Raw genomic sequence first — 56,968 nt, forward strand, 5'->3', positions numbered from 1 at the left:
GATGCCTGACGGACGGCCGCCGCACGCGCATCGGCGTCGTCGTGGAGGCCCACCAAGAGCGCGATGCCGGCCATCAGGAGGCCAGCCACGATGGTGAGCCAGCCGAGGCGGGCGCGGCTCATCGGGCGCTGGCCAGCGTGCGGGCGGCGGCCGCCATGTCGGGGTCGACGAGGTCAAGCGCGTCGACGATAAGCCCGACGAGCCGGGCGGCCGACGCCGGGACGAGGTCGAATTCTTCAAACACCCGCTCGGCGGCGGGCGTGCTGGGCTCGGAGTGGACAACCAGAGCCACTACATGGTCCGCCGCGTCCGCCTCGGGCCGAATGACTACGCACGAGGCGCCGCCAACTCGGCGGGCATCGACGGTGTCGAGGGCATTGATGGCGATCGTGGACATTGGGTTCCTCCCCTTGGACCGGCTCCCTGAATGGGTACCAGGAAGGGTAGATGCCTGGCCAATTCAACGCCATCCCCATCGACATTCTCCACACGTTTGCGCAGATAGAAAGTGCTTCTCGCCCGTATCACCGTCGCCCAGACGATGCGACATAACACTCGTTCCTGATGAGCCTGAAGTCGCTGATCGAGACCGGCACCGGGGCGCCGGCGCCGCGGGACGTGGAGATCAGCGACTGGCACTGACCCGTCGCGACGCCGGCGACCGCTCGGTCGGCGCGGGTGTGACGGCGCGCCACGCCGCCCGGTCGAGCACGACGACCGCGATCGCCAGTACCACCCACAGCCCTCCGGTCAGCCAATCCATACGGTCCGCGTCGATCCCGGCGAACCCGAGGACGGCGTAGCTCACGCTGCCCTGCAGGACATGGAAAACAACGGTGAGCAGGACGCTTTCGCCGGTCCGGCGGAACAGCCAGGCGTACACGAAGCCGATTGCGAAGGTCACCGGGAGGGCGAGGGGCGGCAGCGATCCGACCATGACGATCGGCAGGTGCCACAGGGCGGCCATGGCCGAGACGATCGTCGCCGCGGCCAGCGGTGACCGCCGGCGTTGCAGTTCGGGGATGGCGTATCCACGCCAGCCCGGCTCCTCGCCGATCGGACCGTCCAGCGGGTTCACGAACCGGATCGCGGCCACGGTCAGCACGCCCGACCAGGCGATCGTGCCCAGCTGCGGCGCCGAGGCCCCGAAGAACAGGACGTTCAGGACGGACGCGGCGGCGAGGACGGCCAGGGGAGTGCCGATCGCGACCACCCACCAGACCCAACCGACCCGCCAGCGGATCAGCCGGGCCCCGAGCGCCCGGTACCCGGCCTTCCCGTCGGTGAGGCCGATGACGGCCAGGGCGGCAACCAGCGGACCACAGGCCAGGAACGGGGTCGGTGACAGTCCCCACTCGTACGCGGGCCAGACCCACCAGGAGACGAGAAAGGCCAGCCCGAAGAAGGTGACCATGCGGTGTCTGCGTACCCAGCTGATCGGCGTCGACATGTTGTCCTCCATGTGCGGTGAGCGCCCGCGGTCGGCCGGTTGGCGTTCACATTCGTCCCCGTGACCCGCGCCCGGCACCGGGCCCGCCGCCGTGTTCGGCCGGGCCGACCCCCCTCGTCGGGAGAGTTAGCCACCGGGCGGGCGAGGCTGTCCCGCCCAGCTGAGCGCTCGGGCGAGTAGATTGCCGCTGCCGTCGGGGAATTCCGACAGAAAGTTGAGCGTTCAACTAGCCGTGAAGAAGATCGGATTTCTATCGTTCGGGCACTGGTCGAACTCGCCCCACTCGCAGGCGCGGACCGCTGCCGACGTCTTGCTGCAGTCCATCGACCTGGCCGTCGCGGCCGAGGAGCTGGGCGCCGACGGCGCCTACTTCCGGGTGCACCACTTCGCCCGGCAGCTGGGTTCGCCGTTCCCGCTGTTGGCCGCGGTCGGGGCACGCACCAGCCGGATCGAGATCGGCACCGGCGTCATCGACATGCGCTACGAGAACCCGCTGTACATGGCCGAGGACTCCGGCGCGGCCGACCTGATCTCCGGTGGCCGGCTGCAGCTCGGCATCAGCCGCGGATCACCCGAGCAGGTCATCGACGGGTTCCGCTACTTCGGCTACGGGGCGCCCGAGAGGCAGACCATGGCCGACGTCGCCCGGCAGAACACCGAGGTGTATCTCAAAGTGATCGAGGGCGCGCGTTTCGCCGAGCCGAACCCGCGCCCGATGTTCGCCAACCCGCATCCCGGGCCGCTGCCGATCGAACCCCAGTCGCCGGGCCTGCGGGACCGGATCTGGTGGGGTTCGGGATCGAACGCCACCGGTGAGTGGGCGGCCCAGCTCGGGATGAACCTGATGAGTTCCACGCTGAAGGAGGACGAGAGCGGCAAGCCGTTCCATGTCCAGCAGGCCGAGCAGATCGAGGCCTTCCGCAAGGTGTGGGCCGAGGCCGGTCACGCTCGCGAACCCCGGGTGTCGGTGAGCCGGTCGATCTTCCCGCTGGTCACCGCCCAGGACCGGGCCTACTTCGGCGCGGATCGGAGCAGCAGCGACTCGCTGGGCAACATCGACGGTTACCGCGCGGTGTTCGGCCGGTCGTACGCGGCCGAACCGGACGTGCTGATCAAGGAGTTGGCCGAGGATGACGCGATCGCCGCGGCCGACACCCTGCTGCTGACGATCCCCAACCAGCTCGGGGTGGACTACAACGCGCACGTGCTGGAGTCGATCCTGACGCACGTCGCGCCGGAGCTCGGCTGGCGCTGAGGTCAGCGGACGATCGGCAACGGCAGGTCGTCGGCCAACACCCGGAAGGTCGCGTCGATGCCGCCGTCCGGGGTGACGTCGAACAGGTTGCGCTGGACCCGCTGACCGACGAGCAGCGTCAGCTCGACGTGGAATCCTCCGCCGGTGCGTTCGGCGACGGGCGCCGGCAGCGGGGGACCGGCGAGGAAGTCGGCGCGGCGCCGCTCCTCGTCCGCCGAACCCGGCCGCCAGGGCAGCTCGTCGGCGGCGCCGACCTCCCGGACGAGCACCGCCGGCCCGCGGGTGATCTCCAGGAACTGCCGGACGTAGCCGAGAGCCGTTGCCGCACTCTCGATGTGAGCGCCCACCGCGGCGATCAGGTCGGCCCAGGCCGCCTGGTCGTCACTGAGCACCCGGACCTGACCGTCCGGCCACTGACCGACATACGCCTGCAATGGATGATCAAGCCGGTCGTCTCGCACCAGCCGGACGACCGCGCGCTCGACGCCCGGCACCGCGATCGGCAGGATGGTCGCGGACCCTTGGCGCACGCCCTGGCCCAGGCCGGGCCCGACGGCGTCGGCCACCACCTCGACGGGGATGTCTGTCATCCGCCGCCCCCGGCCGGGGCGGGCGACGGGGGAGTGTGGGAGTCGTCCCAGCTCTTTCCGTAATGCTGCGAGTACGTCACGTTGGCCGCCCCTCCGGTCGAGGTGACGAACGTACCGTCGGTGAACCAGTTGGTCACCTCGGTGTCGCGGGTGTGCAGGCGGCAGCGCCGGTTGATCTCGGCCCGGCTCATCGTCGGGTCCGCGGCCTCCAGTTCGTCCCGCTTGGCGTAGAAGGCCGCCCGGTATTTGTCGATCAGGCCCTGGGTGATTCCCGACCCGGCCAGGCTCGCCCCGCGGGCCGTCATGGGGACCGAGCCCTCGATCTGCCGGACGACCGCCTCGGCCTCGTCGGCGATCTTCTTGGCGATGTACTCGGCGCGGGACAGCTTCTCGACGTCGGCCGCGCGGCCGGACTTGAACGTGTCGGCATGCTGCGCCTCGTGCATGGTGACCAGGGTGGCGGCGTCGATCGACAGCGCCCGGTTCACGAAGATCTTTCCGGCCTGGTGGAACGAACCGACCCCGGCGAAGTTGTAGTCCACCGGAATCTTCCACTTGTCGATGATGCCCAGCGCCCACCGGCCGGTGTCGGTGGTGTTGAGCTTGGCGTAGACCTGCGCCTGCCGGCTGGGGGTGGCCGGGGCCGGCGTGGTGCCGGTCCCGGTTCCGGTGCCCGGCTCGACGGCGTTCGCGCTGGTGGGTGCGGCCAGGCTCGGCTCGGTCGCCGCGGCCTGCCCGACCTCGTCGGGCGCCGTCGGCTGTAGGTGTCGCTGCACCACCCGGTCCAGATGTGCGGCCACCGCCCGGTTTCCGGCGGTCCGCTGGAGGTGGGCGAGTTCGGCCGGGACACCGCCGGCCGGATCGGGGCGGCGCTCCGGCGACCGGCGCGCAGGCCCGTCGGCGCGCACCGCGCCCTCGTGCGTGACCCACCCCATTCTCGGACTGTGCCAGGTCGGCACGCCGCGAACAATGGTGCGGCCCCGGTGCTGCCCGGCCGGCCGGCAGTGGTGCCCGATGGGGCAGCGGGCCCGTGGGTAGGGTCGGCTGATGGACAAGCAGTCCCTGATGGCCCGGCAGGCCCCGTTCAAACAGCAGTACCGCGACGACCCGGCCAGCGCGGTGATCACACTGCACGCCGATGGCCACCTCGGCGAAGGCGTCTCGTGTTCGGTGACGACCGGCCGGGCCCTGGCCGAGGCCGGGTTGCATCCGGCGGCCGGCGGCGACGGCACGCAGCTGTGTTCCGGTGACATGCTGCTGGAAGCTCTCGTCGCGTGCGCGGGGGTCACCATGAAGGCGGTCGCCATCTCGCTCGGCATCGACCTGCGCGCCGGCACCGTGCGCGCCGAGGGCGACCTCGACATCCGGGGCACCCTCGCGGTGGAGCGGGAGGCCCCGGTCGGATTCCGGTCGATCCGGCTCGCCTTCGAGGTCGACTCCGATGCGGACGAGGAGCAACTGGCGTCACTGCTCAAACTGACCGAGCGGTATTGCGTCGTGTGGCAGACCCTGCGCCAACCGCCGGAGGCCTCGGTCACCCTGACCGCTGCGGGCTGACAACTTGATCATCGACGCGCCGCCCGGGTGCTCACGGTGCATACAAGTTCCCGAGCGGTGCCGGGCGACGACCGCCGACGAGCAGGATGCGCCGGGTGCGGCCGAGGGCCCGATTGCCGATGCAGTGACGCGCTTCGGCCGATCAGCGGCCGCCAGGTCGATAATCGGCACATGGCCAAACCTCCCGGGTCGCGTGCGTTCTCCGGTCCGTGTCCGTGCGGTCTCGGCGCCCCGTACGCAGACTGCTGTGGCCCGTTGCATCGGGGGCAGGCCGCGGCAGCCACCGCCGAGCAGCTCATGCGGTCGCGGTACAGCGCCTTCGTGGTGCAGGACCGTCAGTACCTGCTGCGCACCTGGTCGTCGGGTCACCGACCCCGTGGCCTCAGCTTCGACCAGGCGATGCGCTGGACCGGGCTGCAGATTCTGGGCCGCACCGGCGGCAGCGCCTTTCACGCCGCCGGCACCGTCGAGTTCGTCGCCCGGTTCGTGCAGGACGGAACCCCGGGCGAGCACCACGAGAACAGCGCGTTCGTCCGCGAGGACGGCGATTGGGTGTACCAGCAGCCGGTAGCTCAGGCCCCATCCTCAGGGTGACGATGCCGCGGTCGATGCGGGCCGGCCGACGGCAGGCTCACCAGTACTGCTGGCGCCGGCCGTCCGTGTCGGCGACGAAGATCAGCGCATCGACCCCGGCCAGATCGGCCGGGCGCACCGGGAGGTGGCCGGGCAGGATCGCCGCCCCCGGCCCGATCTCCGGTGGCAACGCGGCGCGGAGGGCGGCGGCGGGGAACAGGGTGCGCCGGGCGGTCGCGGCGGCGAGCACACCCTGCAGGGTGGCCGGGTCACTGTGCGGGTTGGCGTCGGTGACGATGACCAGGTAGCGCCGGCCCAGGGATCGGGCCACCAATGCGCCCGCGCTCCACCAGCGTGACGCCTCGGTATCGAAGGACATCTCGGACGCCGCCCGCTGCAGGTGCACGTTGTGCGCGAAGACCAGGGTCGACCCGCGGTCCTGTTCCCGGCCCACGATGGCCAGCAGGTTGTCGGCCATCATCTCCGCGCGCAGGCTCAACAGCGTGCCGATGCGGTCGGGGGCGGGGCGGGCCATCGCGGCGTGGTAGCGCAGCAGCCCCAGCGCGGTCCGCGCGTGCGCGGCGATGTCGTCGTCGCGGTCGGGGTCGGCCGGGTCCAGGCCGGGCGCCACCCGGCGCAGCGCGCTGGCCAGGTCATCGGCCACGATCCGCAGCTCCCGGACCCGGGCGGACCCCCCGATCGAGGCGCTCGGTTCGTACATGGCCGCCGGATCGGTCCAGTCCGCGTCGTCCCCCAGCAGCGCGTCCAGCTCGGCGGCCGACACCGGCCGCAGCGACGCGGGCAGCGCGTCATGGACGGCACACATAGACCGCCGCGGGCTCGGCGCGGCCGCGGTCTCCAGAGGCGCGTCGAACCCGTGGAATCGGACCCGATCGGCCGGCTCGCGCCCGGCGTTGAACCCGCGCAGCCACTGCACGAGCTCCCGGTTCCCGGACAGGTTGCCGAAACCGTGACTGAACCCGGTGGCGAGCACCTCGTCGAGTTCGCCGGTACCCCCGGCCACATAGCGGTCGACCGTCGTCGCGGCGAACAGATCGCTCTCCAGGGCGATCGACCGGACACCCCGCTCCACCAGCTGCACCAGCATCTCGTTCCGCAACGACGGGAACGCCACGATCCCGTGCGTCGGTTCGCCCAGGGCCAACAGCACCGGCCTTTCCCGACCCGCGAGCAGCTCGTCGAGCACCTCACCCAGCTGAGCCGGATCGTCCAGCGGCCGTCCGGCCAGTGCCTCGTCCATGCACCCTCCTCGTCGGTCTCCTTCGACCGTATCGTTGAAGAATCCGTTGAGACTTGGCGTCGAACAGGACGGTCAGACCGCTTGATAGGCATCAATCGGAGGTGAAGGTGCGCCCGGTCGACCTGGCCCGCGAGCACGGACTGACCGCGCAGGCGATCCGCAACTACGAGGACGCCGGTGCGCTGCCGGCCGCCGAGCGCAGCCCGACCGGTTACCGCCGGTACACCCCACGGCACGCCCAGGCGGTGCGCGCATTTCTCGGGCTGCGTCTAGGTCACGGGCACCCGACCGCAATCGAGATCATGCGTGCGGTGCATCGCGGCGACGACGACGCCGCGTTCCGGTTGATCGACACCGCCCACCTGGAACTGCGGGCCGAGCGGAACGCCCGCGCCCAGGTCGCGTCGGCCCTGGCCGGCCTCACCGCTGCTGCGCCGACGCCGGTGACGGCCGGCCCGCCGTTGACCGTCGGGGAATTGGCCAGGCGGCTCGGCGTGCATGCGGCGACGCTGCGCAGTTGGGAAGCGGCGGGAATCCTGCGGCCCGCCCGGAACCGGTCGACCGGAGCACGCGAGTACGCACCCCAGGACGTGCGGGACGCCGAGATCGCACGCCAACTGCGTCGGGGCGGGTACCCACTGACCCATGTCGCCCGGTACCTGGACTCGCTGCGAGTGGCCGGTGGGGCGGACGCGCTGGCCACCTTCCTGGACGCCTGGCAGCAGCGGTTGGCCGGGCGAGGTCGCCACCTGCTGACCGGCGCGGCCGCGCTCGACGCCTACCTCGCGATGCGCGACACTGGGTGCTGATGGACGGCAAGCTCGATCTCCGACGGTCCCTGGACGGCTACCGGGCGCGGGTGGGGGAGTTCCGGCTGCTCGACATTCCCCCGCACCGCTACCTGATGATCGACGGCGAGGGCGACCCGAACACGCCCGCGTTCGCCGAATCGGTCGAAACGCTCTATCCCGTCGCCTATTCCGTCAAGTTCGCGAGCAAGAACGCGGCCGGTCGCGACTACGTCGTCCCTCCGTTGGAGGGGCTGTGGTGGGCCGACGACATGGACACCTTCACCGTGGCCCGGGACAAGACGCGCTGGAAATGGACGCTGCTCAGTTTGGTGCCGGACTGGCTGACGGACAGTGATTGTGCCGCCGCGGTCGACCGGGTGGGCGCTCGGCGCAGTCCGGCCCGGCTGGGCGATCTGCGGTGGGGGACGCTCGCCGAGGGCCGATGCGTGCAGACGCTGCACGTCGGTTCGTTCGACGACGAGGCGGCTGTGCTCGATCGGATGCACCACGAATTCATCCCGGGCCACGGCCTGCGCATGACGGGCCGGCACCACGAGATCTACCTGAGCGACTTCCGTCGGGTCGCGCCGGAGAAGCGCCGGACGATCCTGCGCCAGCCCGTCGCCCCCGTCGAGGCAGGCGCCGGGCGTTGATCCGTTGAATCGACCGGACCGCGGTGACTGGTGCCGTACAAGAGCAGAGATGACCGGCGCTGCGTCCCTCGCCGCGCCGGATGCGTTGCCGCGGCAACGTCACCGGCGACCGGCGACCGGCGACCGGCGACCGTTCAGGCGGCCAGATGGAACGTGCTGGCGAACCTGCCGAGCAGATCGCCGGGGCCGCGCAGCACCTCGACCACGCCGGTCGCGATCGCGCGGTCCGGGGCGAGCTCGCCGGAGATCAGGCGACGGATGCCCGGTCCAGCACTGAAAGCCAGGTCGACCGGTCCGTCGCCGCGCGTCACCGCAAGGGCGGCACCGTCCACCCGGATGAGAAGATCGGCCGGGCCCAGGTGCGCCCCATAGGCGGTCGGCGGCAGCGTCATCGCCACCTGCGGCCGGAATGCGGTGCGCAGAGCCATCGTCATCGAATCGGGGGTGATGACCTGTTCCTCCCGCGGCTCACCCATGGCCTTGAATCCCCACGCGCCGAGCGCGAGCACGATCGGTTCGAGTTCGCGCCCGTACGGCGTCAGTTCGTAGATGATGACCCGGGATCGGGGCACCCTCCTGATCACTCCAGCCGCCTGCAGCTCCTTGAGCCGCGCCGCCAGGATGTTGCTCGGGATGCGGGGGAGACCCGCGGCGAGCTCACCGTAGCGGCGAGGCCCGACGAGCAGGTCACGCACGATGAGCAGCGCCCAGCGCTCGCCCACGAGTTCCAGACCTCGTGTGACGCCGCAGTACTGCCCGTAGTCGCGAGTGGCCACCGACGACGCCCGTGCTCAGGCCTGCTGGTTGGCGAAGGCTTCGGGGCCTTGAGCGGCGGCAACCGGGTCCATCCAGCCGAACTCGATGACGTTCCCGTCGGGATCGGTCAGCTGGCGCTGGTACATGAAACCGTAGTCCGAGGGGGGCCGCGCCTCCGAACCGCCCGATGCGAGCCCTTCGGCGACGGTCGAGTCGACGGCCTCCCGGCTGTCGAGGAAGATCGCGGTCGCGGACGACGGGCTCACTGCCGGGTCGCCGAGCGGAAGATCGGTGAAGGTCTGGAAGTATTCGCGGACCAGGATCATGAAGTAGCTGTGGTCCTCCTCGACGATCACGCAGGCCGCGTTGTGATCGCTGAAGGCCGGGTTGATCGTGAATCCGAGCGACGTGTAGAAGTTCTTCGCGCGCTCGAGGTCGGTCACTGGCAGGTTGACGAACATGGCGGTCATCGTGGGCTCCCCATCGGATCTGGTCGGTGGACGACACCTAGACTTGCAAAAAGCAAGTGATCCGTCAAGGCTTTTGATCGTTCGGGGCGACGGGAGGCTCGGAGCGTCCTCGCAATCCGATCAGACGGGGCGGAGGCCGCCACGGACGATGGGCGTCAACGGGTTCGGCGCCTCCGGGGCCACGGTTGCGGTCGTGCAGGTTGGAATCGCGCCGGCGGGCGGTGTGTCCGTGCCGGACGCACACCCCGTCAGCATGACCAGACCGGCTGCGCACCCGACGACCGCGGTTCGACGCCGAACGTGCCTGCTCGTAGTGGTGAACATGATCGGGCCCTTCCGTCGATGTTGAGTGGTCACTGCCTCGAGATTGCGGTCCTGAGGTAGGGCAGGGCATCGGGCGGCCGTATCGATCTCCACCGACGAGTACCTCAGCGACCGCACGACGCGATGAGGTACCCCGGCACGGAAATGAGCCACCATTCCCGATGCGGTGGCGACCGGTCGGTCGAAGAATGGGACAATGACAGTTGTGCGTCGCCGCACGTCGTCGAGTCGGTTCATCGGACGGGCCGAGCAAATCGGCCTGTTCGACGACGTTCTGAGCGACCTGACGACCGGAGTCGACGCGGGTGGGCACGTCCTGCTCATCGGCGGCGAAGCGGGGGTGGGGAAGTCCCGGTTGGTCGACGAATGGGCCGCCCGGGCCCGATCCGCCGGAGCGCCGGCGCTGCGCGGCTGGTGCGTCGAACACGGTGATGCGGTGATGCCGTTGGCGCCGATCGCCGACCTCCTCCGAGACGCCGCCGCGCAGGCGGCTTGCCTGCCGGAGGACGAACTCGGTCCCGAGGCCGACGATCTCGCCCGACTGGCACCGGTGTTCAATCGGCGGCCGGGACAGCCTCCGGAACACGCCGCGCAGTCACTGGCCTCGCTCGCTGATGGCCTGTTGCGGGTCCTTTACGGGCTCAGCGCCCGTCGACCGCTGATCGTCGTGCTGGAAGACCTGCATTGGTCGGACGCGTCGACCCAGCAACTCCTGATGTTTCTCGGGCCGCGGATCAGCAGCCGACGAATTGCGCTGATCGCGACGTACCGAACCGACGAGTTGCATCGTCGGCATCCGCTCCGGCCGTTCCTGGGGTCCTGGCAGCGGGCGGCCCGGCCCGTCCAGGTCGACCTGCCACCGTTCTCCCGAGACGAGGTGGGCGAACTGATGTCGGGCTTCACCGGGTTGACACCCGAATCGGCCGTCATCGACCGGCTGTACCGGCGGTGCGCCGGCAACGCATTTTTCGCCGAGGAACTCCTGGCCGGAGATGACCTGGGACGCCCGTCGATGCTGCTTCGCGATGCGGTACTGGCTCGGACCCAGGGCCCGGACGAGAGCGCGCTGACTGTTTTGAGGACGGCGTCCGCGGCCGGGCGGACCTCGAGTACCGTGTTGGCCGCCGCATCCGGGCTGGACGCGAAGCCCTGTGCCGCGGCCGTCGAGGATCTCGTCGCCGCCGGGTTGTGCGTCCGTGACGGCGAAACTGTCAGCTTCCGCCACGATCTTGCGCGGGAGATCGTCCAGGACGAGGTTCTGGCCGTCGACCGCCGGGCCGTGCATCGAGCGCTGGCGTCGACAATGCAGGCCATCGCGCCGGACCGCCGCGGTGAGATCGCCCGGCACTGGCTTCTGGCCGGCGAGCGCGTGTCGGCGCTCACTGCGTCGGTCGCGGCCGCCCGTGCAGCCGCGGACGTCGGCGCCGACGCGGAAGCGTTCACCCAGTTCGAACGGGCCCTTGAGCTGTGGGATCTGGTCCCGGGCGCCGGGAGAATCGCCGGTTGCGATCATGCCACTTTGCTGCTGGATGCCGCCGACGCCGCGGGCCGCGCCCGGCAGTTCGGCAAGGCGATCGAGCTCGGTCGCCGCGGCGTCACGGAGACAGCGAGCAGCGGCGCGGATGCCGAGGCTGCGGCCTGCCTGCGACTGATTCCCTGGACCTGGTTCGGCGTGGACGACAACGAGACCGGTCGACTCCTCGATCGGGCGAGTCGGGCCACCGAGGATCCGCCGGGTGTCCGGACGGCGCTGACGCTGGGCTGGCGAGCGATGCTGACTCTCTCCGAGTGGCGACACGATCGTCCCGGGGCCGACCTCGCGCGGCCAATCGCCCAGCGCGCCTTCGACCTCGCACGGATCGTCGACAGTGCTCAAGCGCAGGCCAATGCTCGATTGACGCTCGGCGTGTGCGCCTGCATCGAAGGGAAACCCGAGGGCCTGCAGGATATTCGAGCGGCCCTCGAGACGGCGAAGGCCGGCGGCTTCGCGATGGAGGCCGGGCGGGCCTACGACAACCTGGCTTACTACCTGAGTGAATTCTGGCGCCATGACGAGGTCATCGACCTCGAGCCGGAGGCCATGGACTACTGCGCGGCCGCCGGAATCAATCGGGTCCAGGGAACGATGGTGCAGCTTCGGGTGATTCGGGCGCTCCAACTGCGCGGCCGCTTGGCCGACGTCGAACGCCGCGTGGCGGACCTGCGGGCCGAATTCGGTTCGCTGGATATCGAGCATCTCAGCCTGGCCGATACCTGGGGGCTCATCCGGGTACGCCAGGGCCGGCTGGATCAGGTGCAGGAATTGGTTGACGCCGCCTTCGTGGGAATGGTCTCCCACGAGTCGGTTATCGGCCCGACCACCGTGGTGGCGATCGAATTGCAGGCCGCCCGCGGAACCGTCACGGGGATACCGAATCTGGTCGACTCGGCGCTGTCCAGTATCGTTCCACGATTCGCCGAGCACGCCGCGGAGGTCGCGGCGGCGGCGATCAGGGCGCTCGCCGACTTCGTAGCCGGCGAAGCAACCGAATACGGTCAGGAGCCGGCCTATGGGCGGCTGGCCGATCGATGGCTCGAACTGGTCGAGGAAGCCGACCCGCCGTCGATACCACCGTGGCTCGTGATCGCCAAGGCAGAACGTGCCCGGCTCGCTGGCGAGCCGAGTGATGCACTCTGGCGAAAAGCGGTCGCGGCGTGGCGGGACCTCGGTTCACCCTATGAATTGGCCTACAGCGCTTTCCGACTGAACGAGGCGATGCTGTCCGGGGCCGACCGGCAATCGGCCGTCGTCCGGGGGGAGGCCCGGACGAGCCTGATCGAGGCCAGAAGGATCGCGGACCGACTTGCTGCGGCCCCCTTGCGCGATCGGATCGATGCGCTCGCCACCCGAGCGCACCTCTCTCTGATGACTACCCATTCGCGATCGGTCAGCCGCAGCGAAGACGACCATCTCGGACTGACGGACCGTGAACGCGAGGTTCTGGGGCTCGTCGCCGAGGGGTACTCGAATGGACAGATCGGTCAGGCACTGTTCATCAGCCGCAAGACGGCGAGCGTCCACGTCTCGAACATCCTTCGCAAGCTGGGCGTGTCCAGCCGGGTCGAGGCAGCGACCCGGTCGGTGCGGGCACGGACGGACTAGCGCAGCTCGCAGGACCAGCTCCCGCCCCTTCACCAGATCAACCTGACATAATGTCACTTATCGGCAGAAGCCTTCGTGGGCGCGAACTGCGCAAGGATCAGGTGATCCCACACTGGTCGGGACGTTAGCCTCGACCGATGGCGGAGCAAAGTGAGTCGGCGGAAGCGGCGCTGTCCGGCATTGTTGCCTCGACCTTGGCTCGTCAGCCGAAAGTCGTCGAGCAGTCGTTGAGCCGGATCCGTGAGGAGATCGAATTTTACCGCGACACGGATGTCGTGTCCGATGACGAGATACGTCGGTCGTTGACGGCCAATCTCGAGTACATCATCACCAACATCGCCGGTGGCAACGAACTGGATCTGCGGGCACCGGACGAGACTGGCCGGGCCCGGGCGACCCGGGGTGTTCCGCTGGCCGACATGCTCGCCGGGTATCGGCTCTCGTTCAGCGTGCTGTGGCGTGAGGTGGTAGCTGTGGCAAGCGCGATGTCGGACATCTCAATGGCAGAAATGGCCACGATAGCCGAGCGACTGTTTGAGCTCCACGAGCGGTACGCCGCTGCCGCAGTCGATGGGTATCGGGACGAAGCCAGGCATCTGTTGAGATTGTCGGAGCGGGAACGGGCGGTGCTCGTCGAAGTGATCTTGGCCGGAACGGCGTCGGCCGGTTCGCTGTGGCAGGCGGCTCAGACCCTTGGCCTGTCAGTCAGTGGGGTCTTCCTCGTCGTGGCCGCGGAGTCACCGCAGCCGGGTCAAGATCCGTTGCCCAGGGCCGAGGCAGCGTTGGCCGGGCGGGACGTGTCCTCGGTGTGGCGTTTGGAGGCCGAGCGGTCGCTGGGCGTGCTATCGCTGGGCGCACGCCCCCGGATGGCCGCCGCTTTGGAGATTCTCGACCGCCACGCTTCGGGACGGATCGGTGCCAGTCCGATCTTCTTCGACCTCAGCCAGGCCGGTTGGGCCAGGCGATTGGCTCAGCTTGCGCTGGAGGCTCACCACCACAACGGGGTTCGGCAGTTTCCGGACAGCCCGCTGGACATGCTGGTCGCGGCAGCACCGGACACCGCGATCGGGGTGGCCAGAGCCGTACTCAAGGAGCTTGTCGACCTGCCGAGCGAGGACCGGGATCAATTGCTGGACACGCTGCAGGCCTGGCTGGACGCCGGCGGATCGGCCAAAGACGCCGGTGCGGTGTTGTTCTGCCACGCAAACACAATCCGCTACCGGTTACGCCGGGTGGAGTCGCTGACCGGGCGAGACTTGACGAACCCGGCCGATCTCACTGCAGTCGTTGCCGCCGCCCGGGCATGGCAGCAACTCCCCCACGATCACCGCGGGGTGGCCACCTGACCAAGGAGGAGATGATGGCGATTCGTCCACCCTGGCAGGTCGGCTTGTTCCCGAGAACAGTTCGGGAGCCCCCAGCGAGGGCGCGGGAACAATGACCTGGCCCTGCGCGCCGGGCAGACTCGGACTGCACGAGACCGACGGCGCTGCCGATCCACGGAGCGCCGGCGGGGTCCGTGTTGTGAGCGACCCTCGCGATGCGGCGTCACGGCTTGCCGACGGCTCCATGCCGCTCGATGCGGGCCACCCATCCGGAAACTGTGCCCCCTCGGGGTGAAAGTGGTGAGCACCATGCCCGAAGCTGTGATTGTCGCGACGGCGCGGTCGCCGATCGGTCGCGCGTTCAAGGGTTCGCTCAAGGACATGCGCGCGGACGACCTGGCCGCCGCCATCGTTCAAGCTGCCCTGGACCAGGTTCCGGAACTGGAGCCGTCGGCGATCGACGACCTGATGCTCGGGTGCGGGCTACCCGGTGGTGAGCAGGGCAACAACCTCGGACGGGTGGTGGCGGTACAACTCGGGCACGATCAGTTACCCGGCACCACCATCACCCGGTACTGCGCCTCATCGCTACAGACCACTCGAATGGCCCTGCACGCGATCCGCGCCGGGGAGGGTGATGCCTTCATCTCCGCCGGAGTCGAGACGGTCAGCCGCTACGTGAAGGGCACCAGCGACTCATTGCCCGATACCCAGAATCCCAGGTTTTCCGCAGCCCAGCAACGCGGCCAGGAACGGATCCAGAAGGGCACGTCCTGGCACGACCCGCGAGATGACGGGAACCTACCCGATGTCTACTTGACCATGGGTGAGACGGCCGAGAACCTGGCACAGTTCAAGGACGTCACCCGTGAAGAGATGGATGACTTCGCCCTGCGGTCGCAGCAGTTGTACGAGAAGGCCGCCGCCGACGGATTCTGGTCCGCAGACATCACTCCGGTCACACTCCCCGACGGAACCGTGATCGACGCAGACGACAGCCCCCGTCCCGGGACGACCGCCACCGGATTGGCCACCCTCGCCCCGGCGTTCCGCCCGGACGGTCGGGTCACGGCAGGCAACGCCTGCCCGCTCAACGACGGGGCCGCCGCCTTGATCATCACCTCCGATCGGAAGGCTCGGGAGTTGGGCCTGACCCCACTGGCTCGGATTGTGTCCACCGGGGTGTCCGGGCTGTCCCCGGAAATCATGGGTTTGGGTCCGGTCGAGGCCACCCGCAACGCGCTCTCTCTGGCCGGCATGAGCATCGCCGACATCGATCTGGCCGAGATCAACGAGGCGTTCGCCGCCCAGGTCATTCCTTCCTACCGGGAGCTGGGTATCGACCTCGACCGGCTCAACGTCCAGGGCGGCGCCATCGCGCTGGGCCACCCGTTCGGCATGACCGGAGCCCGCATCGCCACCACCCTGATCAACAGCCTGCGATGGAACGACAAGCAGATCGGTCTGGAGACCATGTGCGTCGGTGGGGGCATGGGTATGGCCATGATCATCGAGCGGCTCAGCTGATCCCTACTGAAAGTTTTCACCCACAGTGCTTCTGGATTTGAAGGGCATGAACCATGACGACCCGGGTGGCCGCACCGATCGATCTGTTGGCCTTGGCCGTGGACCATCCCGATCTGGGCACCAGCGACTGGCGGACGATCACCCAGCAGCAGGTGGACCTGTTCGCCGATGCTACCGACGACCACCAGTGGATCCACGCCGACCCGGAGCGCGCCAAGGCCGGCCCGTTCGGCACGACCATTGCCCACGGCTACCTGACGGTGTCCCTCGCGCCGGTCTTCATCGCCGAGATCCTGCAGGTCGACAGCGTCCAGATGGCTGTGAACTACGGCCTGAACAAGGTCAGATTTCCGGCGCCGGTCCCGGTCGGCGCCCGGCTGCGGGCGGGGTTGCAACTGACCGCGGCGCAGGCGCGGGGAGACATGGTCGAGGCTGTACTCACCCTGACCATCCAGATCGAGGGCAGCGTGCGGCCGGCGTGCGTCGCCGAGGTGGTCGTTCTGTACCGATGACCCCGGCCGTCGAAGCCGGCCAGTTCGTCAGCCGACCGCTCGCCCGCCCCCGGCACCTAGGCCTTCGAGAAGTGAGGGATCCACCATGACCGCACCAGGACAGTCCCACAACCCGCTGCAGTACCGAAACATCGGCCGCTCGCTGAACACGGACTACTTCCGGATCGCCGACCAACTCACCCCCGACGAACTGGCGATCTGGCGACGCGCACGGGATTTCGTCGACGACGAGGTCCTGCCAGTGATCGGCGACTACTGGGAGAAGGCCGAGCTGCCCTGGCCCCTGCTGCACCGACTCGGCGAGCTGGCCCTGGTCGGAGACGGCATCGAGGGCTACGGCTGCCCACCGATGAGTCCGGTCGCGGCCGGCCTGGTGCACATGGAGCTGAACCGCGGCGACGGCAGCATCGGCACGTTCGTCGGCGTGCAGGCGGGCCTGGCGATGCAGTCCATTGCGATGCTCGGTTCACCGGAACAGAAGCAACGGTGGCTACCGGACATGGCCAAGGTCACCACGCTCGGCGCATTCGCGCTGACCGAGCCCAAGCATGGCTCGGACGCGGTCGCCCTGGAGACCACCGCCACCCGCGACGGTGCCACATGGACGATCAACGGCGAGAAGAAGTGGATCGGCAATGGCACCGTCGGCGACGTGATCGTGGTGTGGGCGCGGGATACCGCCGACGGCCAGGTCAAAGGCTTTCTGGTGGAGAAGGGCACAGCGGGTTACCGCGCCGATCGGATCGACGGCAAGGGCTCGCTGCGGTCCATCTGGCAGGGCCATCTCCGGCTCACCGACGTCCGGGTCGACGAGTCCAACCGGCTGCCCGGCGCAAGGAGCTTCAAGGACACCGCCCGGGTGCTGGCCGGCACCCGCAACGCCGTTGCCTGGGGTGCGCTCGGACACGCCGTCGCCGCCTACGACATTGCGCTGGCCTATTGCCAGCAGCGCGAGCAGTTCGACAAGACCCTGGTCAACTTCCAGATTGTGCAGAGCCGCCTGGTCAAAATGCTGGCCGAGGTCTGCTCCATGCAGTTGATCTGCAGGCAGCTCGGCCGGCTGCAGAACGACGGCGCGCTGACCGACACTATCGCTGCGATCGCCAAGATGAACAACACCAGCAAGGCCCGCCAGGTGATCGCCGAGGCTCGTGACCTGCTCGGCGGCAACGGGATCCTGCTCGACTACCACGTGATCCGGCATATGGCCGACATCGAGGCCATCCACACCTACGAGGGCACCGAAACCATCCAGACCCTCATCGTCGGAAGGGACATCACCGGCGTCAGCGCCTTCGTCTGACCGCGCTGGCGCGAGCCTGCGAGCCCGTCACCGGTAACCGGTGCCGGTGAGGATGGTCCGGTGGCGCTCGGCGGGCCCGGAGCCACCGTGGCGCCGAGCCGCCTGCGGCTTCCGCTCCCGAAGGATGCACTCACGCCCGTGCCTCCCGCCCGCCTCCGGGCGGGCCGGCGAAAGTCTGCGCCACGTCGAGCCAACGGTCCGCGTCGGAGCCCGCGGCAACGAGGGACAGGTCGTCACGGTGGCGGCGCTGGGTCACCCGGAGGCAGAAGTCGTACGCGGGGCCTCGGACCGACTGCGCCGCGTCCTCGGGGCCCCACGTCCACATCTCACCGGAGGGCGCGGTCAGCTCGATCCGGAACTCCCCCGCCGGCGGCTCGAGGCCGTGCAGCCCCATCGCGAAGTTGCGGGTGCGCACGCCGATGTGGGCGACATGCCGGATCCGGTCGGTCGGTTCGACCTCGATCCCGAGCGCCTCGGCCACGTCGAGTGCGTGCGCCCAGGTCTCCATGAACCGTGCCGTCGCCATCGATGTCGGGCTCATCGACGGACCGAACCACGGCACCTTCTGGCCGTCGGGGTAGTCACGGAGCGCCTGCGGCACAGCGGTTCGCGCCGTGACCCAGCGGGCGAGCAGGTCGGCCGGGGCGACCGCGGCGCCGTTGTGCGCCTCGAGGTCGACGACCCCCTCCGGGTCGCCCAGGGCGCGCCGCACCAGGGCCTCCCATGCCTCCCTGTCGGTGGCCGCGGCAACGGCGGCCTCGTCGGTCCACGCGAGGTGGGCGATCTGGGTTGCGACGGTCCAGCCGGCAGCCGGGGTCGGCGTACGCCACCCGTCGTCGTCGAGACCGCTCACCATCGCCTCGAGGACCTCGCTCTCGGCGCTCAGGTCGGCCAGCACGGCGTCCAGGACGTGACTCATGCGCATGCCAGCTCCTCGCCGGTCGAATCTTCGGTCGAACCGATTGTGGCGGAGCAGCAGCCACTCGTGCCTCCGTTGCGGTGACCGACCGCCCTGGGAGCCCTTCGGCCACCGCCATGGACTCACATCGCCGGCGAATCCAGCCGGGTGCTGAGGATCTGCGCCTCGCGAACGGGCCTGCGGTTGGTCTCCATGAAGTCGGGGGCCGTGCACAGGAACAGGGTGCGACCGTCGTGTCCGCCGAGGGCGCAGGCGAAGACTCCGATGGAAGTGCTGACCTCGTCGAGGATGTCGCCGCCCTCGGCGACGTGTACCACCCGAGCGCCGATGGCGTCGGCGATCCAGAGGGTGCCGTCAGCGTCGAGGGCACAGCCGTCAGGTGCGATCACCAGGCGTGCCATGGCCGGTGCGAGGGCGTCCTCGACCGGCTCCGGACCGAAGGAGGCCCAGACCCCGCGACGGGAGAGCGACCCGTCGTCCGCAATGTCGAAGGACGTGACCCGGTTACCGAAGGACTCCCCGATGAGCAGCCGGCCATCAGCGGTGATGGCCATCCCGTTGGGGAACCAAAGGTCGTCGGCGACCTCGGTGACGCTGCCGTCGGGATCGACGCGCACCAGGTTCGTCGAGGTGACCGAGTCGCCGCCCATCAGGTCGAAGCCGAAGCTGCCCACGTAGGCACGGCCCCGGTCATCGACGACCATGTCGTTGACGTGGTGGGTGATCAGATCGGACACGTCGGCATGCGTCACCAGCGTGCCGTCCGGCTCTCGCCGCACCACGAGGCGGTCGTGCTGCGAAGCGATGAGCAGGCTCCCGTCGGGCAGCCAGCCGAGGCCGGAAGGCTGACCGGGAACCTTTGCCTCAAGGCGCAGGTCTGCGCCGTCCTCGAGCACGGACATCACCCGGTTGGTGTAAAAGTCGGAGAACCATAGCCTTCCCTCGTGCCACCTCGGACCTTCGGTGAACGACTGCTCGGAGACGATCGTGGTGAATGTTCGAGTACTCATCTGGATCTCTTGTCCCTCGGCTCTGGTGGTGGCCGTCGGCTGACGGCGGATCGGGTGGCACGGTGACGCAGACATCGGGCCGTCGGTGGGCGGCGATAGTGGCGGACCTGTGATGCGCTCTCAATCACCTGTCGCGTGGGCTGCGACGACGCGTTCGGCCGGCGACGGATAAGTCCGGCGGGCCCAGCGCGGGGGGACGAACGGCTCCCAGTGCCCCTCGGGCTGGGCCAGCCTGTCCGCCATCGCGTACAGGGCGGCTGCCTGGTATCCGAACCCCACGTGGGCCGAACGCACCTCGATGTTCTCGGAGCGTTCCGTGACGACGTCCAGGCAGGCGTGCCACGACACGATGCCGTCCCGACGGCTGTAGATGGACGTGGTGGGCATCGGCAGCGTGGGCAGTCCCTCCTCGAGCGGCATGTCGAACGTCTCGACGTGGCGCCCTTCGAACATCGCGTACAGCCGGCGACCGTGGCTGTGATCATGGGTCCGGATGCGGATGGGGCTTCCGAGGGTGATGACCTGGCGCACCATCTCGGGCATCTCGCGGGCGAGCCGGCGGGCGAACAGGCCCCCCAGGCTCCAGCCGATCACGGTCACCGTTCGGCTCTCCTGCTCGTAGAGCTCACGCAGTCTGGTCCGTGCTCCGGTCGAGATCTTGGCGGTGGGACCGATATTGGTGCCGAGCCCCCAGCCGTGGGCGTGGTAGCCCAGGGCGGAGAGATACTTGCGAAGTGCCGAGGTGGAGATGTCCCCGGCGCCCAGACCGGGGATCACCAGCACCGGGTGGTCGTCGCCGCGCGGGGCACTCAGCAGCACGGGCCAGGTGAGGGACATCGAGCCGAACTCGACGATGCCGCGGATGAAGTCGGTGCCCAGCAGCAGGACCCCGGGCGCCTTGTCCGGGGTCGTCGGCGTGACGCTCTCGTGCGGATTCATGGTGCTGTTCCTTCCAGGTGGATGATGTCGGCGATCCCGACTGCATCGATGGCGGACCAGTTCTCGTGGGCGTGATGGGCGAGCACGATCAGATCCTGGAAGCGCCCGCCGCGGTCCCGGATGTGGCCTCGCAGGAGTGCTTCGCCGGTGAATCCGAGGTTCGCGAACATCGTCATGGCGCCCTCCTGATCGGCGGTCAGCTCGACGATCACCTTGCTGCTGCCTGTTGCGAGGCTGTGCGCGAGGGCGTGCTGCGCCAGGTCTCGCCCGATCCCGCGGCCGCGCTGGTGCGGGCCCACCACGAGGCGCAGCTCACCGACGTGGTCGGACCACCCGGGCAGGCGCGCGACGCTCACATAGCCGACGATCGTCGAGACCTCGTCGACCGCGACCCAGCACGATCCCCCCTTGACCAGCTCCGCCACCGCGGTCCGGTCGGACAGCTCCTCGCGGATCAGCGTCAGATCGCGCTCGGAGAGGGCGCCGAAGAACGTCGCCAGCTGTGCCGTGTCGGCGGGCGTGAGAGGTCGGATGTTCATGCCGTTGACTCGCTTCGCTTTCGCAGGAAATCGATGATGGTCGGGATGGTGCTTCGCTGTGCTCCCTTGCCGACAATGAGCCCCACGTGGCCGCCGTCCAGGCGGAGGATCTCCTTGTCGTACGAGCCGACGAGATCCATGACGGGGGCTGTCGCAGCCTCCGGGATGACGGTGTCGCGAGTGCCCAGCACCGCAAGGAAGGGGACCTCGATGTCGCGCAGGGTCACTCGATCTCCACCGAGCTCGATAGTGCCTTCCATCAGCCCGTTGTCGCGGACCAGCATCGTGTGGGCCTGGCGCATCGTGGTCCCGGGGAACGGGATGTGGTCGGTCGCCCATCGCGTCATCATTTGGTGGGTGGCGACGAACTCGTCACTCCACATCCGCTCCAGCAACGTGACGTACGTGGTGATGTCTCCCATGGGGGACAGCGTCCGGAACCCCTGCCTGATCACACCGGCCGGGATGTTGCCGTCTTCACCGATCATGTCCTCGACCTCGAGCTCGGTCCTGCCCATGATGTCGACAAGGGTTCCGAGCTTGGTAAAATCGACCGGACATGCGACAACGGTGAGGCTCCGCAACGGCGAGTCCCGATGGTGCGCGGCATGCATCAGGGTCAGGACGCCGCCGAAGCAGTATCCGAGGAGATTCACGCGGTCCGCGTTCGACCGACGGCGGATCTGCTCCAGAGCCGCCGGGATCGCAAGGTCGACGTAGTCCTCGAAGCGGTTGGCCGCGTCCCGCTCGTCCGGCACGCCCCAGTCGAGCATGTAGACATCGAGGCCGGCCTCCACCAGCGATTCGATGAAGCTGTTCCCGGGCGTCAGATCGATCAGATAGCTGCGGCTGACCAGACTCGGGACGATCAGGATCGGCGTGTCGTACCGGACGGCGTCGCTGCGGTAGTGCCACAGTTCCGCGCGGCCAAAGGTCCACACGGTGTCCTTCGGCGTCTGACCGACCGAGGGGTTCGCCGAACCCGAGAAGATGCGGATGCCGTTCCGGGCCCGCAGCCCCGTGCGTTCGATCTCGCGCCGGACGCGGTCGAGCGTCGACTCCTGATCAGGAGACATGCGAACCACCGTCCCGGTGCGTCAGCTCATGGCGCAGCATTCGAACCTCGCGGTCCAGCTCGCCGATGTGGCGGCTCAGGCGAGTGACATCGGAGTTCGACGGCATGCTCACGGCGTGCAGGAGCCGGACGTTCACACTGCCGACCGCGCGACCGACGACGTCCCTCCAGGTATGTGCGATGCTCAACGCTCGGGCGAATTCGTCGGTGTCCATCACCGCTTTCAGCCGCGGGTTCAGCTGCTGCTCGATCGCCTCGTACGCGCCGAACGGTGTGCGACAGCGCATCGGAGTCTCCGTCCTGATTGATCGCCTGATGGCGTCGGGATTGCGGCACCAGCGGCGGGAGCACCACCGCCTCCGTCACCCGCTGCATCCAGTGAAGCCGGTGCCGGCCTGCGGCGTCTGGCGTTGATCCGCACAGGTCTGTCGCGGATGCGCATACCCAATGGGACAACGAGCGACCGATGCGCCTCGCCGAACTGTCCTCTACGCGGAGTGCTGACTCCCGGCGCGGAGGTCGCTCGGCGTGACACCGAAATGCCGGCGGAAGGCGGCGGTGAAGGCACTCGCCGAGCCGAACCCCACCGAGGCTCCCACGGCTGCGACGTTCTGATCGGCGAAGCCCGGGCTCATCAGGCGGGTGCGCGCCAGCTCCAGGCGCTCGGTCCTGATCAGCTCGGTCGCGGTCGTGCCCTGGCGAGCGAGCGCGGCCTGGATGTAGCGGGCGGACCAGTTGACGGCCACCGCGACGGACCGGACGGACAGCTCGGGATCGGTGGCGTTCTCGCGGATATGGTGACGCACAGCCAAGAAGACGGCGTCCGAACCGGACTCGACCGACACCACCGGGTCGCTGCGCAGCGCAAGACTCATCAGATCCACGACCCGGTCACAGACCAGGTCGAACTGGCTGGCGGAGAGGTCCGCACGGGACTCGTGCAGGCTGACCAGAAGATCCCGGCACACCCGCGGGAGCCCCGTCGCTCCGAGGATCTGCGGTGACCGGCCTGCGTCGAAGCGACCCAACCGATCGTCCAGGCGCGAAGCCGGCACGATGAGGGTGACGGCAGAGGCACCCGCGGCATGGGCGAGGCGGAAGGGTGAGTCGACGGGGAGAAGTGCCATGGAACCCGGCGTCATCTGATGGTCGCCGGCCGCCCAACCGACATGCTGGTCGCCGTGGAGCGGGACCAGGATCTCGTAGCTGCCGCGCTCGTCGCGCTTGATGTCTCGGCTCGACCTCGCGATGACCTCGGCGTCGCTGCACCAGTTGACGAGCTCATAGGTTTCGGTGCGCTGGCGAGCGGTCCGACCTCGGAAGGTCTCGCTATCCAGCGAAATCTGCAGCTTCCCATGGATTCCTGAGCACCAGTCACGCCACGCTTCGAGCGAGTCGGCGACGTCCGGCCGGGCGTCAAACGTGGCAACCCTGTACATGGCCCTCACCCAATTGGACGCTACCACAGGACAGAAATCTGACCAGTCGTGACCGTGGCCGGCTCCGTCGCCATGATGTGCGCGTTCACGACAGGGCAGTGCGCAGGACGGCGAGACCAGGACCGCGCACCCCGATTGACTCAGGGAACATCCCCGTCGCCCTTCCAGAGAGGACTCCCGCCATGAGTTCGATCATCCCGATTCCTCGAACGCTCAACCCCTACCCCCGGACGGGAGTGGACGTCGGTGAGCGGGGTCCGCGGTACGTGGAGTTGACCTCGTCCCTGGTCGCACTGCTCAGGAGCCGGGTCGAGCAGACCCCTGACGTGGAGGCGGTCGTCGAGATCGGCGGAGAGCGGTTCACCTACCTCGAGCTCTGGGAGCGGGCCGCACGCGTCTCCGGGGGTCTGCGTGATCTCGGGATCACGAAGGGCGACCGCGTCGCCATCCGGTACCCGGCGGGAATCACCTGGGTCACGGCCTTTTGGGGGACGCTCATGGCGGGCGCCATCGCCGTCGCGACGAACACCCGGTCGTCGGAGTCGGAGGTCGCCTTCATGCTGGAGGACGCCGGGGTGAAGCTCGACCTAGCGGCGGACTCGGACCTGCCGAGCGGCGCGGCCCACGTCGATGACCACCTGACCGGCGACGACGTCGCCGCCTTCTTCTACACCTCCGGGACGACCGGCCATCCCAAGGCCGTCCCCACGACGCATACGGCCTTCCTGACCAACGCCGTCAACGTCTCGACGACGATCGGGATCCCCGCGAACGCGGGAGCCGGCATGCGAACGCTCATCTCGGTTCCGCTCTTCCACGTCACGGGATGCAACACGCAGCTCCTTGCCGCGGTGTACGTGGGGGGCACCTCAGTGATCCTTCCCGCCTTCAACCAGTCGCAGCTCCTCCAGACACTTCAGGAGGAGCGGATCACCTTCATGGTGTCCGTGCCGGCGATCTACTCACTGATTCTGCGCAACAAGGAGTTCGACGGGATCGACGTGTCCCGCGTCCGCTGGGTTGGCTACGGTGGCGCGCCGGTTGCACCGAGCCTGGTGGCGCAGATCCAGAAGGGCTTCCCGGACGCCCGGGTCTTCAATGGCTACGGGATGACCGAGTCAGCCTCACTGATGACCGTCCTACCGCACGAGGACGCCGTCGAGCACGCCGACTCGATCGGCTACGCGGTCCCGTCGATCGACCTCGGGGTGATACCCCTCAACGATGACGAGCCCATGGTGGGCGAGCTCGTCGCTCGGGGCGCGAACGTCACCGCGGGCTACTGGAACCGCCCCGAGGCGAACGCGGAGACGTTCGCCGGAGGCTGGCTCCACACCGGCGACATCGTTCGTGTCGACGACGCCGGACGCGTGCACATCATCGATCGGAGCAAGGACATCATCATCCGCGGTGGAGAGAACATCTCGAGCCTGGAGGTGGAGGCCGCCCTGCTCGGCGCACCGGGTGTCACCGAAGCAGCGGCGATCGCGGTACCCGACGACGTGATGGGCGAGAAGGTCGGCGTGGTGCTCTACAGCGACAGCGGCGAGATCGTCGTCGACGACGTCATCGCGCACTGCCGCGTGCAGCTCGCGGACTACAAGGTCCCGCAGTACGTGCAGGTCCTCCACCAGCCGCTCCCGCGCAACGCCGGCGGCAAGCTGCTCAAGGCGAAGCTCCGGCACTCCGCGCAATGGGACGCCCTGGCCCGCTGACGCCACCTTCCGCCGGTTCAGACACGAAGGCATGCCGTCCTGGGTCTGGCCCTGTCGTTCCGGTCGGTCAGGTCACGACGACGGCCTCCCGCCGTCGTGACCGGGACGACCGGTGCGAGAGGGCCGTGCTCGGATGCACGGAGGCACCCGTTGGGCACGGTCGAGGCGGAGCAGGATCAGGCCGAGTCCCGGCTGACGCCCAACGGCCTGGGCCACGGGGCCTGTGTCGGCGGTCCGGTCACGCGCCGCGCAGGCCGATCGGGTTGCCGTCGGCGTCGGCCAGCACGCACACCCGCGCCCCGGGCGCGACCTGACGTGGCGCGCTGCGCTCGGTGGCACCCGCCGCGAGCAGCGTCTCCCGCACTCCGTCGAGATCGTCGACGTCGGTGTAGGCGACCGGACCGCCGGTCTGTTCCTGCGGGGCGAGCGAGACCTCGAACCCGTCGACGTTGTAGCCGACGTAGTACGGGGTGTCCGTGTGCGGCGCCCCGTACAGGGCGGTATAGACGTTCTTGGCGGCGGCCAGATCGCCGACCGGGACCACGACGCTGCGAATGGCGATGCCCATGGGCGGGCTCCCTTCGGATGGGGCGGCCGGCCGGATGCCGGCCGCCGACGAGAAACTCAGTGACCGATGTACTCGGCCAGGTGCTGACCGGTGAGGGTGGACCGGTCGGCGATCAGGTCGGCCGGCGCCCCCTGGAAGACGATCCGGCCGCCGTCGTGCCCGGCACCGGGCCCTAGATCGATGATCCAGTCGGCGTGGGCCATGACGGCCTGGTGGTGCTCGATGACGATGACCGATTTGCCGGCGTCGACGAGCCGGTCGAGCAGGGCGAGCAGATTCTCCACGTCGGCCAGGTGCAGGCCGGTGGTGGGCTCGTCGAGGATGTAGACGCCTCCCTTCTCCCCCATGTGCGTGGCCAGCTTGATCCGTTGCCGTTCACCGCCGGACAGCGTGGTGAGCGGCTGCCCCAGGGTCAGGTAGCCCAGACCGACGTCGGCCAGCGCGGCCAGGATCTTGTGTGCCGCGGGCAGTTTCGCCTCGCCCGTGGCGAAGAACTCTTCGGCCTGGGCGACCGACATGGTCAGCACCTGGCTGATGTTCTTTCCACCGAAGGTGTACTCGAGCACTTCGGCCTGGAACCGCTTGCCCTCGCACACCTCACACCGCGTCGCGACCCCGGCCATCATGGCCAGGTCCATGTAGATCACGCCGGCGCCGTTGCAGTTCGGGCAGGCGCCCTCCGAGTTGGCGCTGAACAGGGCCGGCTTGACGCCGTTGGCCTTGGCGAAGGCCTTACGGATGGGCTCCAGCAGCCCGGTGTAGGTGGCCGGGTTGCTGCGGCGCGATCCCTTGATGGCGCCCTGGTCGACCGTCACCACGCCGTCCCGTTTCGACAGCGAGCCGTGGATCAGCGAGCTCTTGCCGGAGCCGGCCACCCCGGTGACGACCACGAGCACGCCCAGCGGCACGTCGACGTCGACCCGCTGCAGGTTGTTGGTGTCGGCGCCGCGAATCTCCAGCGCGCCGGAGGACGTGCGGACGGACGCCTTGAGCGTCGCCCGGTCGTCCAGGTGCCGGCCGGTCAGCGTGCCCGAGCCGCGCAGCTCGTCGACGGTGCCCTCGAAGACCACCTCGCCGCCGCCCGACCCGGCCCCGGGACCGAGATCGACGACATGGTCACCGATCACGATCGCTTCGGGCTTGTGCTCGACGACGAGGACGGTATTGCCCTTGTCCCGCAACTGCAGCAGCAGTTCGTTCATCCGCGCGATGTCGTGCGGGTGCAGGCCGATGGTCGGCTCGTCGAACACATAGGTGACGTCGGTCAGCGATGAGCCCAGATGCCGGATCATCTTGGTGCGCTGGGCTTCTCCCCCGGACAACGTGCCCGAGGGGCGTTCCAGGGACAGATAGCCCAAGCCGATCTCGACGAACGAGTCGAGGGTCTCCCCCAGTGCCGTCAGCAACGGCGCCACGGACGGCTCCGCCAGGCCGCGCACCCACTGGGCGAGATCGGAGATCTGCATCGCACACGCCTCGGCGATGTTGATGCCCTTGATCTTCGACGACCGGGCCCCCTCGTTGAGCCGGGTGCCGTGACACTCCGGGCAGGTCTGGAAGGTGATCGCCCGTTCGACGAACGCGCGGATGTGCGGCTGCATCGCCTCGACATCCTTGGCCAGGAAGGACTTCTGGATCTTGGGGATCAACCCTTCGTAGGTCAGGTTGATGCCCTCGATCTTGATCTTGGTCGGCTCCTTGTACAGCAGGTCCGCCAGCTCGCGCTTGTTGTACTTGCTGATCGGCTTGTCCGGGTCGAAGAATCCGGAGCCGCGATAGATCCGGCCGTACCAGCCTTCCATGGAGTACCCGGGGATGGTCAGCGCACCCTCGTTGAGCGACTTGCTCGCGTCGTACAACGCAGTCAGGTCGAAATCGTTGACCCGGCCCATGCCCTCACAGCGCGGGCACATGCCGCCGGTGATACTGAATTCCCGACGCTCCTTGGTCTGCACGCCGCCCTTCTGCACCGTTACCGCGCCCGCTCCGCTGACCGAGGCGACATTGAAGGAGAACGCCTGGGACGAGCCGATGTGCGGCTCGCCGAGCCGGCTGAACAGGATCCGCAGCATCGCGTTGGCGTCGGTGGCCGTACCGACCGTCGACCGCGGGTTCGCCCCCATCCGCTCCTGATCCACGATGATGGCCGTGGTCAACCCGTCCAACACGTCCACGTCGGGCCGGGCCAGCGTCGGCATGAAGCCCTGCACGAAGGTGCTGTACGTCTCGTTGATCAGCCGCTGCGACTCGGCCGCGATCGTGCCGAACACCAGCGACGACTTGCCCGACCCGGACACCCCGGTGAAGACGGTCAGCCTGCGCTTGGGGATCTCGACGCTGATGTCCTTCAAGTTGTTCACCCGCGCGCCGTGCACCCGGATCAGGTCGTGGCTGTCCGCCGCATGCAGCGACGGTTCGGGGTCGGCGGTGGGGGCGCTGCTCATCGTCATGTCTCCATCCGTGCGGGGTGGCCGGCAACTGTCGTGTCTACCCGATGGCTCCGACAGCGGCAGCGGGACCGGGTCAGGCCACCCAATGCCCGGCGCGCATCAGGTCGCGGCCGGGCAGTTCGTCGGCCTCCCGCCAGGCCTGAACCCGGGTGGGAGTCGCCCGGAACCACCGGTACCGCGCCGGTTCGGTCCGGGGGTCGAAGCCGGTCCGGGCGGCGAACCGATCGCCCTCCTGCGGCGGGACCGCGCCGACCATCTCGACGTCGGCATCGATCATCGTCACGTCGCGGGTCGGACCGAGGCCCAGCCGGGCCCGTCCGGTGGCGGCCAGGTTCCGCCCGGTCGGGCTGTCGGCGAGGGTGGCCAGCAGCACTGCCGTGCCGTCCCAGTCGAACGACAGCGGCACCAGGTAGGGCGTGCCGTCCGGGGACGCGCTGGACACCCAGACGTCGACGTCGTGGGCGAGCCGGCGTTCGGTGTCCCGACGGCGCCAGATCGGCGAGCGCGGGTCGGCGCACACGGCCGGCTCAGCTGACTTCGTTGATGCGGATCATGTTGCCGGTCGGGTCGCGGAACGCGCAGTCCCGGACCCCCCAGGGCTGGTCGGTCGGCTCCTGGACCACGTCGGCGCCACTGGCCTGCAGCTTGTCGAACAGCCCGTCGAGATCCTTGGTGGCCAGCGCCAGCGAGCCGTAGCTGCCCTTGGCGATGAGTTCCAGCACCACCCGACGCTCCTCGTCGGTGATGCCGGGATCGGCGGCCGGCGGGTGCAGCACGATGGACGTCTCGGGCTGATTGGGCGGGCCGACGGTGAGCCAGCGCAGGCCCTCGTAGCCGACGTCGTTGCGCAGCTCGAAGCCGAGCGTGCCGCACCAGAAGGCCAGCGCGGCGTCGGCGTCGGTGTGCGGGAGGAAGGCGTAGTGAATGGTGATGTCCATGGCGCTCACGCTAGTTCGGGGGCCGCCGGGCGGGCTTCTCGATTCCTGATCGGTCTGGTGACCTGCTTGGCCACACACGAGGGCAGTTCACCCGTCAACTCCCCCGTCCCCCGGGCCGCCTGCTCCCGGTAGACGCTCGGCGGGACGCCGACCAACTCGGTGAACCGGGTGCTGAACGTGCCGAGTGAGGAGCAGCCGACGGCGAAACAGACGTCGGTGACGGTCAGGTCGCCGCGCCGCAGCAGCGCCTTGGCCCGCTCGATGCGCCGGGTCATGAGATAGGAATACGGGGACTCGCCGAACGCCTGCTTGAACTGCCGGCTCAGGTGCCCGGCCGAGATGCTCACCCCACGGGCCAACGCCGGCACGTCCAGCGGCTGGGCGTACTCCCGGTCGATCCGGTCCCGCACCTGCCGTAGCAGCACTAGATCCCGCAGGCGCTGTTCCTCGGGGCTGGTGCTCACCCCGCCGATGGTGCCATGACTCCGGGGTGCTGCCCAACGGCAGTCGGGCTCGCCGCCGGGCGGATCAGAGACCGGACGAGGTCGGCCGCACCACGAGCAAGGGGACCAGATCGGTCCCGGCCGCTACCTGGCGGGCCCAGGTGTATTTGCCCCACGACCACCCCTGTGCGCACGCGTATGCGAGGGCGCGCCGATTTCCGGTCGCGAAGTCGATCAGAACAGCCGGGCTGTATGCGGTCTGCGCAATTCCGTCGTAGAAGTCGGTGATCACGGTTCCGGGTTCGACGATCCGGGTCGAGAACAACAGGAGGATGGTCGGCGCGGGCTGCAGGATCTGGAGATCGGAACCGCCGAGCGGGCCTACACAGAAGGGCACCGGTCCGCTGCCCAACGCGGCCGAGAGTCCGCAGTCGAACTGCCGAGTCGATTCGTTAAGAATCGATACAACGCCAGGGTGGCCGTTCGCGGTGACCTGCCCGCAGCCGGTGCCGTCCACCGTGAGCAGCTGGCCCGGTGCGACCGTGACGGCGAATCCGGGGTGGACCTGGTCACCGCCCACGATCGGCCCCGCCGAGGTATAGGCCTGGAGTCCGTCCGACCACTGCACCGTGGTCGTCTCGGAATAGGCCACGTCGCTCCACAGGACAGGCCTTCCCGCGGTATCCGCAGACAGCACGCGACGGAAGACATAGAGGTGGGCTCCGTCCGACTGCAGATCCTGGAGATCGACCTGCGGGATCGAAATCGTCGCCTGGAACTGTTCCATGATTACTCCCTGGGCGCTGGAGGCGCCGCCCGTCGACTCGTCGACGGGCGGCGCCCGATGAACCGGACCATCGGATGGACGGGACGGGTCCGGGGTCAGCTCGCCAGCCGCTCCGCCGGAGCTGACACGTTCGACGAGGGCTCGATGAGCAGCGGGACGAGCTGTTCATTGAAGGGAATGCTGACGGCCCAGCGTCCGCCATCCCACGCCCAGCCGCCGTTGATATCGAAGTTGACGGTGCGGGGGATGCCGCCGGTCACGTCCACCAACACGCCGGCGCTGTAGGACTGCTCGATCACCGTGCCGGTGTCGACCTCCTTGGTCGAGAACATCAGCAGGACCTTCTCGATCGGCACGAAGACGTCACCGCTCTCCCCATAGAGAGGAAAGGCGCAAATCGGATTCGACACCGGGCCGGCCGGCGTGACGGCCGGGGCGGAGATTCCGCAGGTGAATGGCGTGGTCGTGTCGTTCGCGATGGTCAGCGCCTTGGGTGTCCCGTCGTCCTTGACCTGCCCGTCCCCACCGACCCCGGTGACGTGCAGGGCCTGACCGAGGTCGATGTCGGCGTTGAAGCTGGCGGTGACCTGCCCGTTCGGCACGATGGTATTCGTCGACGTGTAGGCCTGGTACTGGACCTGCCAGTTCAGAACCGTGTCCAGCGAATACCCTGGCGCGCCCAGCTTGAACCAGACGAGCGGTGCGCCCGAGGCGGGCTGCTCCGACTGCACCGCCTTGAAGGCGTACAGAAAGGCGTTCTCGTTGACAAGACTGTCCAGCGAGCTCTGGGGCATCGTGATCGTGATCTGGTAACCGGTCGGGTCGGCCACCAGAGCATCGGAGGATCCGTCGCCCCACGCGAATTCCCAGTTGGTCGGCTTCTTGCCGGCCGCGCGGGCCAGCGCGTTCGCGAACGTGCTGTGCACGACATCGCCGGTGTAGTCGACCCTGGCGGACGTGCCCGGTTGGGTGATCCCGGTCACGGATCCACCGGCGGCGGTCATGGCGGCCGTGATCACCTTGGCATTCGGAACATTTGCACCGTTGGGTGAGATGACGACGAAGAAGTGGCTCATTGTTGTACCTTTCCATTTGTGTGGGTGTTCTGTTGAATGGCTGGCTTGTCCCCCACATCCCATCACGGCCCCATGATCCACCTCCTCGATCAACAAATTCCAGTAGGCCCACGATTTGCCGTCACCGCTTCGGAAAATCGTGCCGAAAATGAAGATAGTGATCCGAGGTGATCCGACCAGCCGGGCAGGTGACAGACCGGCTGTGCTCGTGGTGACAGCGCACCGCGGGCCGACCGGCTATCGTGCCGCAATCCTCGTTGCCACCGGACAAGACCTCGGCCGGACCGCGAGCGCCCAGCTAGTTTTCGCGCTGGAGCATGTAGTCGATCATGTGCCGGACGAACGCCAAGCGGGTCCGGGCCGGTGCCTGCGCATATGCCCGGGCAAACTCCGCACGGGCGGCGGTCGCCATCTCCTCGGCGAATCCCCTTGCGTAGTCAACGCTTCCATATCCGCGCAGCATCCCTGCGACCCGGGTGCAGTCGTCGGGCGTGCGGTCCCGTTGGTGGAGGCCCAGGAACCCGCGCAACCAGGTCCGGTCGGCGTCGTCGGCCCTGGCCAGTAGATGGATCAGCAGAAGAGTGTGCTTGCCCTCGCGAATGTCGTCGAACGGCATCTTGTCCGGCGACTCCCGCTGCTCCACGTCGAGCAGGTCGTCCCTGGTCTGGAAGGCGAGGCCGAGGTAGAAGGCGAATCGGCTCAGCGCGGCCAGCTGCGCGGTGCCGTGAGACCCGATGATCGCGCCCAGTCGGATCGGCAGGACGGTGGTGTACCAGCAGGTCTTCTTGCCGGCCAGGGCGATGTAGTCGATGGGTGCGAGATCACCGATCCGCTCGCGCCGCCAGCCGAGCTCGAGCGCCTGTCCCTCGGTGGTGTGCCGGATGGTCGTCATCAGCTCGAAGGTCACCAACTCGCGGACGCGCGGTCCTAGGCCGGCGTCCTGGCGGATCGGGTCCAGCGCGAGCGTCGCGAGAGCGTCCCCGGCGTTGAGGGCCAGCGGCAGTCCGTGGATGGCGTGCAAGGTGGGGCTATGCCGGCGCAGCGAGCTGTCATCCTCGATGTCGTCGTGGATCAAGAAGGCGGTATGCAGCATCTCGACGGCGGCGGCCGCCCCTGCTGCGGCCTCGCACGGTCGACCGAAGGCCTCACAAGTGGCCAGCAGCAGAGCGGGGCGGATACCCTTCCCGCCTCGATCGAGGTAGTCCCGCATCGGGTCGTACAGATACTGACGCGGCCGCCCCGCTGTCAGGTGACGTTCGATCCGCTGCCGGGTGATCCGGGAATACCGGGCCAGTCCGTCGTGGATGTCGGTGACCGATATACCGGTCATCGAACGACCAGTTTCAGGCGGACCGCGGCGTCCGGCAGCCCGTCGGCCAGCACGTAACCGTGGTACGTGCCGCGGACTGCTCCCGGAGGCACGGCGATCCCGACCCAGGCGGTCCGGCGGCGGTCGGTGGAGCCATCGAGGATCGGCGGCTCGATGTCGCCGTGGTCGGCGGTCAGCCGGGAACCATTGGCGTGCCAGAGATCGGTCAGGCGCAGGGTCAACTCGGGCACGAAGGCGCCGGAGACGTTGTGGATCCAGACCACCGCTCCCGTCCTGGCCCCGGGCCGCCCCACCAGTACGACAGGTTCGGGCGGGCGGCGACCGGTCGATCGGTCGAACACCACCCCGGTCACGTCGGCGGCAAGGAACTGAAGAATGTTGTTGAACAGGCCGGCGTAGCCGTCGACGGCCCGCGCGATGGCCGCCCGGACTTTGAACTGCTCGGTCGACGCTTCCGGGTCTGGACCCGAATCCGCACCGACGGGTGAACTCCGGGGCTCGATCTCCTCGAGGAGCCGGTCGAAGGCGAAGTCAGCCGCGTCTCTGGCGGTCCAACGTTGCTCGCCTTCGCCAGGTGGACCTGTCGCGTTCCTCATGCCGACCCGGGTCGGTAGTCACCGAGCATTCCTGCCGTCAGCCGTCGGCCGCGTACCGCGTTCGCCGCCTGGATTCCGCTGATCACCGCGGCCTCGATGCAACCGGCGTTGAGACCGTTGTCGATCCAGTCACCGGCCAGGAACAGGTGGTCGAATCCGGATTCGTCGGCGCCTAGTCGATGCCGGACACTGCCCGGAAGGCACTGGACGTAACGGTCGGATGGGTCCACATTCGCCCGCCAGTATTGGGTGTCGAGCCGGTCCGGCGTTGCTCCGGAGCAGGCCGGGTGCAAGACGTCCCATCGGAATCCCCCTCCCGGGTCACCCACGCCGGGCCAGAAGTGACTCACCCGATTGTCCAGGAAATCGACTGCGTTCGCTCTGACGGTCTTTCGGGCCAGGTCCGGGTCCACGGCCCAGGCGTCCTCCAACGCGCTGCAGAAATAGGCGATGGTCCCGGGTCGGCCGCCGGGGGGCCACTCCTCGCGCGGGATCAGGTGGCTCATGCCGGCGTAGGTGTCGAGGGGAGGTGGGTACCCGCTGACCGCGGAACCCACGTGCGGCCAGCCCAGTTCGACCTCCGTCGGGGTCAGCCACAACTGCAGTGACTGGGTCGCGACGGTCGCGGAGTGCCTCACCATGGCTCGCCAGCGGGAAGATCGACGCAGCAGGTCGGGACAGCAATGGGGAATCATGCCTATCGACACCGCCAGCACCACGTCGTCGAAATCGTGGCCGGCGGTCAGGCGTCGTGGGCGTTCCGATCCGCGTTGCGACCAGTGGCTCTCCAGGTCGGTCGGCACCGGGCCGATCAACTGGTCCACGTCCGGCTCGGCCGGAAAGCACGGCAGCCCGCCGACCCGGATCAGGGGGCGGTACTCCTCCCCCGGTTGGCGCAGGTCCGCCTGGCGGCCGAACGTCAGCGCAGCGACCCGGGATCCGTCGGCAGACAACTGGACCCGATCGAGTCGGTGGAAGAACTCGAATCTGACCCCTCTGGCCTTGAGCGCCTGATATAGGGGGGCGAACACGATGTCCCCCATTCCTGCCTGCATCTGCCAGAAGAGGGCGCCACGGTATTCGAGAAACATTTTCCAGGTCAGCAGTAGACCCTGGCCGGCCGCGATCCGTGGTCGCTCGAAATCGCCGTGCTCGTAGGCGAACGCCAGATCGTAGAGAGCCTTGATGAGTGGTTGATCGCAGGTTTGTGCGGCCGCGCCGTGCCGGCGCAGCCAATCACGGAGGTCGAGATCGTTGACCGCAGCCAGACCGGCCGGATCCGCGAACAGCCCGTCGCGGACGGCTCCGCGCAGGCAGGTGACCAGCAGATCGACGAAATCACGGGTTCGGCGCGCGTCGGCGTGCCGGCCCAGCCGCTCGTCGATGTCCGCCCGGACCCCGTCGATCCGGTCAAGCACATAGGCGGTGGCCTGGCGTCCGGGGCGACTCGTCCCGTCGAACAGGCGAAGGATCTGCAGCGCCGCCGTCAGCGATCCGATCTCGGTCAGCCGGATCAGCCGGTGCGGACCGACTGGAGGGAGTGCGGGCGGGTCGGGTGAGCCGCTGAGGACCACCGGACCCGATGCCTCGCTGTCGGTGTCGTCCTCCGGAAGGGATGCGACGAAGTCGGTCAGTAACGCGAGGATGCGCCGGATGAATCGGGTTCCGGAGTTCTCACCCTCGGTCGTCCGCTCGCCCGGTGATCCGCCGAGCGGCCTGAAACCCGCGATCCAGTCCGACCAGTTTCCGTCAGCCGACTCACCGATACCGACCCGACGAATCGGCGCGAAGGCCTGATCGAATCGAGTGATGGAGCACGACGGGTCGGTGGTCGGACGATCGTTCTCGCGGTAGACCTGACGCATCAGACGGAATGCGTTCTCGTAGTAGCCGAGCCACACGTGCAGACCGTGCTCTTCGATCCGGCCGTGCGGGCCTCGAGAACTCGCACCCTTCCCGCCCAGCCGCCAACCGCGCTGATACACGGTGACTTCGAACTCGTCACGGCATTTGCGACTGCTCAGACGCCATGCGGCCGTCAGGCCGGCAATACCGCCACCGACCACGGCGACACGCTTCATGCCGGCGCTGCCGCGGTCTCGATGGGCCGGGCCCGGGCCGCCAGGGCCGGGGCGCCCTGCCGGTCGGCGAGGTCGGCCGCGCGCGCCAGGTCGTACTGTGCGGTCGGCTCCCCCGCCCGCAGCCGTGACCGACCCAGAATGCCGAGGGTCTCGGCCGTGTAGAAATGGCTGCCCGTGCCGTCCGCGATGTCGAGGGCCTGGTTCAGCGTCTGTCCGGCCTCCGCGGACCGGCCGGCCGCCAACTGGGCTGACGCCAGCTGGGTCAGCCAATACGGGGTGTGTACCGCGGCCACCACCACGTCCCGCGCGAACGTCACGTGCGCAGTCAACTGATCGATCAGCTCGTGACGGCCGAGCATGATCCCGGCGAATTCCCGGTGCAGCGCAGCGGTGAGCTGCCACATGGCGAAGCCATGCCGATCGGCGAGTTCGGCCATGTGCTCGCCGGTTCGGGCCGAACCGTCATGGTCGCCCTCCAAGGTCTGGATCAGCGCGGCGAAGTGATCGATGTAGCACGAGGTGAACGGTGCGTACGGGAAGCCGAGTCGCTCGGCCCGTTCGCGCGCGATGCCGATGCAGCCCGCGGCGGCTGCGGGATCACCCCGCGCCCAATGGATGAACGCCCGGTGGGCGCCAACCACGCCGAGGGCGTCACTGGGCAGCTGTTGGGACATCTCGACGGCCGCCGTTGAACGTGCCCAGGTGGATTCCAGGAATGCGTCGAGCAGCGGCGCGGAGTCGTCGAAATGACCGCGGAAGAACTTGTCGATCCCGAGACAGACCTCGCCGACGACGGTCGGGACCCCAGCGGTCGAGCACTCCGCGACCACCGCCATGCCAATCTGGTCCGCGCGATCCAACTCGCCCCGGAAGCTGTAGTAGGACCAGCTACTGATCAGGGTCGGAACGATCTCCGGGGCACCGACGAGCAGGCGGCACAGGTCGGCGCCGCGCTGATGGTCGGCGGCAGCCTCGGGGGCTCCATAACCACGTGCGGCGACCGCGCTGAAGCTGCGCATGCGCCGAACGGCGAGTTCCGTCTGCCATCGGCCTGTACCTTCCGGCAGATGTTCCAGCAGATCCAGGGTGTGCGTCAGCCGGTTGATGACCTCGGCGTCGGCTCCCACCAACTGGTCGGCAGTGGCGATCTGCAAGTGGGCGCCAACCGCTTCGCCGGTCTGCCCGGCCCGCTCCAGGTGGGTCGCCCGCTCCCGGGTCTGCCGCGCGGCCGGATCCCCGCCGCTGCCGATCAGGTCGGCGAGCATGCCGTGGTTGTGCCGGCGGGTCGTACGACGCTGGGATTCGTACGCCACCTCCCGGATCAACTCGTGTCGGAATCGCAACCCCTCCTTGCCGTCCTCAAGCAGGCCGGCGGCGAGCAAGGTGCCGATCCGGCGGCGGAATTCCTCGTCGTCGGTCCCGGCAACCCGCCGGAGCAACTCAGGATCCACGTCGCGTCCCACGGTGGCGGCCAGTTGGACCAGTTCCAGGTCGACGTCAGGAGATGCGAGTCGGGCGAGCAGCGGGTCCAGTAGGGCGGGGGGAATCCGGTACTCACCGAAGCGGATCGACCGATGGACAATGCTGCCCCGCCCGAGAGCCTCGGCGGTCCGCAGCAGCTCCTCCAGAAAGAGGGGAACTCCGTCACTGCGGTCGATCAGGTCGTCCAGATCCGCACTGGGTAATCCGGCACCCGCCGGTGTCAGCCCGGCGAGTTCGGTCGACTCCGTTCGGGAAAGGGGCCCGAGCGACAACCGTTGCATCCGTTCGGCCGGCCATGGCGGTTCGAAGCCGTCACGGACGGTGACGACAATTCGCAGGCGGTCACGCCGCGCTCCGAGCAGGTGCGAGATCACGTCGATACTCGACTGATCCGCCCACTGTGCATCGTCAACGAACAAGACCGTGCGCTCCGTCCGACCGGAGCCGACGACCAGGTCGGCGACGAGTTCCAGGACATACCGACGCAGCTGGCTCGGGTCGACCGGAGCGGGGGTCGCCAGCATGGTCAGCGGCACACCCACGGCCGTGGACAGGAAGGGAAGGTCGCCGTTCCGGGTCATCGGCTCCCCGATCCGCACCCGCAGCTTGGCCAGTCGGACCCCAGGGTCGTCCGATTCCCCGATACCACAGGCGGTCTGGATGAGATCCCGAAAGACGTGCAGGCTCGTGCCCTGTTCGCTCCGGCGTCCCCGGCAGACGATCATCGGAAACCCGTACCGCCGGGCACTCTCGGCGATCAACCGGCTCTTACCCAATCCGGCTTGGCCCGACACGACCAGCAATCGATCGTCTCCGGTGACGAAGGCCTCCAGCCGCATCAGCTCCGGGGAACGTCCGACGAACGGGCTGGTGGGAGTCGCCCGGCGGGAGCCAGGCCGCTCCCGGATCACGGTGAAGATCTCGACCGGTCGAGACACACCACGCAGCGCGACAGCCCCAATGGATGCGGTGTCGAAATACGGTTCGACCAGCGCCTTCGTCGCATCGCTGATCACCACGGTGTTCGGCGTGGCATGATCCTGGATCCGGGCGGCCTCGTTGGCGGTGGCCCCGGCGACACCCACACCGTCGACGACGACGAGATCGGAGTGCACCGAGATCCGGACCTGCAGGGCCGGATCGTCGCCAGGGCCGAATCGGTGCCGCAGTCGTTGGTTCAACGTGGTGACGATTTCTTGCCCGCAGCGCACCGCGCGTTGGGCGTCATCCTCATTGACCTGTGGGTAGCCGAACAGCACGAGCATTCCGTCGCCGCGGTGATCGTCGATGAAACCGCCGAATCGATCGACGATCTCCCCGCAGATCGATCGGTAGGCGATCAAGACGCCGGTGATCTCTTCAGGATCGATCGCGTCGGCCATCTGCGTGGATCCGACGATGTCGCAGAAGAGCAGGGTCATCTGACGCCGCACAGCTGGTCCAGCGAGCAGGGCCTGACCCTCGGCGTTGCCAGGATCCAGCGCCAGGACCGCGCTGGCCAGCGATAGGGCGAGCTTCCAGTCGCCGTCCGCGCGCGCACTGCGCGCATCATCGAGAAGATCTCGGACCCGATCCCCCAGCCTGGAGATCGCTTGTCGACGCTCGGGGGATTCGGCCATGGTCCACCTTGGTTTCGGGAGGAGGCGCGGGGTTGTCGATGGTTCAGTCCATGTCGCCATCCTCGTGCCGCGATTTCGATCGCCCCTCGACGACAATCACCAGTTCGGCCAGAGCGATCGGCGGTTCCGCCAGGTAGACCAGACCGTCGTAGACTCCGGCAACGAGGTCGTGGTACTTCTTTTCGGCCTTGCGTCCGACCTCACGGGAGATCTTGAAGTTGACCGTCTCGAGCACGTAGACGTCTGAATCCTTGGGCCGGATCGCCACCAGACACCGGGCCAATCGACGGACACCGTCGGTCAGGTTGCCAAGGTCGACGGTCTGCTCCGGGCCGCCCGGATCGGAAATCCGTCCACTCAAATCGATCTTGGCGCGCTGCGGCAGGTGCATCGTCCAGAACTGCGGTGCAACCGGTATCGCGACCGGATTCAGCAGGACGTGCCGGTGCTTCCCGGCCCTTCGGAACAGCAGGAACGCGGTCGGCAGTGGTTGCGCAGCCAGTCCGCCCTGCCAGGCGCCGTTGATCAACGACCAGATGTCGTCGAGGTTGTCCATCGCCGCGACCATCGAGGACGCCACGTCACCGGCCATGTCGTCGGCCGTATACGTCTTGCGGTTGCGGAGCTGGGCAGAAACCTTGGCCCACAGCTTCAGGTTGCGGTCCGCGATATAGGAGCCGGTTGCCCCGGTGTCCTGGAGAAAGCGCCCGACGCGGTCCCATGCGAGCGAGTCTCGGTCTTGCGTCACGATGCTCCCGGTCCGGTTCGTCGAATGGTTGGTGTGTTCATTCGCGGATGGGTCACCGTCCCCTCACCCGAAGCCGGTCAGGTGTGTTTCGGCGACACCGTTCATTGCGCATTCGACGTACAAGGCGATATAGGCGGGGGCCAGGTACTCGACCATCTGCAGCAGATCACCGGGAAGCGGCCTGGATCCTGCCCCGAATCGATCGCCGAACGCGATCTTCTTGCGCATCGTCAGCCGCCACGCCTGCCGGCCGGCCAGCGGCCGAACCTGGAGATAGCCCTCGTCCAGAAGCAGGCCGCCGGCCCGGCGATCCCACAAGATCGTACTGTCGATGCTCCGGCACAGGTTGTAGCTGACGTCCGCACGGCGCCGGCTCGATCGCTTCGACGTCCGAATGTTGAGCACGTTGTGGTAGCTGGCCGTTTGATCGCCGGAACCGTTCCAGGAAGCGCGGACCTTCTCCTCGAAGAAGCGGGCCCGGCCGAGCGCGCGAACCTTCCGGTCGGCCCGGTCCCCGAGGCCCGGCGGCACCGCGATCGGCTCCAGAGTGAATGGGCCGGGGACGTACCGTCCGACGGTGATGATGTTGCTCGATCGCGCCCAATTGACCGGGTCGATCGCGTCGACGATGGCCGCGAACGGACCCCGGACGAGGCTGGTCGTCGTCACACAGGTGGCCATGGTCGGAGAATCCTGCGTGATCGCGGTGCACCCCGGGTACACGACCAGTTGTCCGGCACCTGCGGCGGACCCGAACAACCCACGGGTAAATTTGTCGAACGCGGCGATATCGGTGAGGGCCTCGATGAATTGTTCGACATCGACAGCCGTATCGAATTCCAGTTCGCCGATTTGCCGGCCCAAACGGGCCAGTGCTCGGTCGAGTTCGCGCGGCTTCGGCGAGCGACGTGCCTGCGGCGGCAACATTCGACGAATGTATTCGGTGTCGGCCGCCCCAAGAATCAGTTCGACGCCGGCGGCGAAACCCAGTATCCGGCTATCCGAGGTTGACCGGTCCGACCGTGGACGATCCATCCAGAGAATCAGTTCACGGGCCATGGGCAGCTCGCCCTGACGCACTGCACGCACGGCGTTGATGAACGCACCGGCCCTCTTTCGATACCTTCGGCGGAGGCGATCGAGATCGGCGAGATTGCATCCCGGAAAGTACTTTACGATTTCGCTGGGGTACCGGTTGGACGTCCCGGGATCGGTCATGTCCACCGGAACGGTCTGGACAATTCGCCACAGCATCTCGCGCAGTCGGACGGAGGAACCGGCGATCGTCGCCAACGCGGCGCTCAGGCTCATCGGCTCGATTCCGACCGGAAGCAGAACGGAGGCGGCGCCGCGAATCCGAAAATGGTGACCAAAAACGTGACAGTAAACGCTGAGCAGCGCACGAAAAAGTTCGGCTCGCGACTTCCCGGCGGACCGATCGCATGAGTCCCCCGATCCATGCATTCGGCACATTCTACCTACGCGCCGGATCAACACGCACGCTGATCGGGTGATTCTGGCCAGCCTCGGTTGCTACTCTTCGTGCACGACGGACCGGTGGCTCGTTCCGCTACAGACCCGCCCGGCGGCGTAGTGCAGTGTCGTCGTGAATGGTGATCGTGTGTCCGTCGATCGAGATCAGCCGCCGAGCGACGAAGGACTGAAGCACGCGGTTCACTGCCGGGCGCGTTGCGCCGACCATCTGGGCCAGGTCTGTCTGCGTCAGGCGAAGTTCCAATAGTGTCGTTCCGCGGGATTGCCGGCCATGCTCCTCACCCAGGCTCAGTAGGAGCTTGGCAATTCGGCCGCCGAGATCGAGGAACACCATATCGGCGGTCTGCTCGGTCAATCGACGCAGAATTGATCCCAACGAGCTCAGCATCGACTCGAGGAACCCGCTGTCCCGCTGCATGAGGTCGAGAAGGACGGATCGGTTGATGAGCAAGGCGGTGGTGGTCCGGGCAGCAATCACCGACGCCGACCGTGGGCGTCTGTCGACGAGGGCCAACTCCCCGAGGGTTTCGGGCGGTCCGAGCGCCGCAAGTACGACCTGATCGCCGGACATCCCATGGACCACCACTTTGACCAGTCCATCCACCACGACGATGAGCCGGTCCCCCGGGTCGCCCTGGTACCAGAGAAACTGGTCCCGCGCGTAGACGCGCGGGTGAGTCCCGGCAGCGACCATCTCGAGCACGGGACGACCCACACCACCAAAGAGGCCGGTCGTCGCGAGGACGTCGATCATCTCGCCCCGGTTCACCCGTGCCCCCTCCACCGGCCGATCTACATGACAATGTCACAGAGGTCGGCGTCCGGCGAGCGAGTCGAGCAATGAGTTTTCCTCGCGAGGGGAGCGTCCGTCTCCCTGCAGGCAGGCCAGTAGAGAGTCTGCACCAGCTGGCCGTGTACCGCTGTCTCCCAGGGCACAGACCATGGGTTCGATCGGGGGCAGTCGAGCCGACCCCTCACACGTATCGTCGTACCGTGCCAGTCGATTGGCCAGCCGGATCAATCGAAAGCGGGATCGGAAGTCAGCAGGCCAGGGGGGCGGGCATGCCGTCCGCGTACGACCAGCACCGGTCGTACCGTCGAGTCGTCCGGCGCCGGGCGGACTCGATGTCGCTCAGCTTGCGCTTACGGTTGCGCGCCGGGCCCGTCGCCCGGCGTCGACCGGCCCAACCCGGAACCATCGTCGCCAGGCCCGTTCACGTGCGATGGGGCGACCTCGACCCGCGGGCTCCAGGTCACCCTGGAACGGCCGGTTCGTGTCTCCCGATCATCCCGCCGGACCAGGTGTGAACGCCGCGTCCGCCGGGGCGGGTAGTGATCGAAGGATCGGTTCCGGGAAATCGAACACGACAGATCAGATTCGGCTGCATGCTCGTTGAGATTTGCCGCACCATCGCCTTGACGTGTTCGCGGTCCCGGATGGTCTTGCGCTCCACCTCGTCGGGCGCGCGGCCAGCGCGACGGTGAGTGTCCGACGGAAGGCCCTCCCACAGCGGTGCTCCGGCGCGTTTCGGCTTCCGGATGCGGCGCCGGATAGTCAGGCTTGTCCAGGGACATCGGGGTCTGCCCACGGGCGGACACGGGACCTTCCCCCGGCTGGTGGCCATGAAGTGCTCCCCATGGCCGCCGTCACGCCCAGCCCGTCCTGGCGTTCAGGTTCCGAGTTCTCAGCACCGGCCCGGCGCGGCCGGCTTCTTCTGCGCCCGCCGACACCGACGGAAAGGGTTGGACACTGGACCGATGACGGACCCACCCGCGACTGTTCAGGACGTGCATCGCGTTGCCGCCGGCATGCCGTGCGTCACCGTCTATCCCGGGACCGCGGACCGGCCCGTCTACCAGGTCGGCGGGAAGAGCTTCGTCTTCTTCCGCAATCCCCGACCGGATGCGGTCGACCCGGAGACGGGCGAACGGTATGACGACGTCATCGTCTTCTGGGTCGACGGCGACCAGGACAAGCAGGCGCTGCTGCAGTCCGGGCCGCCTTACTTCACCACCCGGCACTTCGACGGGCACCCGTCGGTGTTGATCCGGGCGTCGCGATTGGGCGGGCTGTCGCTGACCGAGGTCACCGAGTTGATCCAGGACGCCTGGCTCAGTCGGGCGTCCCGTCGCCGGGCGGCAGCGTGGCTCGCCGAATGCGGCCTGAGCGATCACGTGGCCGATTGACCATCGGGCGATCGGCGACCACCATGGGTCCGAGTGCCGCCCGGAATGTCCGGACCATCCAACCGCCCGGCGCCGACCCGGGTGCTCCGTCCCGGAGGCGCCCTCTCGGGAGGGAATGCGCCGTGCCCCCTGTCACTCCCCCACTGCCCGACGGCACCCCGGCTCGCGCTGGATCGTAGCAACACGCCCTGGCTGAACGCTCAACTCAGTTGCTGGACAATCGGTCGCACAGACTGGACCCCACGTGTGGATCAAACCCGTGGTAGCTCGATGATTTTCAGGCCTAGTGGCTACGCCATCCGAGTGGCGCCAGGCCCTCGGATTGGAGGCCGAATGGATCCTGGAGATGGAGCCGGGTCCATAATCCGGTCGTTGCCTGCGGCAGGGTCGTAGGAGCGATGTCACGATGGACCTGACCTTCGAGAGGCGGAGCTGTGCGTTTGAACACTGCCTTGGGCGAGCCTGCCAACATCTTCGAGCACCTGTGTCAGACGATCGCCGCCGATATCGTCCAGAGCATCGCCACAGTAACGGTGACCGGCGTCCGACCTTTCGGTGGGAATTACGACGGAGGAGTCGAGGTCAAGGTCAGGACGTCCGACGACCGGGTCTTTGGCCTTCAGAGCAAGTACTTCTCCGATTTCGGGAAGGAATATTCGGCTGTTCGGAAGTCGCTGGCGAAAATGCTCGCGACTCCCTCGCACGACGATGTCACCGACTTCGTCTGGTGTTCGGCGAATAAGGACACGACGGTGCGGGGTGAGGCCGTGCGGCGTTTTTCCGAAGCGGCCAAGAATTCTCTCCCACATGGCCGTTCGCTCGAAGTCCATTTCCGCTCTTTGGCGGCCATTGACGGCATACTCGCCCGAGCGAATCCCGAATTGCACGGGATGTATTTCGGATCGGGAACGGTCAGCCGGCAGGACCTCACGGATCTGTCCTCCGCCCCGTTGCGGGCTGCACTGGACAGAGTGGTGGACGAGGGCGATTTCGACTTGCACTTCCGGTCCGACCTCGAACGGATAATGGATCGGTTCAGTGGGACGGACACCGTCGCCGACTGCTCCCGACTCTCGATCTTTGTCGACGAGTTGGCACGGCGTACCTGGCATGTGACCAGAGCCCGGCGGCTCGACCTGGGCATGGAGGGCATCGAACGATCTCTGCGTGATTTGATCTCGGTCCTTGACTCGCCCGTTTCGACGCCCACCGAGGTCGAATCGCTGCTCCGCCATGAACTGACCACAACCGAGACGCTACTGAGCTCGCTGAGCAGCCTGCTGGAATCTTTGGACGACCACTACACAAGCTTGGACGATGTTGCCGACCGGGTGCGCATCGAGAGTGAGCGAGAGGCAATTCTGGGGGTAGCCAGGTCCTACCTGGCAATCCGGGACGAACTCGCTGTTGCTGCGGACCTGCGCCAGGCTCGATCGGTCTCTTTTCTTCTTGTCCGCGGACCATGGGGAACCGGCAAGACGTATCACCTCGCCAGGCATGCCCGGTCCCTCGCCCAACAGGGAATCCCCGTCCTTTTCGTCCGCGCCCGCGCATTCACCGACTCCGATCTTCCAGTGCTAAAGCAGTCCTGGCGGCGCGGATTGCCCTGCGCCGATCTGTCCCCGCGTGCTTTCACGACGCTCCTGGATTACCTTGGTGCCGGTCAATCGGGGCCAACGGTTTTGATCGTCGACGGAATCAACGAATGGGCATCACCCATCTGGCGCCACCACCTCGACGAGTTGGCGTCTCAGGTCGCCGGTACGACCCACCTCCGGGTCATTGTCACGATGCGATCCGACAGCCATCGACCGCCCGACCTGCCCACCTACGTTCACCGATCACCCGAACGACTGGCGCTGGCCCGCAGCCTGAACAACGCGGTGGGCACGCCGCCGGGGACGCTCTGGTCGGCGGCACTACACAATCCACTAATGGCCCGCATCGCCGCCAAGGTTGCGCACACGGAGCGCGCGCGCCAGCCCGAACGCGCACCCGGCCGACCATTGCTGGCACCTCTATCCGTGTCCAGATTGGTCACCAATTGGGTCACTCTTCTCGCCGAGGAGTTCAGCAACTCGGCAACCATTCCAGGGGCAACGCGATCGGCCGCTCTCGTCCACGACATTGTTGCGCACATCACGAGCAGGGGAGGATCCGCTCGTCGCTCCGATCTGCTTACCTCCCTTCCCGGTACAACCCGCTCCGCCCTGGACGAAGCTCTCGGGTTTCTATGCGACAACGGCCTCCTTGAGGATGAGGACAACGCCAATGAATTCGGGTTCCGTTGGCAGCGGGTCAAGGAGATCCACGCAGCCGACCAGCTGCTCCGTCGCGGGCGGTCCAGCGTCCGCGCATTCCTACGGGAACTGTCCGATCCGGAAGAGTTCGATGACTGGATCGATCTGTTCGCCGAATTGTGCCCGCCATCCGTCGCTGCTGAAGTTCCCCACTATCTCAGGGGCGCCGCCGGTCGAGGTCGATTGATCGAGGCGTTCAGCAGATCCCTTCAGAATCGTCCCACAGTCGATTACCTGGCGCAGACACGCTCGTTGGCTGCCGTTGCCCTGCGCGACGAGTCCTCTGCGTGGCTGGTTTGTTTCGCCGCGTTGGTCAACGTCACCGGCCTGCCCGACACGGTTTCGCCGGGCTGGCTCGCGGCGGAGCTGTCGAAAATGAGCGGCCCTCAGCGAGAAGCGATCTGGCCATCGGCGCTGGAACGCTGCCTCGACAGCGTCAACGATGCAAAGGTACTCAGCGACGTCTACACCTGGGCAGCGGGACGGGGACGCCGCGATATGCCTGCCGAATCCAAGGTGGGCCTGTCGCGATGCCTGCTCTGGTGGTCATGGACCCTCAGTCACCCCAAGGTCGTCGAGTACGCCGTCCGCTGGATCACCGAGGAGTTGTTCGAGTCTCCCCGCTCGGTCGAGGTTCTGATCAAGCAGTGCATAGAGATGAACGACGAGCACCAATTCGAGACGGTCGCGTGCGCGGCCAACGGGGTGCGGGGACGCTGGCCGGACAGTGCGACAGCCGAACACGTTTGTCGCACCGTGTTGACCGCCGCGGAGGCCTTTCGCCCACAAATGTTCAGAACCCTCCAGGAGCTGTATTTCCTGACCGGAGAGGCAGCCCAGGCCTCCGGATCCGCGTCAGGGCGGCCGCCGTTCCAGGATTTCCTTCGGGCCTGGGAGGACCCGTTGCCAAACCCCTCGTGGCTGCGCCCGCCCGGTACCGATCCGATTCTCTTGAGTCCACAGGAGCTCGCGCTCTTCGCCGACGGCATGGGTCCATCGGAGCACGCGCTGCTTGAGCACCGGTTGCTCCGGCGTGCCGGCATCGGCGCAGCCACGCTGCGCCGTGAACTTCGGCGCGAGCGCGAGGAGGCGACCGGGCGACGGCGGACATGCGCCGCCGAGCTCTACGCCGACTTGATCCGCCAGTCCTGGTACACCTATGAATGTGGCCGATTCGAGACGGGATCGCGTACCTGGTCGTCCGCGGCGGGCCATCTGAAAGCTGGTCGACCGGAGAACCCTGGCTTAGGGCTGGTATCGCCGCGTGGTGCCGCCTGGCAGTTCTCGTGCGATGCGTCGTTGCCGTTGATCCTTTCTGCCCATCGATCAGACACCGTGTCCGGTGACTGGTGGGTCCCGACCGATATCTCTACGCTCGAATGCGAATCCGACTTGTGCGTTGGCGACCCCGACGGCGTCGAATGGATTGTTGTGGACGCGTCGCTCCGCTTCAGGGATCCGCCACCCGACGAGGATCACCTGGACATCCGCATCGAACTCGCACAAACCCATATTTCGGGAGTATGGGAACCGCGGGACGGATTCCCGATGGCCGGTTCGAAGGTGCACCTGTACGCCGCCATCCGCACCAGAGTGCGGCTCGGCATCGACAAGAAGGCCACCGCCAGAGAGACACCGGGTCAAACGACTTTTGCCGAGCAAATGAGACCGCTCGGTAACGCGCGCAGGGACGGCGATGCCTGCTACTCGGAAAGCGGCGAGCTGGAGCGCCGACACACTCCAAGTAACTGCCTGATCACCCTGCTGAGTGCGACCTGGACGGGCCATGGAGTCGATTGCGTCGCCGATGGCGAACTGGTGGTGACCGATCCAAGCCTCGCCGGTCGCGGCCCCCGTGCGCTCCTTGTTCGGCGATCTGCGCTCCGTTCGGCGTTGTCGGCTCAGCGTTGTGAAGCGGTGATCGAGGTCCGGTTGGCGGACATCAACAACGACTGGGGTAATCGAGCCCATGTTCGGACGATCTCGATTCGGCCGTGATCGGTCCGTCTGCTCGCGACTCTGGCATGCTGGTCCCTTTGGTGTCGCGGCGCACCGGACCGATGCCCGATCCGGCGGCTACTCGCCCGGACGCCTGGCTGAGCCAAACAACGCGGAGGTGAGCGGCGACCTGCCCCCCGCGGCATACGGCCTACTGAGGAGCCACCCCGATTGACCGCAGGCCGGACGCCGATCACCATAAGAGCAGCACCGGGTTCAGTACCGGAGAGAAGGCCGTCATGCCCCCTGTCACTCCCCCACTGCCCGACGGCACCCCGGCCGAGGTAGTCGCGCTGTCGGGGGCCGAACCGCGCACGCCGGCCGACGACCCGGCCCTCGGGATCACCGTCACTGCGACCGCCGACGACGACCGGATCCACCGGATCGTGACCGTCGGCGACTCGCTGACCCATGGCTTCCAGAGCGCCGCGATCTACAACACCGACCTGTCCTACGGCGCGATCATCGCGTACGAGCTGGGCTGGTTCGAGCAGTTCCGGTTCCCCAGATACCCGGGCCTGGGCGGGCTCCCGCTGAACATCGAGTACCTGCTGCGCGAGCTCGAGCTGCGATTCGGACCGTCGTTCAGCCCGTTGGAGGTGCCGCTGGCCGCCCTGCGGGCGCGGAGCCTGATGAACGACATCGAGGAGTACTGGGAACGCGGTCCCGGTGCCGTCGTCCCCAACGTGACCGGGTTCAACCACGCACTCGCGGTCTTCGCCTGGGACCTGTACGACGCCCAGCACGCCACGTTCGCATCCTGCCGGCAGTTCGCGGCCGACCCGACCAACAACCTGCTCATCCCGCTGGTCGACAACGCGCCGAGCCGGGCGGCCCTGCGGGTCTATCCGCACGGCGATGCTGCGGTCGAGGCCATGACGCTGCTCGACGTGGCCGAAGCTCTGGGCGAGGACGGCGGTATCGAGACACTGGTGGTGTGGTTGGGCGCCAACAACGTGCTGGGCAGCGTGCTGCGGCTGGAACTGGTGTGGAGCGAGGACGACGGCTTCCGCGACCCCTCCAAGAAGGGCTCCTACACCGTCTGGGATCCCGCCCACTTCCGACTCGAATACGACGACCTGGTCGACCGGATCGAGCGGATCGACGCCCGCACGGTCATCCTGTGCACGATCCCGCACGTCACCATCCCGCCGGCCACCCGCGGGATGTTCGCCAAACCCGAGGGGTCGGCGTATTTCCCGTATTACGCCCGGCCCTGGGTGGCGGAGGACCGGTTCGACCCGGACAGCGACAAGCACCTGACGGCCGGCCAGGCGTGCGCGATCGACTATGCGATCGACCTCTACAACGAGCACATCGAGGAGGCGGTCCGCCTCGCCCGCACCGCCGGGCGCAACTGGTACCTGTGCGACATCGCCGGGGTGCTCGACCGGCTGGCCTACCGGCGTTACGTCAACGATCCGAGCGCCCGCCCGTCGTGGTGGACCCCCTACCCGCTGCCCGGGGCACTGGCCGGGGTGCGGCCCGAACCGGACACCCGGTTCCTCACCGCGGACGGCCGGGGCGGCCGGGCCACGGGCGGCCTGTTCTCACTCGACGGGGTGCACCCGACGACGATCGCCTACGGCATCGTCGCGCAGGAGGTGATCCGGGTCATGGAGCAGGCCGGGGTCACCTTCCGCACCCCCACCGGCGCCGTCCGCACCGGACCGATCGACGTCGACTTCGACCGCCTCATCCGGCGGGACACGCTGCTGACCGTGCCACCGCAGAACATCGACTCGACGCTGGGGGTCATCGGCTTCCTCGACGAGACGCTTGACGTGTTCGCCCAACTCATCCGGGGACAGCTCTAGTATCTGTCATTGCTAATATAAGTGCCGACTGATATATAGGAGGTGTGCACGCGTTCGACGTCCTCGGTGACCCGGTCCGGCGTCGGATCATCGAACTGCTTGCGGACGGTGAATTGACGTCGGGCAGCGTCGTGACGGCGATCGGCGCCGAGTTCGGCATCTCGCAGTCGGCGGTCTCCCAACACCTTGCGGTACTGCGCGAGTCGGGCTTCGCCACCGTCCGGCGGGCCGGTGCCCGCCGGATCTACGCGCTGGACACCACCCCGCTGAGCGAGATCGACCGATGGATCGACCGCTTCCGGCACCTGTGGAGCCAGAAGCTGGACGCCCTGCACACCGAGATCGTGCGCGGTCGACGCGCGCGGCGGGACGAGGACGGGGATTCGTCATGATCGACCTGTTGAACCAGCTGGCGCAGCTGCACCGATCCGTCGCCCAGGAGTCCGGGAATCCGGATGACGTCATCCGGGTGACCCTGCGCCGCCGCTACCCGACCGATCCGGCGGACCTGTTCGACGCCCTGACCCGACCGGAACGGCTGTCCCGGTGGTTCTCCCCGATCACCGGCGACCTGCGGACCGGCGGCTCGTTCCAGATCGAGAACAACGCCGGCGGAGAGATTCTCGACTGCCAGCCACCCGCGCTGCTGCGCATCACCTTCGGCGGCGCGAGCAGCATCGTGACGGTCTCCCTCGCCGACGCCGGCTCCGACGCAGGGACGGGCACCGAACTGACCCTGGAACACACGGTGCCACTCGCGCTGGCCGGCAGCGTCGCGGGTGCCCTGTTCGCCGGCCCCGGCTGGGACGAGGCGCTCATCGGCCTCTGGCTGCACCTTGACCATCCGGACGCGAACCGGGTCGCCACCCTGGACACCGAAGCCGGTCGGGAGTGGGCGCATCGGATCGTGCTGGCCTGGGCCGAGGTGGCCCAGGCAGCCGGGGCGCCGGACGATCAGCTCGAGACTGGGCGGCAGGCCGCCCTGGCCCAGTTCGCGCCGCACGTGCTGGCCGGGCGGCCGACCTGACCGCGCCCCGCGGGTGTGGACAACCGCGCGGATGAAGTCGTTGACGGCAGTCACAAGCGTCACTTTCGGGGCGAGTTCAGCCGCGCGGGCGTAGATGATCCGCGCGGGACGGGGGTCCGCGACGAGCCGCGAGATCCGGGCGGTGAGCGGGCCGGCGTCAGGGGGCGGCGGGGCCGACGAGCGGGTCGCGGCGACCGAACCAGGGCTTGTCCCAGCTGACGTCCTGCGATGTCAGGGGCTCGCCGCAGGCGGTACAGGTGTCGGCGGAACGGGTTTCGGCGCCGCAGGTGGTGTGGATGATCGCCATGTGGCCGCCGCCGGCGGGCAGGTCGGTGTGCGCCTCGGCCCATCCGGCCAGCGCGTGCAGCACGGGGAGCAGGTCGGTGCCGGCCTTCGTCGGTAGATATTCGTCATGGGTGCGCCGAGGGCCCCGGTACTCGCGCCGGACCAGCAGCCCGTCGCGGACCAGGGCGGCGAGCCGGCGGGACAACACCGAGTCCGAGATGCCCAGGGAGCGGAATTCCTCGAAGCGCCGCCGGCCGTGCAGGGCGTCGCGCATGATGAGCAGGGACCACGGGTCGCCGACGACGTCCAGCCCGCGCCGGACCGGGCACTGTTCCACCGACCAGTCCGACCGGAGTGCCATCGCCTGAGCCCTTCACACTTGCTTGGGGAAAGTCAATGCGGCTACAGTACCGCGAGAACCTGACTTCTTTCAAGAAAGCGAACCCGCGTGAAGCAGACCCGCCCCGTCCGCGTGCGGCGCTGGCACCCGGCGCTGACGGTGCTGGTGGTCTCGTTCCTGGCCCTGATCGCGGCGGCCGGCTTCCGGGCGGCGCCCGGCCCGTTGCTGCCCGCCCTGCAGGCCGAGTTCGGCTGGTCCACCACGGCGATCTCCGCGGCGATCAGCGTGAACCTGCTGCTGTACGGGCTGACCGCGCCGTTCGCGGCCGCCCTGATGGACCGGTTCGGGGTGCGCATCGTGACCACCTGCGCGCTGGGCCTGGTCGCCGCCGGCAGTGCGTTGTCGATCTTCGTCACGGCCGCCTGGCAACTGCTGCTGACCTGGGGGCTGCTGATCGGGTTGGGCACCGGCAGCATGGCGCTCGCCTTCGCGGCCACGATCAGCCAGCGCTGGTTCGTCAAGCACCGCGGGCTGGCGATGGGGGTGCTCACCGCCGGCGGGGCGGCCGGGCAGTTGCTGTTCCTGCCGATCATCGCCGAGGTGGCCACCCGGACCGGTTGGCGCACCGCCTCCCTGGTGATCGCCGCCGCCGCCCTGGCCATCGTGCCGGTGCTGCTCCTGGTCCTGCGGGACTACCCCGAACAGCGCGGGGTGGCGCCGCTGGGGGCCGAGCCCGGCTGGCAGCCGCCATCGCGGGTGCACAGCCGGCCCGGCCGGCGCAGCCTGCGGGCGCTGCGGACGGCCGCCCGGGTGCCATCGTTCTGGGCGCTGGCCGCCGCTTTCGCGATTTGCGGGGCCACCACGAACGGCCTGATCGGCATTCACTTCATCCCGTCCGCGCACGACCACGGCATGCCCGAAACGGTCGCCGCCGGCCTGCTCGCGGTGGTCGGCATCTTCGACATCGCGGGCACCATCGGCTCCGGCTGGCTGACCGACCGCATCGACCCACGGCTGCTGCTCGTCGGCTATTACGCGTTCCGCGGCATCGGCCTGGCCGTGCTGCCCTACTTGCTGTCCGACTCCATCGAGCCGAGCATCGTCGTCTTCGTGGTGATCTATGGCCTTGATTGGGTGGCCACCGTGCCGCCCACGGTGGCGCTGTGCCAGCGCATCTTCGGCCCGGACGGCACCGTGGTGTTCGGCTGGGTGTTCGCCTCGCACCAGCTCGGCGCCGCGATCGCGGCGCTGGGCGCCGGGGTGATCCGGGACCAGACCGGCTCCTACACCCTGGCCTGGTTGTCGGGCGCTGCGTTGTGCCTGCTGGCCGCCGGTCTGTCGGTGGCCACCCGCCGACCGGCGGTCGATCATGACGAACACGCCGTCACCACCGCGCACTGACATCGAGCCGGCGGGATCGACGCGGAGCCACCACACCCGGACGAGCACCTTCGCCGGCCTCGACCGGCTCGACCAGACGATCGCCGCCGGGGCACCCGAGGCCGTCCATCGATCCATGAGCCGCCTGGACGCGGCGCTCCTGGACGGCTGAGCCGGAATCCTCTGCCCTGGGCCGGCGGCGTGGCTACCGGCGACCGCGCGCGATCACCGACGCGAGGGCGCGCCACCCGAGCAGGAACAGGGCCAGCACGACGCCGGCGACCACGATGAAGCTCGGCGCGGTGCCCTGACCGGCGACGACCCGGGCGAGCATGCCGACGCCGATTGTGCCGGCCCAGATGAGCAGACCGGCCGGGCGGATCCGCCAGGGGTCGAACCGGCCCCGGGCGCTCCGCGAGCCGCCGACGAACGCGAGCAGCCAACCGACCAGCAGGCCGACCAGGAACGGCCAGGCGGTGCCGGCCAGCCCGACGAGAACGTCCTCGCCGTGGCTGCTCCGGCCGATCGCGGCGAAGATCAACACCAGCGCGACGTCGATCGACAGGGCGGCGAGTGGACGACGGGTGCGCGGACGGGTGGACGGATCGAGGCGGGTCACCGTTCGATCATCCCCACCCGAGCGGGCGCGACGACGAGTTCGAGGCGATCGTCACGCCCGGCGACCGGCCGTTCGCGCGGCCGCCAGCGAGCGGACGAGGACGGCACCGGGTACCGCAGCAACGGCGGAGCAGAATGTTCACCGGGCCGTCAGCCCGCCCGCGCCGGCAGGCCGGCAATCCGGCGCATGGTGTCCCGGTCGTCGGGTCGAGGGTCCCGAAAGGACTCCTCGCGGACGAACTCGGTGAATGTCGGCAATCCGAAATGCCGGACCACCGGCTCGATCTGACTGACCTGCGCCCGCATCGAGGCCACCTTCCGCGCCACTGACGTCTCGCCGCAGGTGAAGTGGACGGCCAGCTCGTCCGGATCGAGGGCCTCCGGCTGCAGGCCATCGACCATCATGTACGCGGACGACCCGGGGCCGTGGAAGCGCTCGACCCAATCGGCGGTCCTGGTCATGTACAGCAGGCGAGTGCCGGGCCGCCCGAGCCGTCCGTGGGCCCGGGTCGCCCAGCGACAGGCGGCCAGATGGTCCTGGTGGCCGGTGCCACCATCGGGACCGAAGGTCAGAATCGTGTCCGGCCGCACCCGATCCAGGATCGCGGTGATGACCGCCGCGGCCTGGTCGTCAGGCACCGCGGCACATCCGCCGTCGGGATAGCCGAGCCAGTGGTGCTCGGTGACACCGAGGATCGCCAGTGACGCGGCGAGTTCCCGTTCCCGCACGGCCCTCCGTTCTGCCGGCGACCTCGGATCGTCAGGCGGGAACCCGGCCTCGCCCCGGGTGGCCGTCACGCACACCACCCGGCGACCGGCGTCGACCGCGTGCGCCATCAGCCCGGCGCTCGCGTATGCCTCGTCGTCCGGGTGGGCCCACACCCCGAGGATCGAGCCGAGATCGCCGCTCGTATCGACAACCATCTCAGATGTCCCTTTCGCAGCAGCCCGGTTCAGCATTCGGAGGGAAGTCGTCCTCCGTTGGGGTTGAGGTCATGGCCATCCGTACACGACCGGGCCACGAATGATCCATAGTGGACTCAGACGGCTGGGGGGCAGCGTCGGAACGGAACGGCCATGGGCGGATCGAGGGCCGCACGGACGAGGCGGCTGATCGACGGGTTGATCGACCGCGCCCATTCCGAATGGCCATCGGTCACCTTCGTCCTTGCCCTTCCGTCCGGGGAACAGGTCATGCTCCCCCATCATCTCGCCGGCCTGGCGCCGTGCGGCGGCCAGCACAGCGGCTACTTCAGCGTGGTGATCCGCCCGTTCTGTGCGGCTGATCCGGCGCCCCGGGTCCACGGCACCTGCCGGATGGTCCCGCTGCACGGATCGGCGCGCCATCCGCCGGAATACCGGCTGGAGCTCCGGTCCGGCGAGGTGCTCACGGTGACGGCCGCCGATCCGACCGCGCAAACCGGCCCCACCGCCTGACGAACGGGCCGGGAACGCGAGAACCGCCCGACGCGGGAGGCATCGGGCGGTTCCGGCGACGATCCCCGGACGTGCGCCTCTCGGCACGTGGTCGCACTCGGCGACTGAAAGGGGTGGAGCCCGGGGCATGTTCTGCGAGGACCGTCGGTCATCACAACGGGCGGCATCGACGGATGCTTCCGCCGTCGGGTATGACGTGCATCACAGGTCGCGCACCGGCGGTGCCCCCCGGCCGCTCCGGACCCCGCCGCGGGGCCGGCTGATACATTCGCCGCGGCCGGAAGTGCTCCGGCGACCTGGGCTCGAGCGGCAGGCGGCGGACATGGCGCACCGGATCGTCGGCTGGTTGAAGGCCCACGATCCCGAGGGGAACGCGGGACACAAGGCGATCAAGGTCGCCGTGGCGGTCACCACCGGAGTGGTCATCGGCACCGTGCTGGGCAACGCCCAGATGACCCTGTTCGCGTCGTTCGGCGGCATCGCCATCCTGGTGTTCGCCGATTTTCCCGGCACCCGAGGCGCACGACTCGGCGCCTACGTGGGTCTGTACGTGGTCGGCCTGCTGCTGATCGCGCTGGGCACCGTCATGTCCCCCGTGGCCTGGCTCGCCGTGGCCGGGATGGCGGTGGTCGGCTTCGTCATCCTGTTCAGTGGCGTGCTCAGCGCGGCCCTGGCCGGGGCGTCCCGGGCGGCGCTACTGGCGTTCATCCTGCCGGTGATGGTGCCGGTGCCGATGGCCGAGATCCCGGCCCGATGGGCCGGGTGGACGCTGGCCTCGCTGCTGGCCGTTCCGATGGCCGTGTTCCTGTGGCCGCCCCGGGACCATCAGCGGCTGCGCACCGCGGCCGCCGCAGCCTGCTCCGCCCTGGCCGACCAGCTGGCGGCCTGGTCGGCGGGCGTCGACGCGGCCGCCCTGCGCGGCGCGCACGAGACGGCCGGGACGGCGATCGTCGAGCTCCGGGCCCAGTTCCGCCGCTCCAACGTCCGGCCGGTCGGCCTCACCGCGGGCAGCCGCCAGCTCATGCGCCTGCCCGACCGGCTCGAATGGCTGCACACGGTCGTGGACCGGCTGCCGACCGCGCCGGTTCGGACCGACCTGCAGCGCAGGGTCGCCGATGCCTGCGTGACGACCCTGCGGGCCGCCCAGGGCGTGTTGGTGCAGGCGCCGGCCACGCCCACGGACGCCAGCCGGGACGAACTGGCCGGGCGGCTCCGCGACCTGCAGCACCTGCATGTGGCGAGCCGGACCTTCGCCCGGCTGGTCAACGGGGATCCGTTCCCGCACGGCGACGACGTGCACCCGGCGACGAAGCTCGAACTCGTCTACACCACCCGGCTGACCGGGCTGACGGTCGCCGCATCCGCAGCGGCAGATGCCCGGTCGTTGATCGACCGGCTGCTCGGACGCAATGCGCCGGCCACCCCGACCGGCGAGGTCCTGCCGGTGCGCCGGGCGCTGACCGGCCACCTGAACGTCCGATCCGTCTGGTTCCAGAACAGCGTCCGGGGCGCCATCGGCCTGGCGCTGGCGGTGACCATCGCCGAGGTGACGGAGGTGGCCCATGGCTTCTGGGTGGTGCTGGGCGCCATGTCGGTCCTTCGCACGACCGCCCTGACCACCGGGTCCACCGCGCTGCGCGCACTCGGCGGCACCCTGATCGGATTCGTGGCCGGCGCGGTGATCATGCTGGCGGTCGGCACCACCCCGTGGCACCTGTGGGTGCTGCTGCCGATCACGCTGCTGGTCGCCGGCTACCTACCCGAGGCCGTGTCGTTCGTCGCCGGCCAGGCCGCGTTCACCGTGCTGGTCGTCGTCCTGTTCAACATCATCTCGCCCAGCGGCTGGGGGGTCGGGCTGGTCCGGGTCGAGGACGTGCTGTTCGGGTGCGCGTCGGCGCTGATCTCCGGCGTGCTGCTGTGGCCGCGCGGTGCGGCCGCACAGATCCGCCGGGCCGTCGCCGAGTTCTACCGGAGCGCCGCCGACGCCGTGGTCGCCGCGACCGGCCGGCTCGCCGGGGCCGCGCCGGCCGGACCGGACGGCCTGCGGGACGCGAGCGCCGTCGGCGTGGCGCTGGGCCGAGCGGCGGAAGCTTCCCTGCGACTGGACGACGCCCTGCGCGAGTACCTGTTCGAGCGGGGCACTCGCAACGTCCCGCTCGAGGCGTTGACATCGCTGTCCAACGGGGCCGTCCGGACCCGGATGACGGCGGAAGCGATCGCCGAGCTGCCTCCGACGGCCTCGCCCCCGCTCGAGCCGGCAGCGCATGCCGTGGCGGCCTCGGCCGAGGCGACCCGCGGCTGGTTCGATCGGCTGGCCGAGCGGTTGGAGCGGGCCAGCCCGCGCCCGACCGACCCCGCACCGCCCCTGCTGGACCCGGCCGAACCGGTCGCCGAGCCGGCCGTCGTCGCGGACGTCCGGCAGGTCCTGGACAGTGACGACGACCCGGCAACGCGTCAGCGACTCCTGGCCGACGGCCACAACCTGTGGATGGCCGCGCTGTACGTGGACAACCTGGTCTGGCTGCAACGGCGCTTGCCGGGCCCGGCCACCGAGCTGATCGGACGCTCCGCGGGGCCACCATCGACCGCAACGGACCAGGGAATCGAGTCCACCGGTGCGGGGGCGCCCACGGTGACCGGGACGTCCGCTGGAACCGGGACGTCTGCGGCTACCGGAGCGCCTGCTGGAACCGAGGCGTCCGCACCGGAGGAGCCGGACGCGTCGAAAACCGCCGGGCGGTGAGCGAGCCCGGACCAGCCACCCGGCGGCGGTTGCCGGGTCCGTTCGCCTTGGTGATCGGCCTGGTCCTGGTGCTGCTGCACGGCCTGCCGTGGTGGGTGC

The 56,968-nt window shown here is 68.4% G+C and carries 51 protein-coding genes and 1 pseudogene (1 of these 52 cut by a window edge); 21 read left to right on the forward strand and 31 right to left on the reverse strand.

Annotation, left to right across the window (positions count from 1 at the left end; all coding sequences use genetic code 11):
* Positions 1-118: 118 nt before the first annotated feature.
* A complete protein-coding gene (locus tag ACILSK_RS15530; RefSeq protein WP_395728081.1) occupies positions 119-397 on the reverse strand; it encodes a hypothetical protein in 279 nt (92 codons plus the stop codon).
* A gap of 158 nt (positions 398-555) precedes the next feature.
* Between ACILSK_RS15530 and ACILSK_RS15535 the strand changes: the two are divergent.
* Positions 556-642, forward strand: a pseudogene (locus ACILSK_RS15535) (SRPBCC domain-containing protein); the annotation flags it as partial.
* On the opposite strand, the gene ACILSK_RS15540 reads toward ACILSK_RS15535, so the two are convergent.
* Positions 626-1,450 (reverse strand): CPBP family intramembrane glutamic endopeptidase, encoded by an 825-nt coding sequence (locus tag ACILSK_RS15540; RefSeq protein WP_395728082.1) that lies wholly within the window; start codon positions 1,448-1,450, stop codon positions 626-628. The pseudogene ACILSK_RS15535 and the gene ACILSK_RS15540 overlap by 17 nt on opposite strands.
* A gap of 232 nt (positions 1,451-1,682) precedes the next feature.
* On the opposite strand from ACILSK_RS15540, the gene ACILSK_RS15545 reads away from it, so the two are divergent.
* Positions 1,683-2,705, forward strand: coding sequence for an LLM class flavin-dependent oxidoreductase (locus ACILSK_RS15545; RefSeq protein ID WP_395728083.1), 1,023 nt, complete (start codon positions 1,683-1,685; stop codon positions 2,703-2,705).
* 2 nt (positions 2,706-2,707) lie between these two features.
* On the opposite strand, the gene ACILSK_RS15550 is transcribed toward ACILSK_RS15545, so the two are convergent.
* Both ACILSK_RS15550 and ACILSK_RS15555 read right to left on the reverse strand, forming a co-directional pair.
* Positions 2,708-3,295 carry a hypothetical protein gene (locus tag ACILSK_RS15550; RefSeq protein ID WP_395728084.1) on the reverse strand — a complete coding sequence of 196 codons (588 nt, stop codon included), beginning with the start codon at positions 3,293-3,295 and terminating at the stop codon, positions 2,708-2,710.
* A complete protein-coding gene (locus tag ACILSK_RS15555; RefSeq protein WP_395728085.1) occupies positions 3,292-4,230 on the reverse strand; it encodes a hypothetical protein in 939 nt (312 codons plus the stop codon). Before ACILSK_RS15555 ends, ACILSK_RS15550 begins: the two co-directional genes overlap by 4 nt.
* A 112-nt stretch (positions 4,231-4,342) precedes the next feature.
* Here ACILSK_RS15555 and ACILSK_RS15560 point away from each other — a divergent pair, with 112 nt between their 5' ends.
* Positions 4,343-4,852: an OsmC family protein gene (locus tag ACILSK_RS15560; protein ID WP_395728086.1), complete on the forward strand. Its 510-nt coding sequence runs from the start codon at positions 4,343-4,345 to the stop codon at positions 4,850-4,852.
* 171 nt (positions 4,853-5,023) lie between these two features.
* Positions 5,024-5,446: a YchJ family protein gene (locus ACILSK_RS15565; protein ID WP_395728087.1), complete on the forward strand. Its 423-nt coding sequence runs from the start codon at positions 5,024-5,026 to the stop codon at positions 5,444-5,446.
* A gap of 37 nt (positions 5,447-5,483) precedes the next feature.
* Here the strand turns inward: ACILSK_RS15565 and ACILSK_RS15570 are convergent, their stop codons facing one another.
* Positions 5,484-6,686 carry an erythromycin esterase family protein gene (locus ACILSK_RS15570; RefSeq protein WP_395728088.1) on the reverse strand — a complete coding sequence of 401 codons (1,203 nt, stop codon included), beginning with the start codon at positions 6,684-6,686 and terminating at the stop codon, positions 5,484-5,486.
* A 107-nt stretch (positions 6,687-6,793) separates the two neighbouring features.
* On the opposite strand from ACILSK_RS15570, the gene ACILSK_RS15575 reads away from it, so the two are divergent.
* Together ACILSK_RS15575 and ACILSK_RS15580 are read left to right on the forward strand one after the other, a co-directional pair.
* A complete protein-coding gene (locus ACILSK_RS15575; RefSeq protein WP_395728210.1) occupies positions 6,794-7,495 on the forward strand; it encodes a MerR family transcriptional regulator in 702 nt (233 codons plus the stop codon).
* Positions 7,495-8,130, forward strand: a complete 636-nt coding sequence (locus ACILSK_RS15580; RefSeq protein WP_395728089.1) for a GyrI-like domain-containing protein — start codon at positions 7,495-7,497, stop codon at positions 8,128-8,130. The genes ACILSK_RS15575 and ACILSK_RS15580 overlap by 1 nt, the downstream gene beginning before the upstream one ends.
* A 134-nt stretch (positions 8,131-8,264) precedes the next feature.
* Here the strand turns inward: ACILSK_RS15580 and ACILSK_RS15585 are convergent, their stop codons facing one another.
* Positions 8,265-8,906: a winged helix-turn-helix transcriptional regulator gene (locus ACILSK_RS15585; RefSeq protein WP_395728090.1), complete on the reverse strand. Its 642-nt coding sequence runs from the start codon at positions 8,904-8,906 to the stop codon at positions 8,265-8,267.
* A 15-nt stretch (positions 8,907-8,921) separates the two neighbouring features.
* Positions 8,922-9,356 (reverse strand): VOC family protein, encoded by a 435-nt coding sequence (locus ACILSK_RS15590; RefSeq protein ID WP_395728091.1) that lies wholly within the window; start codon positions 9,354-9,356, stop codon positions 8,922-8,924.
* 529 nt (positions 9,357-9,885) lie between these two features.
* Here ACILSK_RS15590 and ACILSK_RS15595 point away from each other — a divergent pair.
* The 5 genes from ACILSK_RS15595 (at position 9,886) to ACILSK_RS15615 (ending at position 17,489) form a co-directional block, all read left to right on the forward strand.
* A complete protein-coding gene (locus ACILSK_RS15595) occupies positions 9,886-12,822 on the forward strand; it encodes an AAA family ATPase (protein ID WP_395728092.1) in 2,937 nt (978 codons plus the stop codon).
* Between the two features lie 137 nt (positions 12,823-12,959).
* Positions 12,960-14,168, forward strand: coding sequence for a PucR family transcriptional regulator (locus ACILSK_RS15600; protein WP_395728093.1), 1,209 nt, complete (start codon positions 12,960-12,962; stop codon positions 14,166-14,168).
* Positions 14,169-14,456: 288 nt separating this feature from the next.
* On the forward strand, positions 14,457-15,674 hold the full coding sequence (locus ACILSK_RS15605) for an acetyl-CoA C-acetyltransferase (protein WP_395728094.1): 1,218 nt from the start codon (positions 14,457-14,459) through the stop codon (positions 15,672-15,674).
* A 53-nt stretch (positions 15,675-15,727) separates the two neighbouring features.
* The gene (locus ACILSK_RS15610; protein ID WP_395728095.1) at positions 15,728-16,186 is read left to right on the forward strand and encodes a MaoC family dehydratase; all 459 of its coding nucleotides are present in this window, start codon (positions 15,728-15,730) and stop codon (positions 16,184-16,186) included.
* 85 nt (positions 16,187-16,271) lie between these two features.
* Positions 16,272-17,489 (forward strand): acyl-CoA dehydrogenase family protein, encoded by a 1,218-nt coding sequence (locus tag ACILSK_RS15615; RefSeq protein WP_395728096.1) that lies wholly within the window; start codon positions 16,272-16,274, stop codon positions 17,487-17,489.
* A gap of 130 nt (positions 17,490-17,619) precedes the next feature.
* Here the strand turns inward: ACILSK_RS15615 and ACILSK_RS15620 are convergent, their stop codons facing one another.
* The 7 genes from ACILSK_RS15620 to ACILSK_RS15650 form a co-directional block, all read right to left on the reverse strand.
* Positions 17,620-18,414, reverse strand: a complete 795-nt coding sequence (locus tag ACILSK_RS15620) for a TIGR03084 family metal-binding protein (protein ID WP_395728097.1) — start codon at positions 18,412-18,414, stop codon at positions 17,620-17,622.
* 116 nt (positions 18,415-18,530) lie between these two features.
* Positions 18,531-19,418 carry an SMP-30/gluconolactonase/LRE family protein gene (locus tag ACILSK_RS15625; protein ID WP_395728098.1) on the reverse strand — a complete coding sequence of 296 codons (888 nt, stop codon included), beginning with the start codon at positions 19,416-19,418 and terminating at the stop codon, positions 18,531-18,533.
* Positions 19,419-19,538: 120 nt separating this feature from the next.
* The gene (locus ACILSK_RS15630; protein ID WP_395728099.1) at positions 19,539-20,357 is read right to left on the reverse strand and encodes a lipase family alpha/beta hydrolase; all 819 of its coding nucleotides are present in this window, start codon (positions 20,355-20,357) and stop codon (positions 19,539-19,541) included.
* Positions 20,354-20,896 (reverse strand): GNAT family N-acetyltransferase, encoded by a 543-nt coding sequence (locus tag ACILSK_RS15635; RefSeq protein WP_395728100.1) that lies wholly within the window; start codon positions 20,894-20,896, stop codon positions 20,354-20,356. Before ACILSK_RS15635 ends, ACILSK_RS15630 begins: the two co-directional genes overlap by 4 nt.
* Positions 20,893-21,972 carry an alpha/beta fold hydrolase gene (locus ACILSK_RS15640; protein ID WP_395728101.1) on the reverse strand — a complete coding sequence of 360 codons (1,080 nt, stop codon included), beginning with the start codon at positions 21,970-21,972 and terminating at the stop codon, positions 20,893-20,895. The genes ACILSK_RS15635 and ACILSK_RS15640 overlap by 4 nt, the downstream gene beginning before the upstream one ends.
* Positions 21,962-22,258, reverse strand: a complete 297-nt coding sequence (locus tag ACILSK_RS15645; RefSeq protein ID WP_395728102.1) for a hypothetical protein — start codon at positions 22,256-22,258, stop codon at positions 21,962-21,964. The genes ACILSK_RS15640 and ACILSK_RS15645 overlap by 11 nt, the downstream gene beginning before the upstream one ends.
* A 201-nt stretch (positions 22,259-22,459) precedes the next feature.
* Entirely contained in the window at positions 22,460-23,410 is a 951-nt protein-coding gene (locus tag ACILSK_RS15650; RefSeq protein WP_395728211.1) for an AraC family transcriptional regulator, read from the reverse strand.
* 182 nt (positions 23,411-23,592) lie between these two features.
* Between ACILSK_RS15650 and ACILSK_RS15655 the strand changes: the two genes are divergently transcribed.
* Complete coding sequence (locus tag ACILSK_RS15655; protein ID WP_395728212.1) at positions 23,593-25,125, forward strand: class I adenylate-forming enzyme family protein; 1,533 nt, start codon at positions 23,593-23,595, stop codon at positions 25,123-25,125.
* Between the two features lie 238 nt (positions 25,126-25,363).
* Here the strand turns inward: ACILSK_RS15655 and ACILSK_RS15660 are convergent, their stop codons facing one another.
* The 14 genes from ACILSK_RS15660 to ACILSK_RS15725 form a co-directional block, all read right to left on the reverse strand.
* The gene (locus ACILSK_RS15660; protein WP_395728103.1) at positions 25,364-25,693 is read right to left on the reverse strand and encodes a VOC family protein; all 330 of its coding nucleotides are present in this window, start codon (positions 25,691-25,693) and stop codon (positions 25,364-25,366) included.
* 56 nt (positions 25,694-25,749) lie between these two features.
* Positions 25,750-28,137, reverse strand: coding sequence for an ATP-binding cassette domain-containing protein (locus tag ACILSK_RS15665; RefSeq protein ID WP_395728213.1), 2,388 nt, complete (start codon positions 28,135-28,137; stop codon positions 25,750-25,752).
* A gap of 79 nt (positions 28,138-28,216) precedes the next feature.
* A complete protein-coding gene (locus ACILSK_RS15670) occupies positions 28,217-28,663 on the reverse strand; it encodes a pyridoxamine 5'-phosphate oxidase family protein (RefSeq protein WP_395728104.1) in 447 nt (148 codons plus the stop codon).
* A gap of 7 nt (positions 28,664-28,670) precedes the next feature.
* Positions 28,671-29,081 carry a VOC family protein gene (locus ACILSK_RS15675; protein WP_395728105.1) on the reverse strand — a complete coding sequence of 137 codons (411 nt, stop codon included), beginning with the start codon at positions 29,079-29,081 and terminating at the stop codon, positions 28,671-28,673.
* 5 nt (positions 29,082-29,086) lie between these two features.
* Positions 29,087-29,545 carry a helix-turn-helix transcriptional regulator gene (locus tag ACILSK_RS15680; RefSeq protein WP_395728106.1) on the reverse strand — a complete coding sequence of 153 codons (459 nt, stop codon included), beginning with the start codon at positions 29,543-29,545 and terminating at the stop codon, positions 29,087-29,089.
* A gap of 64 nt (positions 29,546-29,609) precedes the next feature.
* Positions 29,610-30,311, reverse strand: a complete 702-nt coding sequence (locus ACILSK_RS15685) for a hypothetical protein (RefSeq protein WP_395728107.1) — start codon at positions 30,309-30,311, stop codon at positions 29,610-29,612.
* A 95-nt stretch (positions 30,312-30,406) separates the two neighbouring features.
* Positions 30,407-31,480, reverse strand: a complete 1,074-nt coding sequence (locus tag ACILSK_RS15690) for a hypothetical protein (protein ID WP_395728108.1) — start codon at positions 31,478-31,480, stop codon at positions 30,407-30,409.
* 205 nt (positions 31,481-31,685) lie between these two features.
* Positions 31,686-32,717, reverse strand: a complete 1,032-nt coding sequence (locus ACILSK_RS15695; RefSeq protein WP_395728109.1) for a polyprenyl synthetase family protein — start codon at positions 32,715-32,717, stop codon at positions 31,686-31,688.
* The gene (locus tag ACILSK_RS15700; protein WP_395728110.1) at positions 32,714-33,313 is read right to left on the reverse strand and encodes a hypothetical protein; all 600 of its coding nucleotides are present in this window, start codon (positions 33,311-33,313) and stop codon (positions 32,714-32,716) included. The genes ACILSK_RS15695 and ACILSK_RS15700 overlap by 4 nt, the downstream gene beginning before the upstream one ends.
* Positions 33,310-35,394 (reverse strand): FAD-dependent oxidoreductase, encoded by a 2,085-nt coding sequence (locus ACILSK_RS15705; protein WP_395728111.1) that lies wholly within the window; start codon positions 35,392-35,394, stop codon positions 33,310-33,312. The genes ACILSK_RS15700 and ACILSK_RS15705 overlap by 4 nt, the downstream gene beginning before the upstream one ends.
* The gene (locus ACILSK_RS15710) at positions 35,391-38,495 is read right to left on the reverse strand and encodes an ATP-binding protein (protein ID WP_395728112.1); all 3,105 of its coding nucleotides are present in this window, start codon (positions 38,493-38,495) and stop codon (positions 35,391-35,393) included. Before ACILSK_RS15710 ends, ACILSK_RS15705 begins: the two co-directional genes overlap by 4 nt.
* A gap of 43 nt (positions 38,496-38,538) precedes the next feature.
* The gene (locus ACILSK_RS15715; protein WP_395728113.1) at positions 38,539-39,243 is read right to left on the reverse strand and encodes a hypothetical protein; all 705 of its coding nucleotides are present in this window, start codon (positions 39,241-39,243) and stop codon (positions 38,539-38,541) included.
* Positions 39,244-39,306: 63 nt separating this feature from the next.
* Complete coding sequence (locus ACILSK_RS15720; RefSeq protein WP_395728114.1) at positions 39,307-40,554, reverse strand: hypothetical protein; 1,248 nt, start codon at positions 40,552-40,554, stop codon at positions 39,307-39,309.
* 259 nt (positions 40,555-40,813) lie between these two features.
* A complete protein-coding gene (locus ACILSK_RS15725) occupies positions 40,814-41,506 on the reverse strand; it encodes a Crp/Fnr family transcriptional regulator (protein ID WP_395728115.1) in 693 nt (230 codons plus the stop codon).
* 989 nt (positions 41,507-42,495) lie between these two features.
* Here ACILSK_RS15725 and ACILSK_RS15730 point away from each other — a divergent pair.
* The 5 genes from ACILSK_RS15730 (at position 42,496) to ACILSK_RS15750 (ending at position 50,066) form a co-directional block, all read left to right on the forward strand.
* Entirely contained in the window at positions 42,496-42,924 is a 429-nt protein-coding gene (locus ACILSK_RS15730; RefSeq protein WP_395728116.1) for a hypothetical protein, read from the forward strand.
* Between the two features lie 440 nt (positions 42,925-43,364).
* Positions 43,365-47,222 carry a hypothetical protein gene (locus tag ACILSK_RS15735; RefSeq protein ID WP_395728117.1) on the forward strand — a complete coding sequence of 1,286 codons (3,858 nt, stop codon included), beginning with the start codon at positions 43,365-43,367 and terminating at the stop codon, positions 47,220-47,222.
* A gap of 239 nt (positions 47,223-47,461) precedes the next feature.
* On the forward strand, positions 47,462-49,039 hold the full coding sequence (locus ACILSK_RS15740) for a hypothetical protein (protein ID WP_395728118.1): 1,578 nt from the start codon (positions 47,462-47,464) through the stop codon (positions 49,037-49,039).
* Between the two features lie 44 nt (positions 49,040-49,083).
* Entirely contained in the window at positions 49,084-49,431 is a 348-nt protein-coding gene (locus ACILSK_RS15745) for an ArsR/SmtB family transcription factor (RefSeq protein WP_395728119.1), read from the forward strand.
* Positions 49,428-50,066, forward strand: a complete 639-nt coding sequence (locus tag ACILSK_RS15750; RefSeq protein WP_395728120.1) for an SRPBCC domain-containing protein — start codon at positions 49,428-49,430, stop codon at positions 50,064-50,066. Before ACILSK_RS15745 ends, ACILSK_RS15750 begins: the two co-directional genes overlap by 4 nt.
* Before the next feature lie 157 nt (positions 50,067-50,223).
* Here ACILSK_RS15750 and ACILSK_RS15755 read toward each other — a convergent pair whose 3' ends face one another.
* The gene (locus ACILSK_RS15755) at positions 50,224-50,712 is read right to left on the reverse strand and encodes a winged helix-turn-helix transcriptional regulator (protein ID WP_395728121.1); all 489 of its coding nucleotides are present in this window, start codon (positions 50,710-50,712) and stop codon (positions 50,224-50,226) included.
* Positions 50,713-50,799: 87 nt separating this feature from the next.
* Between ACILSK_RS15755 and ACILSK_RS15760 the strand changes: the two genes are divergently transcribed.
* Positions 50,800-52,092, forward strand: coding sequence for an MFS transporter (locus ACILSK_RS15760; protein ID WP_395728122.1), 1,293 nt, complete (start codon positions 50,800-50,802; stop codon positions 52,090-52,092).
* 184 nt (positions 52,093-52,276) lie between these two features.
* Here ACILSK_RS15760 and ACILSK_RS15765 read toward each other — a convergent pair whose 3' ends face one another.
* Positions 52,277-52,690: a DUF3054 domain-containing protein gene (locus tag ACILSK_RS15765; RefSeq protein WP_395728123.1), complete on the reverse strand. Its 414-nt coding sequence runs from the start codon at positions 52,688-52,690 to the stop codon at positions 52,277-52,279.
* A 149-nt stretch (positions 52,691-52,839) separates the two neighbouring features.
* Positions 52,840-53,613: a PIG-L deacetylase family protein gene (locus tag ACILSK_RS15770; RefSeq protein WP_395728124.1), complete on the reverse strand. Its 774-nt coding sequence runs from the start codon at positions 53,611-53,613 to the stop codon at positions 52,840-52,842.
* Positions 53,614-53,883: 270 nt separating this feature from the next.
* Between ACILSK_RS15770 and ACILSK_RS15775 the strand changes: the two genes are divergently transcribed.
* From ACILSK_RS15775 to ACILSK_RS15785, 3 genes are all read left to right on the forward strand, one after another.
* Positions 53,884-54,126 (forward strand): hypothetical protein, encoded by a 243-nt coding sequence (locus tag ACILSK_RS15775; RefSeq protein ID WP_395728125.1) that lies wholly within the window; start codon positions 53,884-53,886, stop codon positions 54,124-54,126.
* A 322-nt stretch (positions 54,127-54,448) separates the two neighbouring features.
* Positions 54,449-56,869 (forward strand): FUSC family protein, encoded by a 2,421-nt coding sequence (locus ACILSK_RS15780; protein WP_395728126.1) that lies wholly within the window; start codon positions 54,449-54,451, stop codon positions 56,867-56,869.
* Positions 56,866-56,968: the 5' portion of a metallophosphoesterase gene (locus ACILSK_RS15785; protein ID WP_395728127.1), read on the forward strand. 1,079 nt of this gene lie beyond the right edge of the window; the window shows 103 of its 1,182 coding nt (coding positions 1-103); its start codon is at positions 56,866-56,868; the stop codon falls past the right edge of the window. Before ACILSK_RS15780 ends, ACILSK_RS15785 begins: the two co-directional genes overlap by 4 nt.

Source organism: Nakamurella sp. (genome assembly GCF_044224575.1).
Classification (GTDB): Bacteria; Actinomycetota; Actinomycetes; order Mycobacteriales; family Nakamurellaceae; genus Nakamurella.

What these genes read in the sequence shown, in the direction of transcription:
- ACILSK_RS15530 (WP_395728081.1), bottom strand. Translation starts at nt 397, where the DNA reads ATGTCCACGATCGCCATCAATGCCCTCGACACCGTCGATGCCCGCCGA.
- ACILSK_RS15540 (WP_395728082.1), bottom strand. Translation starts at nt 1,450, where the DNA reads ATGTCGACGCCGATCAGCTGGGTACGCAGACACCGCATGGTCACCTTC.
- ACILSK_RS15550 (WP_395728084.1), bottom strand. Translation starts at nt 3,295, where the DNA reads ATGACAGACATCCCCGTCGAGGTGGTGGCCGACGCCGTCGGGCCCGGC.
- ACILSK_RS15555 (WP_395728085.1), bottom strand. Translation starts at nt 4,230, where the DNA reads ATGGGGTGGGTCACGCACGAGGGCGCGGTGCGCGCCGACGGGCCTGCG.
- ACILSK_RS15560 (WP_395728086.1), top strand. Translation starts at nt 4,343, where the DNA reads ATGGACAAGCAGTCCCTGATGGCCCGGCAGGCCCCGTTCAAACAGCAG.
- ACILSK_RS15565 (WP_395728087.1), top strand. Translation starts at nt 5,024, where the DNA reads ATGGCCAAACCTCCCGGGTCGCGTGCGTTCTCCGGTCCGTGTCCGTGC.
- ACILSK_RS15570 (WP_395728088.1), bottom strand. Translation starts at nt 6,686, where the DNA reads ATGGACGAGGCACTGGCCGGACGGCCGCTGGACGATCCGGCTCAGCTG.
- ACILSK_RS15580 (WP_395728089.1), top strand. Translation starts at nt 7,495, where the DNA reads ATGGACGGCAAGCTCGATCTCCGACGGTCCCTGGACGGCTACCGGGCG.
- ACILSK_RS15590 (WP_395728091.1), bottom strand. Translation starts at nt 9,356, where the DNA reads ATGACCGCCATGTTCGTCAACCTGCCAGTGACCGACCTCGAGCGCGCG.
- ACILSK_RS15600 (WP_395728093.1), top strand. Translation starts at nt 12,960, where the DNA reads ATGGCGGAGCAAAGTGAGTCGGCGGAAGCGGCGCTGTCCGGCATTGTT.
- ACILSK_RS15605 (WP_395728094.1), top strand. Translation starts at nt 14,457, where the DNA reads ATGCCCGAAGCTGTGATTGTCGCGACGGCGCGGTCGCCGATCGGTCGC.
- ACILSK_RS15610 (WP_395728095.1), top strand. Translation starts at nt 15,728, where the DNA reads ATGACGACCCGGGTGGCCGCACCGATCGATCTGTTGGCCTTGGCCGTG.
- ACILSK_RS15615 (WP_395728096.1), top strand. Translation starts at nt 16,272, where the DNA reads ATGACCGCACCAGGACAGTCCCACAACCCGCTGCAGTACCGAAACATC.
- ACILSK_RS15620 (WP_395728097.1), bottom strand. Translation starts at nt 18,414, where the DNA reads ATGCGCATGAGTCACGTCCTGGACGCCGTGCTGGCCGACCTGAGCGCC.
- ACILSK_RS15625 (WP_395728098.1), bottom strand. Translation starts at nt 19,418, where the DNA reads ATGAGTACTCGAACATTCACCACGATCGTCTCCGAGCAGTCGTTCACC.
- ACILSK_RS15630 (WP_395728099.1), bottom strand. Translation starts at nt 20,357, where the DNA reads ATGAATCCGCACGAGAGCGTCACGCCGACGACCCCGGACAAGGCGCCC.
- ACILSK_RS15635 (WP_395728100.1), bottom strand. Translation starts at nt 20,896, where the DNA reads ATGAACATCCGACCTCTCACGCCCGCCGACACGGCACAGCTGGCGACG.
- ACILSK_RS15640 (WP_395728101.1), bottom strand. Translation starts at nt 21,972, where the DNA reads ATGTCTCCTGATCAGGAGTCGACGCTCGACCGCGTCCGGCGCGAGATC.
- ACILSK_RS15645 (WP_395728102.1), bottom strand. Translation starts at nt 22,258, where the DNA reads ATGCGCTGTCGCACACCGTTCGGCGCGTACGAGGCGATCGAGCAGCAG.
- ACILSK_RS15650 (WP_395728211.1), bottom strand. Translation starts at nt 23,410, where the DNA reads ATGTACAGGGTTGCCACGTTTGACGCCCGGCCGGACGTCGCCGACTCG.
- ACILSK_RS15655 (WP_395728212.1), top strand. Translation starts at nt 23,593, where the DNA reads ATGAGTTCGATCATCCCGATTCCTCGAACGCTCAACCCCTACCCCCGG.
- ACILSK_RS15660 (WP_395728103.1), bottom strand. Translation starts at nt 25,693, where the DNA reads ATGGGCATCGCCATTCGCAGCGTCGTGGTCCCGGTCGGCGATCTGGCC.
- ACILSK_RS15665 (WP_395728213.1), bottom strand. Translation starts at nt 28,137, where the DNA reads ATGAGCAGCGCCCCCACCGCCGACCCCGAACCGTCGCTGCATGCGGCG.
- ACILSK_RS15675 (WP_395728105.1), bottom strand. Translation starts at nt 29,081, where the DNA reads ATGGACATCACCATTCACTACGCCTTCCTCCCGCACACCGACGCCGAC.
- ACILSK_RS15685 (WP_395728107.1), bottom strand. Translation starts at nt 30,311, where the DNA reads ATGGAACAGTTCCAGGCGACGATTTCGATCCCGCAGGTCGATCTCCAG.
- ACILSK_RS15695 (WP_395728109.1), bottom strand. Translation starts at nt 32,717, where the DNA reads ATGACCGGTATATCGGTCACCGACATCCACGACGGACTGGCCCGGTAT.
- ACILSK_RS15700 (WP_395728110.1), bottom strand. Translation starts at nt 33,313, where the DNA reads ATGAGGAACGCGACAGGTCCACCTGGCGAAGGCGAGCAACGTTGGACC.
- ACILSK_RS15705 (WP_395728111.1), bottom strand. Translation starts at nt 35,394, where the DNA reads ATGAAGCGTGTCGCCGTGGTCGGTGGCGGTATTGCCGGCCTGACGGCC.
- ACILSK_RS15710 (WP_395728112.1), bottom strand. Translation starts at nt 38,495, where the DNA reads ATGGCCGAATCCCCCGAGCGTCGACAAGCGATCTCCAGGCTGGGGGAT.
- ACILSK_RS15720 (WP_395728114.1), bottom strand. Translation starts at nt 40,554, where the DNA reads ATGAGCCTGAGCGCCGCGTTGGCGACGATCGCCGGTTCCTCCGTCCGA.
- ACILSK_RS15730 (WP_395728116.1), top strand. Translation starts at nt 42,496, where the DNA reads ATGACGGACCCACCCGCGACTGTTCAGGACGTGCATCGCGTTGCCGCC.
- ACILSK_RS15740 (WP_395728118.1), top strand. Translation starts at nt 47,462, where the DNA reads ATGCCCCCTGTCACTCCCCCACTGCCCGACGGCACCCCGGCCGAGGTA.
- ACILSK_RS15750 (WP_395728120.1), top strand. Translation starts at nt 49,428, where the DNA reads ATGATCGACCTGTTGAACCAGCTGGCGCAGCTGCACCGATCCGTCGCC.
- ACILSK_RS15755 (WP_395728121.1), bottom strand. Translation starts at nt 50,712, where the DNA reads ATGGCACTCCGGTCGGACTGGTCGGTGGAACAGTGCCCGGTCCGGCGC.
- ACILSK_RS15770 (WP_395728124.1), bottom strand. Translation starts at nt 53,613, where the DNA reads ATGGTTGTCGATACGAGCGGCGATCTCGGCTCGATCCTCGGGGTGTGG.
- ACILSK_RS15775 (WP_395728125.1), top strand. Translation starts at nt 53,884, where the DNA reads ATGCTCCCCCATCATCTCGCCGGCCTGGCGCCGTGCGGCGGCCAGCAC.
- ACILSK_RS15780 (WP_395728126.1), top strand. Translation starts at nt 54,449, where the DNA reads ATGGCGCACCGGATCGTCGGCTGGTTGAAGGCCCACGATCCCGAGGGG.